55 protein-coding genes (1 of these 55 cut by a window edge) are annotated in these 56348 nt (G+C 58.2%); 32 read left to right on the top strand and 23 right to left on the bottom strand.

The genetic code is table 11. The features are described 5' to 3' along the window. Positions 1-42: 42 nt before the first annotated feature. The 5 genes from dacA (at position 43) to lipA (ending at position 4591) form a co-directional block, all read left to right on the top strand. Positions 43-1242 carry a D-alanyl-D-alanine carboxypeptidase DacA gene (gene dacA, locus KOSB73_RS10690; RefSeq protein WP_004134186.1) on the top strand — a complete coding sequence of 400 codons (1200 nt, stop codon included), beginning with the start codon at positions 43-45 and terminating at the stop codon, positions 1240-1242. A gap of 106 nt (positions 1243-1348) precedes the next feature. Continuing rightward, positions 1349-1612, top strand: a complete 264-nt coding sequence (ybeD, locus tag KOSB73_RS10685; RefSeq protein ID WP_004100153.1) for a DUF493 family protein YbeD — start codon at positions 1349-1351, stop codon at positions 1610-1612. Positions 1613-1703: 91 nt separating this feature from the next. Next, positions 1704-2348 (top strand): lipoyl(octanoyl) transferase LipB, encoded by a 645-nt coding sequence (gene lipB, locus KOSB73_RS10680; RefSeq protein ID WP_024358813.1) that lies wholly within the window; start codon positions 1704-1706, stop codon positions 2346-2348. Between the two features lie 137 nt (positions 2349-2485). Next, positions 2486-3439 (top strand): YbeF family transcriptional regulator, encoded by a 954-nt coding sequence (locus KOSB73_RS10675; protein WP_004134190.1) that lies wholly within the window; start codon positions 2486-2488, stop codon positions 3437-3439. Between the two features lie 186 nt (positions 3440-3625). Next, on the top strand, positions 3626-4591 hold the full coding sequence (gene lipA / locus KOSB73_RS10670; RefSeq protein ID WP_004130412.1) for a lipoyl synthase: 966 nt from the start codon (positions 3626-3628) through the stop codon (positions 4589-4591). A gap of 222 nt (positions 4592-4813) precedes the next feature. On the opposite strand, the gene tatE is transcribed toward lipA, so the two are convergent. Both tatE and KOSB73_RS10660 read right to left on the bottom strand, forming a co-directional pair. After that, positions 4814-5017, bottom strand: coding sequence for a twin-arginine translocase subunit TatE (gene tatE, locus KOSB73_RS10665; RefSeq protein ID WP_004100149.1), 204 nt, complete (start codon positions 5015-5017; stop codon positions 4814-4816). A 127-nt stretch (positions 5018-5144) separates the two neighbouring features. Continuing rightward, entirely contained in the window at positions 5145-5933 is a 789-nt protein-coding gene (locus KOSB73_RS10660; protein ID WP_098140504.1) for a deaminated glutathione amidase, read from the bottom strand. A gap of 91 nt (positions 5934-6024) precedes the next feature. On the opposite strand from KOSB73_RS10660, the gene crcB reads away from it, so the two are divergent. After that, the gene (gene crcB / locus KOSB73_RS10655) at positions 6025-6408 is read left to right on the top strand and encodes a fluoride efflux transporter CrcB (protein WP_024358815.1); all 384 of its coding nucleotides are present in this window, start codon (positions 6025-6027) and stop codon (positions 6406-6408) included. A gap of 57 nt (positions 6409-6465) precedes the next feature. Here the strand turns inward: crcB and cspE are convergent, their stop codons facing one another. Then, positions 6466-6675 carry a transcription antiterminator/RNA stability regulator CspE gene (gene cspE / locus KOSB73_RS10650; protein ID WP_004100146.1) on the bottom strand — a complete coding sequence of 70 codons (210 nt, stop codon included), beginning with the start codon at positions 6673-6675 and terminating at the stop codon, positions 6466-6468. A gap of 195 nt (positions 6676-6870) precedes the next feature. Beyond that, the gene (gene pagP / locus KOSB73_RS10645; protein WP_162685303.1) at positions 6871-7446 is read right to left on the bottom strand and encodes a lipid IV(A) palmitoyltransferase PagP; all 576 of its coding nucleotides are present in this window, start codon (positions 7444-7446) and stop codon (positions 6871-6873) included. Positions 7447-7735: 289 nt separating this feature from the next. On the opposite strand from pagP, the gene dcuC reads away from it, so the two are divergent. The 4 genes from dcuC to uspG all read left to right on the top strand — a co-directional run bounded on the left by dcuC (position 7736) and on the right by uspG (position 11190). After that, complete coding sequence (dcuC, locus tag KOSB73_RS10635) at positions 7736-9109, top strand: anaerobic C4-dicarboxylate transporter DcuC (protein ID WP_024358817.1); 1374 nt, start codon at positions 7736-7738, stop codon at positions 9107-9109. Positions 9110-9201: 92 nt separating this feature from the next. Then, a complete protein-coding gene (gene rna / locus KOSB73_RS10630; protein ID WP_024358818.1) occupies positions 9202-9996 on the top strand; it encodes a ribonuclease I in 795 nt (264 codons plus the stop codon). A 155-nt stretch (positions 9997-10151) separates the two neighbouring features. Next, positions 10152-10562, top strand: coding sequence for a nucleoside diphosphate kinase regulator (gene rnk / locus KOSB73_RS10625; RefSeq protein ID WP_004111326.1), 411 nt, complete (start codon positions 10152-10154; stop codon positions 10560-10562). A 199-nt stretch (positions 10563-10761) separates the two neighbouring features. Beyond that, the gene (gene uspG, locus KOSB73_RS10620; protein ID WP_004100140.1) at positions 10762-11190 is read left to right on the top strand and encodes a universal stress protein UspG; all 429 of its coding nucleotides are present in this window, start codon (positions 10762-10764) and stop codon (positions 11188-11190) included. A gap of 77 nt (positions 11191-11267) precedes the next feature. Here the strand turns inward: uspG and ahpF are convergent, their stop codons facing one another. Together ahpF and ahpC are read right to left on the bottom strand one after the other, a co-directional pair. Continuing rightward, entirely contained in the window at positions 11268-12833 is a 1566-nt protein-coding gene (gene ahpF / locus KOSB73_RS10615) for an alkyl hydroperoxide reductase subunit F (protein WP_004135389.1), read from the bottom strand. Between the two features lie 241 nt (positions 12834-13074). Then, positions 13075-13638: an alkyl hydroperoxide reductase subunit C gene (ahpC, locus tag KOSB73_RS10610; RefSeq protein WP_004130404.1), complete on the bottom strand. Its 564-nt coding sequence runs from the start codon at positions 13636-13638 to the stop codon at positions 13075-13077. Between the two features lie 822 nt (positions 13639-14460). On the opposite strand from ahpC, the gene citR reads away from it, so the two are divergent. The 3 genes from citR to KOSB73_RS10595 all read left to right on the top strand — a co-directional run bounded on the left by citR (position 14461) and on the right by KOSB73_RS10595 (position 17313). Next, a complete protein-coding gene (gene citR, locus KOSB73_RS10605; protein WP_049130972.1) occupies positions 14461-15372 on the top strand; it encodes a DNA-binding transcriptional repressor CitR in 912 nt (303 codons plus the stop codon). A gap of 103 nt (positions 15373-15475) precedes the next feature. Further along, positions 15476-16699 (top strand): phosphoadenosine phosphosulfate reductase, encoded by a 1224-nt coding sequence (locus KOSB73_RS10600; RefSeq protein WP_024358821.1) that lies wholly within the window; start codon positions 15476-15478, stop codon positions 16697-16699. Further along, a complete protein-coding gene (locus KOSB73_RS10595) occupies positions 16684-17313 on the top strand; it encodes an IbrB-like domain-containing protein (protein WP_049130973.1) in 630 nt (209 codons plus the stop codon). Before KOSB73_RS10600 ends, KOSB73_RS10595 begins: the two co-directional genes overlap by 16 nt. Here the strand turns inward: KOSB73_RS10595 and KOSB73_RS10590 are convergent, their stop codons facing one another. Then, positions 17314-18459, bottom strand: a complete 1146-nt coding sequence (locus KOSB73_RS10590; protein WP_165775001.1) for a pyridoxal phosphate-dependent aminotransferase — start codon at positions 18457-18459, stop codon at positions 17314-17316. Positions 18460-18647: 188 nt separating this feature from the next. On the opposite strand from KOSB73_RS10590, the gene mtnC reads away from it, so the two are divergent. Both mtnC and KOSB73_RS10580 read left to right on the top strand, forming a co-directional pair. Further along, positions 18648-19337 carry an acireductone synthase gene (gene mtnC, locus KOSB73_RS10585; protein WP_024358822.1) on the top strand — a complete coding sequence of 230 codons (690 nt, stop codon included), beginning with the start codon at positions 18648-18650 and terminating at the stop codon, positions 19335-19337. Then, on the top strand, positions 19334-19876 hold the full coding sequence (locus tag KOSB73_RS10580) for a 1,2-dihydroxy-3-keto-5-methylthiopentene dioxygenase (protein WP_004130392.1): 543 nt from the start codon (positions 19334-19336) through the stop codon (positions 19874-19876). Before mtnC ends, KOSB73_RS10580 begins: the two co-directional genes overlap by 4 nt. Before the next feature lie 157 nt (positions 19877-20033). Here the strand turns inward: KOSB73_RS10580 and KOSB73_RS10575 are convergent, their stop codons facing one another. Next, positions 20034-22343 (bottom strand): molybdopterin-dependent oxidoreductase, encoded by a 2310-nt coding sequence (locus tag KOSB73_RS10575; RefSeq protein WP_098140502.1) that lies wholly within the window; start codon positions 22341-22343, stop codon positions 20034-20036. Between the two features lie 412 nt (positions 22344-22755). On the opposite strand from KOSB73_RS10575, the gene KOSB73_RS10570 reads away from it, so the two are divergent. The 5 genes from KOSB73_RS10570 to KOSB73_RS10550 are packed head-to-tail and all read left to right on the top strand — an operon-like array spanning position 22756 to position 28226. Continuing rightward, the gene (locus KOSB73_RS10570; RefSeq protein WP_004135401.1) at positions 22756-23736 is read left to right on the top strand and encodes a sugar ABC transporter substrate-binding protein; all 981 of its coding nucleotides are present in this window, start codon (positions 22756-22758) and stop codon (positions 23734-23736) included. A 44-nt stretch (positions 23737-23780) separates the two neighbouring features. After that, the gene (locus KOSB73_RS10565) at positions 23781-25286 is read left to right on the top strand and encodes a sugar ABC transporter ATP-binding protein (protein WP_165775000.1); all 1506 of its coding nucleotides are present in this window, start codon (positions 23781-23783) and stop codon (positions 25284-25286) included. Then, a complete protein-coding gene (locus tag KOSB73_RS10560; RefSeq protein ID WP_064411362.1) occupies positions 25283-26269 on the top strand; it encodes an ABC transporter permease in 987 nt (328 codons plus the stop codon). The genes KOSB73_RS10565 and KOSB73_RS10560 overlap by 4 nt, the downstream gene beginning before the upstream one ends. Continuing rightward, the gene (locus KOSB73_RS10555) at positions 26269-27270 is read left to right on the top strand and encodes an ABC transporter permease (protein ID WP_004135403.1); all 1002 of its coding nucleotides are present in this window, start codon (positions 26269-26271) and stop codon (positions 27268-27270) included. Before KOSB73_RS10560 ends, KOSB73_RS10555 begins: the two co-directional genes overlap by 1 nt. 11 nt (positions 27271-27281) lie before the next feature. Next, positions 27282-28226, top strand: a complete 945-nt coding sequence (locus tag KOSB73_RS10550; protein WP_098140500.1) for a carbohydrate kinase family protein — start codon at positions 27282-27284, stop codon at positions 28224-28226. Positions 28227-28264: 38 nt separating this feature from the next. Here KOSB73_RS10550 and KOSB73_RS10545 read toward each other — a convergent pair whose 3' ends face one another. Genes KOSB73_RS10545 through KOSB73_RS10535 form a run of 3 tightly spaced genes read right to left on the bottom strand, consistent with a single transcriptional unit; the run spans position 28265 to position 31423 of the window. Further along, a complete protein-coding gene (locus KOSB73_RS10545; protein ID WP_098140499.1) occupies positions 28265-29293 on the bottom strand; it encodes a 2-hydroxyacid dehydrogenase in 1029 nt (342 codons plus the stop codon). A gap of 5 nt (positions 29294-29298) precedes the next feature. Beyond that, positions 29299-30786: an FGGY-family carbohydrate kinase gene (locus KOSB73_RS10540; protein ID WP_098140498.1), complete on the bottom strand. Its 1488-nt coding sequence runs from the start codon at positions 30784-30786 to the stop codon at positions 29299-29301. A gap of 25 nt (positions 30787-30811) precedes the next feature. Then, positions 30812-31423, bottom strand: a complete 612-nt coding sequence (locus KOSB73_RS10535; protein ID WP_004135408.1) for a methylthioribulose 1-phosphate dehydratase — start codon at positions 31421-31423, stop codon at positions 30812-30814. Between the two features lie 41 nt (positions 31424-31464). On the opposite strand from KOSB73_RS10535, the gene KOSB73_RS30655 reads away from it, so the two are divergent. The 8 genes from KOSB73_RS30655 to KOSB73_RS10500 all read left to right on the top strand — a co-directional run bounded on the left by KOSB73_RS30655 (position 31465) and on the right by KOSB73_RS10500 (position 40492). Further along, the gene (locus tag KOSB73_RS30655) at positions 31465-31806 is read left to right on the top strand and encodes a hypothetical protein (RefSeq protein ID WP_133116568.1); all 342 of its coding nucleotides are present in this window, start codon (positions 31465-31467) and stop codon (positions 31804-31806) included. Between the two features lie 121 nt (positions 31807-31927). After that, positions 31928-33190, top strand: a complete 1263-nt coding sequence (gene codB, locus KOSB73_RS10530) for a cytosine permease (RefSeq protein WP_004135409.1) — start codon at positions 31928-31930, stop codon at positions 33188-33190. 2 nt (positions 33191-33192) lie between these two features. Next, a complete protein-coding gene (locus KOSB73_RS10525; RefSeq protein WP_004135410.1) occupies positions 33193-34428 on the top strand; it encodes a PucR family transcriptional regulator in 1236 nt (411 codons plus the stop codon). After that, positions 34425-35663 carry a cytosine deaminase gene (gene codA, locus KOSB73_RS10520; RefSeq protein ID WP_049130982.1) on the top strand — a complete coding sequence of 413 codons (1239 nt, stop codon included), beginning with the start codon at positions 34425-34427 and terminating at the stop codon, positions 35661-35663. Before KOSB73_RS10525 ends, codA begins: the two co-directional genes overlap by 4 nt. A gap of 145 nt (positions 35664-35808) precedes the next feature. Then, a complete protein-coding gene (locus tag KOSB73_RS10515; protein WP_004135413.1) occupies positions 35809-36798 on the top strand; it encodes a LacI family DNA-binding transcriptional regulator in 990 nt (329 codons plus the stop codon). A gap of 121 nt (positions 36799-36919) precedes the next feature. Then, positions 36920-37729 carry an inositol monophosphatase family protein gene (locus KOSB73_RS10510; protein WP_004135414.1) on the top strand — a complete coding sequence of 270 codons (810 nt, stop codon included), beginning with the start codon at positions 36920-36922 and terminating at the stop codon, positions 37727-37729. A 107-nt stretch (positions 37730-37836) separates the two neighbouring features. Continuing rightward, the gene (locus tag KOSB73_RS10505) at positions 37837-39198 is read left to right on the top strand and encodes an MFS transporter (RefSeq protein WP_004135416.1); all 1362 of its coding nucleotides are present in this window, start codon (positions 37837-37839) and stop codon (positions 39196-39198) included. A 25-nt stretch (positions 39199-39223) separates the two neighbouring features. Beyond that, positions 39224-40492, top strand: coding sequence for a histidine-type phosphatase (locus KOSB73_RS10500; RefSeq protein ID WP_098140497.1), 1269 nt, complete (start codon positions 39224-39226; stop codon positions 40490-40492). A gap of 46 nt (positions 40493-40538) precedes the next feature. Here the strand turns inward: KOSB73_RS10500 and mtnA are convergent, their stop codons facing one another. Then, positions 40539-41567, bottom strand: a complete 1029-nt coding sequence (mtnA, locus tag KOSB73_RS10495; RefSeq protein WP_004135421.1) for an S-methyl-5-thioribose-1-phosphate isomerase — start codon at positions 41565-41567, stop codon at positions 40539-40541. 102 nt (positions 41568-41669) lie between these two features. On the opposite strand from mtnA, the gene mtnK reads away from it, so the two are divergent. Further along, the gene (mtnK, locus tag KOSB73_RS10490; protein ID WP_024358832.1) at positions 41670-42869 is read left to right on the top strand and encodes an S-methyl-5-thioribose kinase; all 1200 of its coding nucleotides are present in this window, start codon (positions 41670-41672) and stop codon (positions 42867-42869) included. 127 nt (positions 42870-42996) lie between these two features. Here mtnK and KOSB73_RS10485 read toward each other — a convergent pair whose 3' ends face one another. Genes KOSB73_RS10485 through KOSB73_RS10470 form a run of 4 tightly spaced genes read right to left on the bottom strand, consistent with a single transcriptional unit; the run spans position 42997 to position 47817 of the window. Further along, positions 42997-44238, bottom strand: coding sequence for an LVIVD repeat-containing protein (locus tag KOSB73_RS10485; protein WP_098140496.1), 1242 nt, complete (start codon positions 44236-44238; stop codon positions 42997-42999). Next, positions 44235-45299, bottom strand: coding sequence for a sugar ABC transporter substrate-binding protein (locus KOSB73_RS10480; protein ID WP_024358834.1), 1065 nt, complete (start codon positions 45297-45299; stop codon positions 44235-44237). Before KOSB73_RS10480 ends, KOSB73_RS10485 begins: the two co-directional genes overlap by 4 nt. 20 nt (positions 45300-45319) lie before the next feature. Beyond that, entirely contained in the window at positions 45320-46318 is a 999-nt protein-coding gene (locus tag KOSB73_RS10475) for an ABC transporter permease (RefSeq protein ID WP_004130353.1), read from the bottom strand. After that, the gene (locus tag KOSB73_RS10470; RefSeq protein ID WP_064342337.1) at positions 46315-47817 is read right to left on the bottom strand and encodes a sugar ABC transporter ATP-binding protein; all 1503 of its coding nucleotides are present in this window, start codon (positions 47815-47817) and stop codon (positions 46315-46317) included. Before KOSB73_RS10470 ends, KOSB73_RS10475 begins: the two co-directional genes overlap by 4 nt. Before the next feature lie 160 nt (positions 47818-47977). Between KOSB73_RS10470 and KOSB73_RS10465 the strand changes: the two genes are divergently transcribed. The 3 genes from KOSB73_RS10465 to KOSB73_RS10455 all read left to right on the top strand — a co-directional run bounded on the left by KOSB73_RS10465 (position 47978) and on the right by KOSB73_RS10455 (position 49934). Further along, positions 47978-49066, top strand: coding sequence for an oxidoreductase (locus KOSB73_RS10465; protein ID WP_024358836.1), 1089 nt, complete (start codon positions 47978-47980; stop codon positions 49064-49066). A gap of 180 nt (positions 49067-49246) precedes the next feature. Further along, complete coding sequence (locus tag KOSB73_RS10460; protein ID WP_024358837.1) at positions 49247-49549, top strand: type II toxin-antitoxin system RelE family toxin; 303 nt, start codon at positions 49247-49249, stop codon at positions 49547-49549. Then, complete coding sequence (locus tag KOSB73_RS10455; RefSeq protein ID WP_049089666.1) at positions 49530-49934, top strand: helix-turn-helix domain-containing protein; 405 nt, start codon at positions 49530-49532, stop codon at positions 49932-49934. Before KOSB73_RS10460 ends, KOSB73_RS10455 begins: the two co-directional genes overlap by 20 nt. Here the strand turns inward: KOSB73_RS10455 and KOSB73_RS10450 are convergent. The 7 genes from KOSB73_RS10450 to entC all read right to left on the bottom strand — a co-directional run. Next, entirely contained in the window at positions 49931-50128 is a 198-nt protein-coding gene (locus KOSB73_RS10450) for a YbdD/YjiX family protein (RefSeq protein WP_004130340.1), read from the bottom strand. The two genes, KOSB73_RS10455 and KOSB73_RS10450, sit on opposite strands and share 4 nt — an antisense overlap. 55 nt (positions 50129-50183) lie before the next feature. Then, on the bottom strand, positions 50184-52289 hold the full coding sequence (gene cstA / locus KOSB73_RS10445; RefSeq protein ID WP_004135432.1) for a pyruvate/proton symporter CstA: 2106 nt from the start codon (positions 52287-52289) through the stop codon (positions 50184-50186). Between the two features lie 342 nt (positions 52290-52631). Continuing rightward, positions 52632-53045, bottom strand: coding sequence for a proofreading thioesterase EntH (gene entH / locus KOSB73_RS10435; RefSeq protein ID WP_098140495.1), 414 nt, complete (start codon positions 53043-53045; stop codon positions 52632-52634). Further along, positions 53046-53801 carry a 2,3-dihydro-2,3-dihydroxybenzoate dehydrogenase EntA gene (gene entA / locus KOSB73_RS10430; RefSeq protein WP_064411368.1) on the bottom strand — a complete coding sequence of 252 codons (756 nt, stop codon included), beginning with the start codon at positions 53799-53801 and terminating at the stop codon, positions 53046-53048. It abuts the gene before it with no gap. Continuing rightward, positions 53801-54652: an enterobactin biosynthesis bifunctional isochorismatase/aryl carrier protein EntB gene (entB, locus tag KOSB73_RS10425; protein ID WP_024358840.1), complete on the bottom strand. Its 852-nt coding sequence runs from the start codon at positions 54650-54652 to the stop codon at positions 53801-53803. The genes entA and entB overlap by 1 nt, the downstream gene beginning before the upstream one ends. 13 nt (positions 54653-54665) lie before the next feature. Then, complete coding sequence (entE, locus tag KOSB73_RS10420; protein ID WP_098140494.1) at positions 54666-56273, bottom strand: (2,3-dihydroxybenzoyl)adenylate synthase EntE; 1608 nt, start codon at positions 56271-56273, stop codon at positions 54666-54668. A gap of 9 nt (positions 56274-56282) precedes the next feature. Next, positions 56283-56348, bottom strand: partial view of an isochorismate synthase EntC gene (entC, locus tag KOSB73_RS10415; RefSeq protein WP_024358842.1) — the end only. The gene runs 1110 nt beyond the window's last position; only the last 66 of its 1176 coding nucleotides appear in the window; its start codon lies off the right edge, out of view — the gene reads right to left on this strand; it ends in the stop codon at positions 56283-56285.

Genomic DNA, 56348 nt, shown 5'->3' with positions numbered 1-56348 from the left:
AGGCACTTTTTTAACTCCATCACGGATGCCGTTGTTCAGACCATGAAGACCTCTTTTACCGCTCGTTTACTCGTTACGGCGCTCTCCGTGGCAGCGCTGTCCTCCGCTGCCCGCGCCGATGACCTGAATATCAAAACTATGATCCCAGGCGCCCCGCAGATTGACGCCGAATCCTGGATTCTTATCGATTACAACTCAGGCAAAGTACTGGCAGAAAACAACGCCGACTCCCGCCGTGACCCGGCAAGTCTGACCAAGATGATGACCAGCTATGTGATTGGTCAGGCCATGAAGGCGGGCAAGTTTAAAGAGTCCGATCTGGTCACCGTGGGTAACGACGCATGGGCGACCGGCAACCCGGTCTTTAAAGGCTCCTCGTTGATGTTCCTTAAACCGGGTATGCAAGTGCCGGTTTCCCAGCTGATCCGCGGTATCAACCTGCAGTCCGGCAACGACGCCTGCGTGGCGATGGCCGACTACGTCGCCGGTAGCCAGGATGCCTTCGTCAGCCTGATGAACAACTACGTTAACGCCCTTGGCCTGAAAAACACCCACTTCCAGACCGTTCACGGCCTGGATGCCGATGGTCAGTTCAGCTCCGCGCGCGACATGGCGCTTATTGGCCAGGCGCTGGTGCGCGATGTCCCGAACGAATACACCATCTATAAAGAAAAAGAGTTTACCTTCAACGGTATTCGCCAGCTCAACCGCAACGGACTACTGTGGGACAACAGCCTGAACGTCGACGGGATTAAAACCGGCCATACCGACAAAGCGGGCTATAACCTCGTGGCTTCCGCAACCGAAGGCCAGATGCGCCTGATCTCCGCCGTAATGGGCGGCCGTACTTACAAAGGCCGCGAGTCCGAAAGCAAAAAGCTGCTGACCTGGGGCTTCCGCTTCTTCGAAACCGTTAACCCGATTAAAGCCGGTAAAGAGTTCGCCTCTGAACCCGCCTGGTTCGGCGATAGCGATCGCGCCTCTCTCGGCGTGGATAAAGACGTTTATCTGACTATCCCGCGCGGCCGCATGAAAGATCTGAAGGCCAGCTACGTGCTAAATAACGCCGAGCTGCATGCGCCGCTGCAGAAAAATCAGGTGGTCGGCACGATTAACTTCCAGCTGGATGGCAAAACGATCGATCAGCGCCCTCTGGTCGTACTGCAGGAAATCCCGGAAGGCAATTTCTTCGGCAAAATCATTGATTACATTAAGTTAATGTTCCATCACTGGTTTGGTTAAAAATCGACCACTTGAAAGTGTGATTTACATCCCCATATACTAGATATCCTGATAACTCCCACACGTCGTGGGAGTTATTATTTTTTGTTGTAACACCGGAGCTGACATGAAAACCAAACTTAACGAACTGCTTGAATTCCCTACTCCATTTACTTACAAAGTAATGGGACAGGCGTTGCCGGAGCTGGTTGACCAGGTGGTTGAAGTGGTACAGCGCCATGCACCAGGTGATTACTCTCCGACGGTAAAACCCAGCAGCAAAGGCAACTACCACTCAGTCTCTATTACCATCAATGCAACCCACATTGAGCAGGTAGAAACCCTGTATGAAGAACTGGGCAATATTGAAATCGTACGGATGGTGCTGTAAATCGATTCCCCCGACCCGGCCCTGCGCCGGGTCTTTCTCGCTGTGATATACTCCCCCACTCAAATCATTCTCTCTCTGCGGAGACGTTGTTTTGCAGCACAATAAAATCCTCATCCGCCAGCTCGGCCTGCAACCTTACGAACCTGTCTCGCAGGCAATGCATGAGTTTACCGATAGTCGCGACGATGCCACCCTGGATGAAATCTGGCTGGTGGAGCATCATCCGGTGTTCACGCAGGGTCAGGCCGGAAAGGCTGAACATGTTCTGGTCCCCGGCGAGATACCGGTTATTCAGAGCGATCGCGGCGGACAGGTCACCTATCATGGCCCCGGACAGCAGGTGATGTACGTTCTGCTGAATCTTAAACGCCGCAAGCTAGGCGTGCGTGAGCTGGTGACTCTTTTAGAGCAAACTGTCGTTAACACCCTGGCGGAGTATGGTATTGAATCGCACCCGCGGGCAGACGCGCCCGGCGTCTACGTGGGCGAACAGAAGATCTGCTCTCTGGGTTTGCGCATCCGCAAAGGTTGCTCATTCCACGGTCTGGCGCTGAATATCAACATGGATCTGTCACCATTCCTCAGGATTAACCCATGCGGTTATGCCGGAATGGAGATGACGCAGATGCGCCAGTGGCGGCCTGATGCTCGTACGGATACCGTCGCGCCACGCCTCGCCGCCAATTTGCTGGCTTTACTGAACGATCCGCCGGCGGAATTTATTCAATCCCGCTAGCCATCACGTCCCGTGAGCGCGGGACGTCACATTTTTCCATCAGGCTGGATTAAGTCTTTATTTTTGCAATCAATTATCACTAATAAAATCATTGTGCCCGCTATAATGGTGCTAATCATCACTAGCGGAAATATAGAGTGGACGAAAATAACTCTCAGCCAGAACCAACCGAACGCCTTGACGATCGCCACGATCGACAGATGTTTCGCATTCTGCGTAATATTGATCTCAATTTACTCACTATTTTTGAAGCGGTTTACGTCCATAAAGGTATCGTCAACGCGGCCAAAATACTGAATATCACGCCCTCTGCGATTAGTCAGTCCATCAACAAACTGCGCGCCCTCTTCCCTGACCCGCTTTTTATCCGTAAGGGCCAGGGCGTGACGCCAACGGCTTATGCCTCGCATCTTCATAAGCATATTAGCCAGGGTATGGAAGCATTTCTCAACGCCCTGGATTTAACCGGAAATACCCGTAGCGAGCGGGTGATAACCGTGGCTACCTCGCCGGCCATTGGCGCGTTGATCATGCCGGTTATCACCAGACAGCTGCGGAGCGTCTTTCCCCAGATTTTGCTGCACAATGTCGCCATCACCGACGCGGCCAGCCAGTTAAACCAGCGTCAGGTTGACCTGCTGATTGACAGCTTCCCCCATAGCGGGCAGGCGATTACGCACCATGTGCTGTTTCAGGATAGCGTACATATCTTCTGCCGGGCAGGGCATCCGGCCCTGGCGCTGCCGGCAACCTCAGCAAACCTGAGTCAATATGAATTCGCGCTTCTGCAGCCTGAAGGCCAGCGCTATACGACCATCCTGCGCCACCTGCAGGAGCATCTCGGCGAACGTCGCTATGGGTTCAGCAGCTACAATCTGTTAACTCAGGCAGCCCTGGTCAACGACAGCGATATGCTGGGGCTAATCACGTCCGGAATGTTCTCGCTGGTCGAGAAGATTTGGCCCTTAAAAATGATCGATTTTCCGCCTCTACGGGAAGAAAGAATTGATATTGCGCTGCACTATAACAAGCTCAGCGCGCAGGAGCCCTTGTTGAAAGAGATCGTCGAGACGATTCGCCAGGCTTTTTAGTCGATAAAGCACGTGAGGGAAAAGCATAAAACAACAACTATTTTACAATTTGCCGGCCAGCAGGCTGCTTTATCCCCCGTATCAATGATATACTGCCTGCGTTTAATTCAAAAATAGTTGATAAATGCAACATTTACTTGAATTGATTCGCTTTCCTTCGTCACTCGCAACTGGAACACGCACGCTATGAGTAAACCCATTGTGATGGAACGCGGTGTTAAATACCGCGATGCCGATAAAATGGCCCTTATCCCGGTGAAAAACGTGGCAACTGAGCGTGAAGCTCTGCTCAGAAAACCGGAATGGATGAAAATCAAACTTCCGGCTGACTCGTCCCGTATCCAGGGGATCAAGGCAGCGATGCGTAAGAACGGCCTGCACTCCGTGTGCGAAGAAGCCTCTTGCCCCAACCTCGCGGAATGTTTTAACCACGGAACGGCAACCTTTATGATTCTGGGCGCCATCTGTACCCGCCGTTGCCCGTTCTGCGATGTTGCCCACGGTCGCCCGGTGACGCCGGACGCCAACGAGCCGCAGAAGCTGGCGCAAACCATCGCCGATATGGCGCTGCGCTATGTGGTGGTGACTTCCGTGGATCGTGACGATCTGCGCGATGGCGGCGCTCAGCACTTTGCCGACTGCATCAAAGCGATTCGTGAAAAAAGCCCGACGATTAAAATTGAAACCCTGGTACCGGACTTCCGCGGCCGTATGGATCGTGCGCTGGAAATCCTCCAGGCGACGCCGCCGGACGTGTTTAACCATAACCTGGAAAACGTGCCGCGCCTGTATCGCCAGGTACGCCCGGGCGCCGACTACAACTGGTCGCTGAAGCTGCTGGAACGCTTTAAAGAAGCGCATCCAGAGATCCCGACGAAATCAGGCCTGATGGTTGGTTTAGGCGAAACCAACGCTGAAATCGTTGAAGTGATGCGCGATCTGCGTCGCCACGGCGTCACCATGCTGACGTTAGGCCAGTATTTGCAGCCGAGCCGCCATCACCTGCCGGTACAGCGCTACGTGAGCCCGGATGAGTTCGAAGAGATGAAAGCCGAAGCGATGGCCATGGGCTTTACCCATGCTGCCTGCGGCCCGTTCGTTCGTTCGTCGTATCATGCCGACCTGCAGGCCAAAGGCATGGAAGTGAAGTAACCCCTCCGGCCGCGGCGTAATATTTTTCGCGCTGCGGCCCATCCTGCCGATGCATTCCATTACTCAGTAAAAAACCCGACGCGGTAACAGTTGGTTGCATCTTTTTCGGCGAAACTTCGTGCATATAACATAAAGAGGCCGCAGCGTTAACGCTGCGGCCTCTTTGCCGACGCAGTCTCCCCGTCGGAAGCGAGCCTCCTTCATCAGGAAACTCGTCGCGAATTACTCTTTATGAGAGAGCTTCTGTGCCGGCGCTTCTTCAGCACTGGTCTTCTTCGCACTGTCATCGTCATCGCTCATGGCTTTTTTAAAGCCTTTGATAGCCGAGCCCAGGTCTCCACCCAGCGTGCGTAACTTTTTGGTACCAAACACCAGGATAATCAGCGCTGCGACTACCAGCAGTTTGGTAATACTAATCTCACCCATAGCTAACCTTCTTCTCTAATACAAGCTGCGAATACGCCATCATACACGCATACAATTAACGGCTATTTGACGCGCGGACACAATAGCAATCTGTAACAAGGTGAATCAAGCCTTGTTTAAAAAAACGTCATAATAATTGCGGTGGCGCAAAGCGGCGATTGCGCAACACCGGCAGGCGCTCGCGTACCTGCTGAATATAATCAGCTGAAAGTTCGGCAAAAATCAACTGCGGCCGCTCTCCCGCCCCGGCAAGCGTTGTCCCTAAGGGGTCGATAATACGGCTTTGACCGATATTACGCGTCCCGCACTCTCCTGCGGCGACAATATAGCAGGTTGTATCCAGCGCCCGCGCCGCCAGCAGCGTCGCCCAGTGATGTTCCTTCAGCGGCCCTTTTACCCACGCGGCAGGCAACACTATGAGCTGCGCGCCGCTGAGCGCTAACGACAGGGCCAGCTCAGGGAAACGTATATCGTAGCAGGTCATCAGCCCGACGCGCATCCCATCGACTTCGATCAGCGGCGGAATTTGCCGCCCGGCATCGACCAGCCTGGATTCCTGGATATTGAACGCATCATAGAGATGCAGTTTCTGGTATTGCGCCACAATCTTCCCCTGACGCAGGGCCACCAGCGTATTCGTCGCTCGACCTTCGCCGGAAGGGATATGCAGGGTCAGCACCGTCGTTAACGCGCTGTTTTCGCTCTCCGCCAGCAAGAGCTGTAAGAAGCCGCCATCCAGCTGCTGGGCGGATTTAACCGATAAATCCGCATCGTTATCGTCTCGCGCCAGCAACGCCTCAGGCAGAACCAGAAGCGACGCCCCCCGCTCCGCGGCCTGGCGCATCATGCTGACGCAGGTCTGCGCGTTTCCCGTCCAGTCCGGCGTTACGGCAAATTGTCCGGCAGCAACAAACATCTTTTCTCTTCCATCAGGTTAGTCGTAGCCAGTGAGGTCTTTCGCGCGCTACACTCGAAGTTTAGTCTCGATCAATAAACAGGGAATGACCGTGTTGCAACTCCTTTTGGCTGTGTTTCTTGGCGGCGGCACCGGCAGCGTTTTGCGCTGGTGGCTGGGTATGAAGTTTAACCCCATGCATCATGCTATCCCCATTGGTACGCTCACCGCTAACCTGCTGGGCGCTTTTATTATCGGCGCAGGGCTGGCATGGTTTAATCGCCTGACGGATATCGATCCGATGTGGAAGCTGCTTATCACCACTGGCTTTTGCGGCGGGCTGACCACCTTCTCCACTTTCTCCGCCGAGGTGGTGTTTCTCCTGCAGCAGGGGCGCTTTAGCTGGGCGTTACTCAACGTACTCGTCAACTTATTAGGCTCATTTGCCATGACCGCCGCTGCGTTCTGGCTATTCTCTCATGCCGCCAGCCGCTAACCGCAGGCAAAAAAAAACCCGCCATGAGCGGGTTTTTATATTCTACTGACGCGTTGCTTAGATAGGCATTACGTTTGCAGCAGAAGGGCCTTTGGCACCGTTAGTGATTTCGAACTCTACGCGCTGACCTTCAGCCAGAGTTTTGAAACCGTTGGACTGGATTGCAGAGAAATGTACGAATACATCTTTGCTGCCATCTTCCGGAGTAATGAAACCGAATCCTTTGGACTCATTAAACCACTTAACGTTACCTTTAATCTTAGACATCAAAATTACCTTTATATGAAAAAATCGACACTAATACTGTGTCGGGTATCAGTACACCAATTGTGGTACCTTTTGTCCAGCGCAACTTTGCTAAAAAGTGATAAAAGTCTCTATCTTTTTGTACCTCGTTCCCTTTAGTCTTTGTTTTTCCACAAGACAGTCCGCTTATCTCTTTTATGGCTATCAAAATTCGCATCAAAACTGAATGCGCGCCCAGGCAAAGTAAACGTTACCGTTGTTGTAGGTACCGGGTATATAGGTCATCTGGAACGTTGCCGGGCCGTAACCGATGGAAGCCAGGGGCAGCACGACCGGAATCGGGATATATTTCCAGTTATCACGCGCCGTCACGCCAAGCGTGTAGCCCAGACCAAGGTGGAAATTATCGTCCGCCAGCGGACGCCAGGTCTTCTCCCAGCCATAGCCGCCGATAGGCTCCCATTTGTTATAAGAGTCTTTAAACGCCATCAGATAGATGCCATGCCAGTTCCCTTTATCGTCCCAGCGCGAAACCCCGAAGCCGGCGCCCCACGGGCGTTCGTTATAGCGGTCCGTTTTCTCTTTATCGTAGGCGAAACGGGCATGCCAGGTCACCGCGGGGATATAAAGATCGTAGTGCTCAGGCTCATTCCACGTCTGCGAGACGTTATCGCTTAGCGTATTGTAGCCGTCGCGAAGCGTCGAGCTAAACGATGCGTTAGCGGAGGTGGATGATAGCAGCAGGCCCAGGCATCCAAGAAAAAATCCTATAAATCGACGTCGCATTAACACGTTCTCTTACCAGTATCATTTTTAAAGCGGAGTAAGATAGCAAAGATAAACTTAATACTACCTTAACGGAATTAGGCAAACTCTTGATTTGCCCGGTACAAAAAATCTGAAATCCCCCTCGCCTGACGTTTAACTATGCGGGCCTTGTACCGTCAGAGAGAGATTCTCATCGATTTATTGATTTGCATCAGCGAGTTTCGCCCGTTTTTTAGGCACATTCGCTCACTTAATTTTTCCTTCGCTTTATTTATCAGCAGATTCTTTGGGTTAATGGTTTAGGGGTAAAAGAATGCTTACGCTAGTAGAGATCCTGATTGGGATTGTGGTCATTGTGGGCGTCGCCCGCTACATCATTAAAGGCTATTCCGCCACCGGCGTGCTGTTCGTCGGTGGCTTAGTATTACTCATCGCCAGTGCGCTAATGGGGCATAAGATTTTACCTGGCGACGCAAAGAGCACCGGTTACTCCGCCACCGATATTGTTGAATATATCAAGATACTGCTTATGAGCCGCGGCGGCGACCTCGGCATGATGATCATGATGCTCTGCGGGTTCGCGACCTATATGACGCACATCGGCGCCAATGACATGGTGGTGAAGCTGGCGTCGAAACCGCTGCGCTTCATTAACTCACCCTATCTACTGATGATCGCCGCCTATTTCGTTGCCTGCCTGATGTCGCTGGCCGTCTCCTCGGCAACCGGTCTGGGGGTGCTGCTGATGGCGACGCTGTTCCCGGTCATGGTCAACGTTGGCATCAGCCGCGGTGCCGCCGCCGCTATTTGCGCCTCTCCGGCGGCGATTATTCTGTCCCCGACCTCCGGCGATGTCGTGCTGGCCGCTAAGGCCGCCGAAATGCCGCTGATTGACTTTGCCTTTAAAACCACGCTGCCTATCTCGATTGTCGCCATTATCTGCATGGCGATCGCTCACTTTTTCTGGCAGCGCTACCTGGATAAAAAAGAAAACGTCGCCCATGAAATGCTCGATGTAAACGAGATAACCACCACCGCTCCCGCCTTCTACGCCATTTTGCCGTTTACCCCGATAATCGGAGTACTGATTTTCGACGGCAAATGGGGCCCAGAGCTGCATATCATCACTATCCTTGTTCTCTGCATGCTGCTGGCGGCGGTTCTGGAATTCTGCCGCGGCTTTAACACCAAAAATGTGTTTAACGGCCTGGAGGCGGCGTATCGCGGCATGGCTGACGCGTTTGCCGGAGTGGTGATGCTGCTGGTTGCCGCCGGCGTCTTTGCTCAGGGGCTGAGTACCATTGGCTTTATTAACGGCCTGATCTCCATTGCGACTTCTTTCGGCTCCGCCAGTATTATTCTGATGCTGGTACTGGTCATTCTGACCATGCTGGCGGCGATGACCACAGGCTCTGGTAATGCCCCCTTCTATGCTTTCGTTGAGATGATCCCGAAGCTGGCGCACTCTTCCGGTATCAATCCGGCTTATCTTTCGATTCCGATGCTGCAGGCGTCTAACCTTGGCCGAACCATTTCGCCGGTATCCGGCGTGGTGGTCGCCGTCGCCGGGATGGCAAAAATTTCGCCGTTTGAGGTGGTAAAACGGACCTCTGTCCCTGTTCTGGTGGGTTTGTTAGTGGTGATTATCGCCACCGAAGTGCTGGTTCCCGGCAGCGCAATCCGCTAACGGTGAAACCCTGTGAAAAGGCGCCTGTTGGCGCCTTTTTTATGCTTTAATAACGCAATGTTATCAATGACCATTCGTCATCAGGAATAAAAATGTTCAGGAAGGATTTCGTCGCCATTGCCCTTTTGCTTAGCGCCGCCCAGGTCAGCGCGGATCCGCTGATCGCCACGCAATACGGTGATTTTGACCGCTACGTGCTGGCTCTCTCCTGGCAAACGGGGTTCTGCCAAAGTATGCAAGACCGAAACCGCGGCGAGCCGGAAGAGTGTCGCCTGCAGCAGGAACTCAGCAATAAAGCCGATTTCCTCACCGTTCACGGCCTGTGGCCGAGCCTGCCAAAATCCATTGCCGCGCGCGGAGTGGACGAGCGCCGCTGGATGCGTTTTGGCTGCGCGACCCGCCCTGTTCCCAACATGCCTGAAGCGAAAGCCGGGCAAAAATGTCGGGCGGCGGAAACCGGTCTATCGCTGGAAATGGCAAATAAACTTAACGGCGTCATGCCGGGTTCGGGCGGCAACTCATGCCTTGAACGTTATGAATACGCCAAGCATGGCGTTTGCTTTGGGTTTGATCCTGACAACTATTTCGGCGCCATGGTGCGCCTGAACGGCGAAATTAAGCAAGGGCCTCTTGGCGCTTTCCTGGCCAAACATTACGGGCAAACCGTTAGCCGGGATGACTTCAACGCCGCGGTCGCTCAGGCCTATGGAAAACAGAACGTTAAGGCGTTCAAGTTGACCTGCAACGGCAACCCCGCCTATCTGACAGAGATGCAAATCTCCATCAAAGCCGCGGCCATCAATGCCCCGTTATCCGCTAACTCACTCTTACCCCAGCCCCATCCGGGAAACTGCGGTAAGCAATTTCTGCTGGATAAAGCCGGCTAGGTTTTATACGACTTAGCTATCGTTCGTTAATGAATGTGCGTTTAATCACTTCAAACCACCAGCAAGTCTCAGTATGATGAGAGGACATTAACCCTTGCCATTTTCGGTGAGGGTTTTCTTTTACGGACAGGTTCCTGGATAACATGGAGTATGAGATGACCAGACCCGCAATCATCATTAATGAACTTGACGCAGAGCGCATTGACAGGCTGCTGGAACAGCCGGCTTTCGCCAACTCGCCGGTCGCGGACGCGCTAAATGACGAGCTTGACCGCGCGCAAATGCTGGCCCCTGAAGCCATGCCGCATGATGTTGTCAGCATGAATAGCCAGGTCAGGTTTCGCGATTTAACAACCGGCGAAGAGCGCATCCGCACCCTGGTTTTCCCGGCCCAGGTAACGGATAGCGCCACTCAGCTATCGGTTATGGCCCCGGTTGGCGCCGCCCTGCTGGGATTAAAAGTCGGCAGCGCGATCCACTGGGAATTACCGGGCGGCACCTCAACGCACCTTGAAGTGCTGGAACTGCTCTATCAGCCGGAAGCCGCTGGCGATTTCCACCGTTAACCCCCTTCCTGCCTGAGGCGTTTCACGCTTTATCCAGAGGATGTATCTACATCCTCTTTCTGAGCTTTTCACTCTTCACTTCTCATTTGACAAACTTTTACGCCGCACTCCAGCCGATCTGACAATTTTGCGACCTGAATGGCACAATACTTTCCTATAATGTGTTGATATAAAAGCAGACGAACAAGGAGGAATGCATATGTATAAAACAATCATTATGCCCGTTGATGTCTTTGAAATGGAGTTAAGCGATAAAGCCGTTCGCCATGCCGAGTTTTTAGCCCAGCAGGACGGGGTTATCCATCTTCTCCACGTACTACCCGGCTCATCAAGCTTCACGATGAGTCGTTTTACCGCCGACCTGCGCCGCTTTGAAGAGCACTTGCAGCACGAAGCAGAAACGCGCCTGAAAACGATGGCCGGACATTTCAGCATTGACCCGTCGCGAATCAAAATGCACGTCCGCTTTGGCAACGTGCGCGATATGGTCAATGAACTGGCCAATGAAATAAAAGCCGATGTGGTCGTGATTGGCTCCCGCAATCCTTCCATCAGCACGCACCTGCTGGGCTCCAACGCCTCAAGCGTGATTCGTCATGCCCATATTCCGGTGATGGTGGTCAGATAACTCCAGCGAGCTAAAAAAAAGAGGCTACCCAAGGGTAGCCTCTTTACTGTGCAGGTTGAGTCTTACTTTATTATGAATTATGCAGTTTTAGTGCGAATCAGGTAATCGAACGAGCTCAGCGACGCCTTCGCACCTTCGCCGGTGGCGATAATGATCTGTTTATACGGAACGGTCGTGCAGTCGCCGGCGGCGAAAACGCCCTTCACGTTGGTTTCACATTTCGCATCAATGATGATTTCACCCATGCGGTTGCGCTCAATCGCACCTTCCAGCCAGGTGGTATTCGGCAGCAGACCTATCTGAACGAAGATCCCCGCCAGCGCCACGTGGTGTTCATCGCCGCTCACCCGGTCGCGGTACTGCAGGCCGGTGACTTTGCTGCCGTCGCCCACCACTTCTGTGGTCTGCGCGTTAAGGATGATATCGACGTTTTTCAGGCTACGCACTTTATCCTGCAGAACCTGGTCGGCCTTCATTTCCGGCGCGAACTCCAGCAGAGTAACATGCTCAACAACGCCTGCCAGATCGATTGCCGCTTCCACACCGGAGTTACCGCCGCCGATCACCGCCACGCGCTTGCCTTTAAACAACGGGCCGTCGCAGTGCGGGCAGTAGGTTACGCCCTTGGTACGATACTGATCCTCACCCGGCACGTTCATGTTACGCCATTTCGCGCCGGTGGCAATGATCACGCTGCGCGCTTTCAGCACCGCGCCGGAGGCGGTTTCAATCTGATGCAGACCGCCTTCAACCGCCGCAGGGATCAGTTTTGAAGCGCTCTGGGAATCGATAACATCAACATCGTATTCGCTAACGTGCGCTTTTAATGCGCCAGCCAGTTTCTGGCCTTCCGTTTTAGGTACTGAGATATAGTTTTCGATATCCACGGTATCCAGCACCTGGCCGCCAAAACGCTCGCCCATCAGGCCGGTACGAATGCCTTTGCGCGCGGAGTAAACGGCTGCAGCTGCGCCGGACGGGCCGGAACCGACGATTAAGACATCGTAGGCTTCACGTTTATTCAGCTCTTCCGCCGCACGTTTTTCCGCACCGGTATCCACTTTAGCCACGATTTCAGTCAGCGTCATGCGGCCCTGACCAAATTCCTTACCGTTCATAAATACCGCCGGTACGCCCATCACGTTGCGTTCGGTGATTTCATTTTGATACGTTCCGCCGTCAATCGCCGTGTGCTTGATGCGCGGGTTCAGTACCGCCATCAGGTTCAGCGCCTGAACCACATCCGGGCAGTTATGGCATGAAAGCGAATAGTAGGTTTCGAATTCAAAATCGCCGTCGATATTGCGGATCTGCTCCAGCAGGGTCTGGGCTTCTTTTGACGGATGACCGCCGGTCCACAGCAGAGCCAGAACCAAAGAGGTGAATTCATGTCCCAGCGGAGAGCCAGCAAAGCGCGGCCCCTGGCTGGAGCCGGGGTTGGTAATCAGGAATGACGGCTTACGCACCGCCAGGCCGTTATCTTCTTTGAAGGTGACTTTATCTGAGAGTTCAGCAATTTCAGCCAGCAGTTCCCTGATTTCTGCCGATTTAGCGCCGTCATCCAGCGTGGCAATCAGCTCAACAGGTTTAGTCAGCTTCTCAAGATAAGCCTTGAGCTGGGTTTTCATGTTGGTGTCGAGCATTTTTATCTCCTGGGCTTAAAACATCATCATGCAAGCGGCCTTGTCCAGGCAGCCTGAATACGCTTGCATCATGATGTTGGAATAAAACGGGCGCCGGTGCGCCCATGACTGAAATAATTTCCAAAGTATTTCGCGTCAGAGCAAGGCGGCGAGCCTGAGAATCCCCGGGAGCTTACTGAAGTAAGCTCCCGGGGTGAGCAGGCGACGCCAACGCAGCTATGGCGTGAAAGACGATGGAAATTTAGATTTTGCCGACCAGGTCCAGGGATGGAGCCAGAGTCGCTTCGCCTTCTTTCCACTTAGCCGGGCAAACTTCGCCTGGGTGAGAAGCTACGTACTGAGCTGCTTTGATTTTGCGCAGCAGGTCAGACGCGTCGCGGCCGATACCTTCAGCGGTAACTTCGATAGCCTGGATAACACCCTGCGGGTCAACAACGAAGGTGGCGCGATCTGCCAGACCTTCATCTTCACGCATGTTGTCGAAGTTACGGGTCAGGGCGCCAGTCGGGTCGCCGATCATCGCGTATTTGATTTTGGCGATGGTTTCAGAGCTGCTGTGCCACGCTTTGTGGGTGAAGTGGGTGTCGGTAGAGACGGAGTACACGTCTACGCCCAGCTTCTGCAGTTCTTCGTAATGGTCTGCGACGTCGCCCAGTTCGGTCGGGCAAACGAAAGTGAAGTCAGCCGGGTAGAAGAAGAAGACGCTCCAGCGGCCTTCGGTATCTTTCTCGGTTACTTCGATGAATTCACCGTTTTTGAACGCCTGGTTTTTGAAAGGTTTGATTTTGGTATTAATTAAGGACATCTATACTTCCTCCGTGTTTTCGTTGAGGTCTAAGTTAACGAATTTTTCCTGACTCGACCAATGCGTTTGCATTATCGAATCAATAAGCGTTATCTAACAACCGGAACAAGACAACTTTGTGAACCTGTCAACGCGATGGCAAACTTCTGCCGCGTTTCGCATGATATGCGCTGAAAAGTAAAAAGGCCGCCCTCGCAGGCGGCCCCGTTACCTGAAACACCCGCAGGTAGGTTCAGCGCCAGTAGCTGGCAATGTGTTGCGCTCTACACCTTAATGTAACAGCTCAGCGATTACATCACCCGCTGAACGAAAGGGCAATCCATGCGTCTTCAGGTCTTACCTATGGCTGTAATAGGTTTTACCGCAGCCCTGGCTTTTATCATTGATTTTACAGGTCTTCACTAAATTGCCCCCTGTTCATACGGATCTGAATCCCCGGCTTCCGCGATGAGCTTCCTCCCGGCCGGCACATAGGAAGCGCCTTAATGACCCTCATCGGTTGATAAACGATACCGGCGTCAACGTCATAACGGTAATTGACCCTATGATAACGAAAATAGGCTTCAACACGCGATTAGGCCGCAGATAAAGAAAAACTACAGATTATGAAGGAGGTAAAGTCAGACTTCATAAACGCCCTTCAGCCTTAGGCGTTGCGGTAAACAAAAGGATCTGGCGGAATGTACGACGGTGGTATATATTTAGATAAACTTAATGACGACGCGAGTAATAAATAATAAGAAACAAATATTCACCCAGCAAATATGATGCGACCATATAATAATCTATTTTTCTTACCGCCAGCTTAACAGGACGTTGAAAATGGCTAATCTTTACGATCTCAAGAAATTCGATCTGAACCTACTCGTTATTTTTGAATGTATTTACCAGCACTTAAGCATCAGTAAAGCGGCGGAAACGCTATTTATTACCCCCTCTGCCGTCAGTCAATCTCTCCAGCGTCTACGTAACCAGCTCAATGACCCGCTATTCGTTCGTTCAGGTAAAGGGATAACGCCGACTACGGTAGGCGTTAATCTGCATCATCATCTTGAAAAAAATCTAAATCAATTAGAACAAACTATTTATCTGACCAATCGTTCTGAATTAAAGAAACGTCTTGTGGTTTATGCCCCGCAGCTTTTTATTACCCCTAAAACAACCAATTTGCTTCATATGTTATTAAATGATTCAAACCTGTACGTTGAGCATCACGATCTGCTGGCATCAGGAGAGTCGGTAGAAAGCTTGTTATCCTACCGTAAAGCCGACCTGGTATTCAGCACTCTGCCGCTGTCATCGCGAGCCACCGTCTGTAAACGCATCCAGGAAATGGACATTTCGCTGGTGTGTAATGAAAACCATCCCAGGCTGGCATCACTGACCACGACGAAGGCCATACTGCAGGAACGATTTACTTATTACCTGTCTAACGATCAGGGAACTAAATCCTTTCAGAACCAGGCTGCCGGCATTCTTGCTGATAGAAAAATCGCTTTCAGTAGCGATTCATACACTGCCATACTTAATGTTATTCAACAAACTGATTTAATCGGTTTTGTGCCGACCTGTATTTTAGAATACATTAGCTTTCAAAATAAGTTTAAAATTATAGAGGCGCCGTTTAAGATCCCCGCCATCAACATTTACATGATTTACAACCGGGTAAATATAGACGATCCAAAGTTTGCAAAATTTATCGATGACTTCGAAAGAAATAACGCCATCGAATAATTAAAATAATTTCATTAAATTGATGAATAATAACCAACCTCTTGATTACAAAAAGAGTATGATATAAGTAAAAAGTATCTTTCGCATTAAAGGAATAATGGCTGTGTCTTTTATAAAACTTCCATTACCAGAGTCCGTTCTGCAGGCTAGCCAGCAAAGAATAGAGTGGGTAATGGAAAACTTCTCCCGTATTTGCGTCTCTTTTTCTGGCGGTAAAGATTCAACAACCATGCTGCATCTCACGGCGCAGCATGCCCGCCATACAGGCAAAAAGATTTGCGTCCTGTTTGTTGATTGGGAAGCGCAGTTTTCCTGCACCATTGCGCATTGCGAAAGGATGCGCGAAGAGTATCGCGACGTTATTGAGCAATTTTTCTGGGTGGCGTTGCCCCTCACCACGCAAAACTCGCTGACCCAATATAACCCCGAATGGCAGTGCTGGGAACCCGGTGCGAACTGGGTGCGCCAACCGCCGAAAGATGCGATTACCGATCCCGGCTATTTCCCGTTTTATCAATCGGGTATGAGCTTTGAAACGTTCGTCCGCGAATTTGCCGATTGGTTTTCGCAAAACCGTCCCGCGGCGGTTATGGTCGGCATCCGCGCCGATGAATCGCTTAATCGGTTTATCGCCATCTCCTCGCAGCGTAAGCTTCGCTTTGCCGACGATAAACCCTGGACCACCTCAGCGCCGGGCGGTCACGCGTGGTACATCTATCCTATCTACGACTGGAAAACCGCCGATATCTGGACCTGGTTTGGTAAAAGCGGCCTGTCCTATAACCCGCTCTATAACTTGATGTATCAGGCGGGCGTTCCGCTGCGCTATATGCGTATTTGCGAACCCTTTGGCCCGGAACAGCGCCAGGGGCTGTGGCTCTACCATGTGCTGGAGCCTGAACGCTGGGCTGCCATGTGCCAGCGCGTCAGCGGCGTCCACTGCGGCGGGGTCTATGCCGGTCACGATAATCAGTTCTACGGTCATCGGAAGCTGGATAAGCCGGAGCACCACACGTGGAAAAGCTATGCCCTGTTCTTGCTCGATAGCATGCCGGAGAAAACGGCGGAACACTATCGCAATAAAATCGCTGTTTATCTGCACTGGTACCAGAAGCGGGGAATGGCGGATATTCCGGATACCCAACCGGCGGATATTGGCTCCAAAGATATCCCCTCATGGCGGCGCATCTGCAAAGTTCTCCTGAACAATGATTACTGGTGCCGCCAGCTCTCTTTTAGTCCGACCAAATCTCATCAATATAAACGCTATCGCGAGCGTATGAATAAGAAGCGCCAGCAATGGGGAATACTATGCAACGACAATTAATCCAGGCTATTGAACGCTATCTGCAATCGCTGGAAGATGAAGAGGAAAAGATTACTGCGCTTAACGCCTTCCGCCAGACTCTGCATAAATATAGCCCCTTCAAATCACAACCGGTTGATTGCGTACTGTGGGTCAAACAGGAAAACGTTTTGCCTAATGATTACAACCCAAATAACCTTGCGCCGCCAGAAAAGCGCCTGTTGTTCACCTCGCTGGAAACGGACGGCTTCACGCAACCCGTGGTGGTGTTGAAACAGGAGCATGAGCGCTACGCCATTATCGATGGTTTTCATCGCCATGAGCTGGCCAGCGGCAAAGCGGCGCTGAAAAAACGGCTGAAAGGCTATCTGCCCATCGCCTGCCTGGACAATAACGGCGCTAAGCGTGATTCTCTGATGGCCGCGACCATTCGCCACAACCGGGCGCGGGGGCGGCATCAGATTCATGCGATGTCGGAAATTGTCCAGGAACTGACGCATCTCGGCTGGTCCGACGCTAAAATCGGCAAAGAGTTAGGTATGGATTCAGACGAAGTATTGCGCCTGAAGCAAATCAACGGTCTGGTGGAGATGTTCGGCGACCGTCAATTTTCTCAGGCGTGGACCGTTAAATAACTACAGACGACACAAACGTTCCGCCGCAGCCAGCAGCGTTGCTGGCTGTTTGGCAAAGCACAGGCGTATCAGCTTATGCGGGAACGGATCGGCGCAAAACACCGACAGCGGGATCGCCGCGACGCCGATTTCAGTGGTTAACCAGCGGCAGAAGCTGACATCATCCAGATCCGAGACGGCGCTATAGTCCGCCAGCAGGAAGTAGGTCCCTTCGCAGGGCAAAATTTCCAGGCGGCTGGAACGCAGCGCATCAATAAACAGATCCCGCCGCTCGCGGTAAAACGCCGGAAGCTGCCGGTAATGCTCCGGTTCGCGACGCAGCATATCGGCAATCGCCAGCTGCGCGGGCGTATTGACGGCAAAAGTCAGATACTGATGCACTTTCCGCAGCTCGGCGCTAATGGCGGCAGGCGCCACGCAGTAGCCGACCTTCCAGCCGGTCATATGAAAGGTTTTGCCAAATGAAGAAACCGCTACCGCCCGTTCGCGCAGCTGCGGATGCGCCAGCACGCTGGAATGGCCTTCGGCGGCAAAGCAGATATGTTCATAAACTTCATCGCTAAGCACGTAGATTTCACGATCGGCAATCGCCTGCCATAGCGCGGAAAAATCTTCACGCAGCCACACCGTTGCTGACGGGTTGTGCGGCGTATTGAGGATAACCAGTCGGGTTTTGTCGCTGAGGCTCGCGGCGAACTGCTGCCAGTCAACGCGAAAATGTGGCGGCTGGAGGGCAATACGCTTCAGCACGCCGCCCGACAGCTCAATCGCCGGGGCATAGCTATCGTAGCTTGGGTCAAAGCAGATAACCTCGTCGCCGGCGCGCACCAGGGCGGTAATCGCCGCATACAGCGCTTCCGTCGCTCCGGCGGTCACGGTCACGTCGCTGTTGGCATCGGGACGGTAGCCGTACAGCTCTTCGGTTTTATCGACGATGGCTTCGCGCAGCGCGGCCACGCCGGTCATCGGCGCATACTGATTGGCCCCCTGCGCCACATGATATGCCAGTCGCTCCTGCAGATAGCGTGGGCCGTCGAAATCCGGAAACCCCTGCGACAGGTTAATCGCCTGATGCTGCTGGGCCAGGGCGCTCATTTGGCTAAAAATGGTCGTGCCCAGTGAGGGGAGTTTACTCTCAGGAATCAGTGGCTTATTGCTCATTCTTTTTGTACCGTTTGTGATGCTGTTGTTGAAGCCACTATAACACGATGTTAATATTTGGCAATCAAGACGCTTAGACGTCTAAATGATAACGTTATTTCGCTTATGATTGAAAAACCGCTATCAACACAACGCCACCGTCAGCACGACCTACCGTTCACTCTGGAGAACTCATGATCCGCGCTATCGTGACCGATATTGAAGGCACCACCAGCGACATTCGCTTCGTCCACAACGTTCTGTTCCCGTACGCCCGCGAACGCCTGGCCGGTTTCGTTACCGCTCAGCAGTTTGTCGAGCCGGTGAAGACCATTCTCGATAACCTGCGCGAAGAGATCGCCCAGCCGGCGGCTGGCGCCGAAGAACTTATTGCTACCCTCTTCGCCTTTATGGATGAAGACCGCAAATCGACCGCCCTCAAGGCGCTGCAGGGCATTATCTGGCGCGATGGCTACGTTCATGGCGACTTTACCGGCCACCTGTATCCGGATGTTCTGCCGGCGCTGGAAAAATGGAAGTCACAGGGTATTGATTTATATGTATATTCCTCAGGCTCCGTTGCTGCGCAGAAATTGTTATTTGGCTACAGCGATGAAGGTGATATTACTCATCTGTTCAACGGCTATTTCGATACCCTGGTAGGCGCCAAGCGTGAAGCGCAGTCCTACCGCAACATTGCTGAGCAGCTGGGACAGCCTCCTGCCGCCATCCTGTTCCTGTCCGATATTCATCAGGAGCTGGATGCCGCGGAAGAGGCCGGTTTCCGCACCCTACAGCTGGTGCGCGGCGACCGCGACCCGGCCAGCCACCATCCGCAGGTTCAGCGTTTTGACGATATTCATCCGGAGCAGATCCCAGCATGAGCGCATTAACCATTTTTTCCGTGAAAGACCCGCAAAACTCGCTCTGGCACAGCACTGACGCCGAAGAGATCCAGCAGCAGCTCAACGCCAAAGGCGTCCGTTTTGAGCGCTGGCAGGCCGACCGTGATTTAGGCGCGGCGCCAACCGCAGAAACGGTTATTGCCGCCTATCAGCATGCGATTGATAAGCTGGTGGCAGAGAAAGGCTATCAGAGCTGGGACGTGATCAGCCTGCGCGCGGATAATCCGCAAAAAGAGGCGCTGCGGGAAAAGTTTCTCAACGAGCATACCCACGGGGAAGACGAAGTGCGCTTCTTCGTCGAGGGAGCCGGTCTGTTTTGCCTGCATATTGGCGATGAGGTGTTCCAGGTCCTGTGTGAGAAGAACGACCTGATTTCGGTTCCCGCGCATACGCCGCACTGGTTTGATATGGGTTCTGAGCCCAACTTCACCGCCATCCGCATCTTCGACAACCCGGAAGGCTGGATTGCCCAGTTTACCGGGGACGATATCGCCAGCGCCTACCCGCGGCTGGCGTAATGCCGCGACTCAACGGGTGAACAGGCTTATCACCACTCTCATGGCGTTTTCCCGGAGGCCGCGCGTGGCGCGCCTGTCCGGGCTAGCCGACCCGCAGACGGCGATGATCCTGTAGGCCGGGCAAGGCGGCCAGCTATCGCCCGGCGATTCCCTGCGCCTAAGCGCCAATAAACCTCGGCGGATCGAAAGCGGTCACCGGCGGCAGCGCCTCGCGCCATGGCTCAATTTCCACCCAGCAGCTCTGGGCGCTACAGCCCTGCCCCAGGCGCGAACTGCCGCGATCCTCGGTGAGCACGTTGGGATTACCGTGCTTATCCAGCGATCCCTTTTCATTCGGATCCAACGGATCGTACCAGGCGCCGGTCGACATCTGCACCACCCCCGGCAAAATCTGCTCGCTCAGGTGCACGCCGGCGAGAATCGCGCCGCGGGCGTTATAAACCTTGACCACGCTGCCTTCGCGGATATCCCGCGCCTGCGCATCCTGCGGGTGCATCCACAGCGGTTCGCGTCCCTCAATTTTCGTCGCCCGGCTCACGCTGCCGTGATCGTACTGGCTATGCAGACGGGTGCGCGGCTGGCTGGAGAGCAGGTGCAGCGGCCAGCGCGCCGCTTCCTGCCGCTGCCGCTGCGCCTCCTGCTCATCCCACCACGGGTGGCCTGGGCACTCGCGATAGCCAAATCCGGCGATGGTTGCTGAAAAAAGCTCAATCTTGCCGGACGGCGTGGCGAGCGGATAGCGCTGCGGGTCGGCGCGAAAATCCGCCAGAAAGACCTGCGGTTTCTCCGGCGCGCTATACTCCAGCACTCCCTGCTGCCAGAACGCCTCAAACGACGGCAACACGATCCCTTCTTCCTGCGCGCGCGGCCGCGACGCTTCGTAGATTTGCCGCAGCCACTGCCCGGCGTCGCGCCCCTCGCTAAAACGCTCAGCGAACCCCAGCCGTTCGGCGAGATCGCAGAAGATGGCGTAATCATCGCGCGCTTCGCCCACCGGTGGGATCTGCGCGCTCATGGCGATCATAAAGCCATCGTGACCGCCGCTGCCGATATCTTCCCGCTCCAGCGAAGTGGTGGCCGGCAAAACGATATCGGAAAATTTGGCCTGCGCGGTCCAGAACTGCTCATGTACCACTACCGTTTCCGGCCGCCGCCAGGCTTCGCACAGGCGGTTAAGATCCTGATGATGATGAAACGCATTGCCGCCCGCCCAGTAGACGAGACGAATATCGGGGTAGCGCAGATGCTGGCCGTCAAACTCGTACGCTTCGCCCGGATGCAGCAGCATATCGGAAAGACGCGCCACCGGAATCACGCTGTTCACGGCGTTATCCCCGGCCGGAAGACGCGGCCCGGAAAAGGCCTTCCGCGCCGCCCCAGCCAGATTAGTACAGGCGTAGCCAAATCCTAACCCGCCGCCCGGCGTACCGATTTGCCCCAACAGCGCGGTGAGCGCCACCGTCGCCCAGTAGGCCTGCTCGCCCTGGCGCGCCCGCTGAATCGACCACGAGATATTGACCATCGTGCGCAGGCTCGCCATCTCGCGCGCCAGCGCGGCAATTCGCTGCGCCTCAATACCGGTTATCGCCGCCGCCCATTCCGGCGTTTTTGCGACGCCATCGCGCTCCCCCATCAGGTAGGCGCGATAAGGCGCGAAGCCCACGGTATGGCTGGCGACAAAAGCGCTGTCGTAGAGGGATTCAGTAATCAGCACGTAGCAGAGCGCCAGCAGCAGCGCGGTGTCGGTCCCCGGACGAACCGCAAGCCACTCTGCGCTCTCCACGGCGCTCAGGTCATTGCGCACCGGGCTGATATTGATAAAGCGCGTCCCCTGCTCCTGCATCTTTTCCAGCCAGTATTTCAGCATATGATCGTTGGCGCCGCCGCCGTTGACCTGCGCATTACGCAGCGGCAGGCCGCCGAACGCGACGAACAGCTGACACTCGCGCGCCAGCTCGGAAAAGTGGGTATGCTGGCGGTGCAGCGGGCTCAGCGGACCGAGAATATGCGGCAGGATGCGCTCGCCCGCCGCGCTGCTGTAGGTATTGGTGCTGGCGGTATAGCCGCCAAAGCACTTAAGGAAGCGATGCAATTGGCTTTGCGCGTGATGGAAACGCCCGGCGCTGGCCCAGCCGTAGGAACCGCCGAAAATCGCTTCATTGCCGCAGCGCGCTTTGACCGAATTCAGTTCACGCGCCAGCAGATCGAGCGCCACCTCCCAGCTCACCTCCACAAACGGCTCTTTACCGCGCCCCTCGCGGGAAGCCGGGCCATTTTGCAGATAGCCGGCGCGCACCGCCGGACGGCGAATGCGCGTCTTGCTGGTGACCGCATCCGGGAGCGACTGCCCAATAGGTGAGGGATTTTTATCCCACGGCACCGGCGTCACCGCCTCAATGTTGCCGTCACGGGCCTGGACCTGCCAGGTCCCCCAGTGCATCACGGTCAGATTATGTTGTTTTTTCATAGTGCCTGTTGTTTGTCACCCGATAATGGTCGCTATAATAAATCGCCGGAACAATAAAAATAAAACATCGGCAGCCATACAATCCACTGCATCAAAGGCATTATCCATTAAGAATGACTCAAGGTTATTGCATAAAGCGATATATTAAAGAGCCACATTAATAATAATTAAGCAGCAATAGTGTTTTGAATAAATAATACTGGCAAGCAAATTAAACCCACAAAATAAAAATGGATAAAGCCGCATCATGAAATATTTTCAGGTTGCCGATGACAAATTTAAGTTTTCCTCAGGCAAATCTGCGATATAACATTGTTGATATAACTTAGACATATTTTGTATTTGAGGTTGCGTGGCGGTTATTGTCATGCTACTGCTCCGCAGCCACCTCCATCACAGGACCATAATAACAATGTCGCAGAAAATGAAATTATTGCCCATCGCGCTGGGCCTGCTCTCGCTTGCCTCCGTTAACGCTCTGGCGGCAGAGGCGTTATCGCTTCAGGGAAAAACCATCGGCGTCGCCGTGGTCGGCACGCAGCACTTCTGGGATCGTGAAGCCTATAAGGGTGCGACTGAAGAGGTAGAGAAACTGGGTGGTAAAGCGATCGGCGTCGACGGCGGCCGCGATAACCAGGTTCATGCGAATAACCACGATATTTTACTGTCGCGTAAGGTTGATGCGGTAATTAGCATTCTGGGCGACAGCGCCGTTGAGCCTAAATTCAAAGCGCTACGCGATGCCGGCATTCCGGTATTTACCGTAGACCACGTTTCGAAATATTCGGTCAATAACACCACCTCAGATAACTACACTTTAGGGTCAACCATTGGTCGTTATATGGCCGATGAACTGGGCGGCAAAGGCAACGTCGCGGTATTTAACGCATTCTCCAGCTCCCTGCGTATTTGCGGCATTCGTTACGACCAGTGGAAATATGTCCTTAAAGATTACCCGGATATTCATATTATTCAGCCGGAGCTGGCCGAACAGTTTGCCAACTCCCCGGAAGACGCGCGGAAGAAAACCCTCGAACTGCTGAGCCAGTACCCGAAAGGTAAGCTCGACGCAATTCACGTGGCCTGCTGGGATCAGCCGGCAATCGGTATTGTTCAGGCGCTGGAAGAGACCGGACGCGATAAAGACGTGAAAGTCACCGCCATCGACGCCGGCCCGGAAACCCTGGAGATCATGGCCGAACCGGGCAGCCCGTTCGTCGCCAACGTCGCCCAGCAGCCGCACCTGATTGGCCAGACCTCCGCCGATAACGTCGCGCGCTACTTCGACAAACAGAAGCTGCCGCTGCAAACCTTTATTCCGGTAGTCCCGGTGAAAGGCCCGCAGGAGGCGAAAGCGGTCTACAAACAGCTGGGATATGGCGAACTGCAGTGATCACTCAATCCTCCGGCGGGACGAACCCCGCCGCTGGCCTGGCGATGAACCAGATCAGCAAAAGCTTTGCCAACGTGACTGCATTAAATGCGGTCACGCTGCTTCTGAACCCCGGTGAAATTCACGGCCTGATCGGCGAGAACGGCGCGGGAAAATCGACGCTGATAAAAATCCTCGCTGGCGTCTACCGGGCCGATAGCGGCAACGCCACGCTGGACGGCGCGCCGCTGCCGCTCGGCAATCCCGCGGCGATTGAAGCGCTGGGCATCCGCGTTATTCACCAGGAGCTCAACCTGATCCCGCACTTTACCGTGGCGGAATCGGTGTTCCTCGGCCAGGAGTATCGCACCCGCTGGGGGGTGCTGGACCGAGGGCGAATGAACGCCGCCACCCAGGCGTTTTTTCGCGACAGCTGGCAGTTGGACATCAATCCCCGCCGCCTGATCCGCGACCTCAGTCTCGCCGAGCGCAAGCTGGTGCAAATCGCCAGGGCGCTGATCGACGGCGCGGCAAAGCTGGTGGTCTTCGATGAGCCCACCGCGCCGCTGGAGGCGCAGGAAGCCAGCCTGGTCTCCTCAGCGATTCTGCGCCTTCGCGAGCAGGGGATCGCGATCCTCTATATTTCCCACTATCTCAACGAAATCGCCGCCCTTTGCGATCGCGGTACGGTGCTGCGTAACGGCGAGGTCGTCGGCTATCCCGACCGGGACCTCGTGCAGAATACCGACGCGCTGATTAAAATGATGGTCGGTCGCGACATTGAACAGCTCTATACCCCTCGCCAGAGCAGCGCGCATCAGGTCGATGCCGCCGCGCCGGTGCTATCGGTTCGCCATCTCAGCGACGGTCAGCAGCTGCACGATATTAGCTTTGATATTCAGCCGGGAGAGATCGTCGGCGTCGCCGGGCTGCTGGGCGCCGGGCGTGACGTGCTGGTCGATCTGCTTTACGGGCTGCGCCGCCCCCGCAGCGGCACGATAAGCATCGACGGCCAGGCGAAGCGGCTGCGGACGCCGTATCAGGCGACCCGCGCCGGACTGGCGCTGGTGCCGCGCGACCGTCGCCATCAGGGGCTGATTCTCCCCTTCTCCACCGCCGACAATATCAATCTGGCTTCGCTACCGGAAACCGCCACTTTCGGCTGGGAGCATCGCGGCAAAGCGCTGGATAAAGCGCGCGGCTGGATCGAACAGCTCGCCATCCGCCCCGGCCGTCCGGAACTGCCGGTACGTTTTATGAGCGGCGGCAACCAGCAAAAGGCGATTCTCGCCCGCTGGCTGGGCACCGATGCGCGGCTTTTCATTCTCGATGAACCCACCCTCGGGGTGGATATCGGCGCGCGCAGCGATATCTATCAGCGTACCCGCGAGCTGGCGGATCGCGGTCGCGGCGTGCTGGTCTCATCCAGCGACGCGCCGGAGCTGCTGGGCCTTTGCGACCGTATCCTGGTGATGTGGCGCGGCGAGCTGGTGGCCAACCTCCCGTCCCGCGGGCTGACGCTGGACGCGCTGCTGGTGACGATTAACGGTGGACAGGAACAACAGGTATGAGTGCAGGTATCCAGCGCCGCCCCCTTCCGGGCATCACGACGCTTATCGAAAAATTTCCCCTGATTCTCTTTTTTGCGCTGCTGGTCTGGCTCAGCCTGCAGTCGCCTTTCTTTTTAAGCTGGCAAAATATCAGCATGATGCTGGTGCAGAGCGTGCCGCTGGCGATCCTCTGCTTTGGCCTGGTCTGCGTGATTGCCGTCGGCGGCGATGATGTGGTCTCCGGCGGCATCGACCTGTCGCTGCCCGCCATCGCGGTGCTCGGCGTCGCGCTGCTCAGCCTCGGCATGGCCGAGTGGAACACCCCGTACCTGGCGCTGTTTTTACTGCTGATTGCCGTGAGCCTGGCCTGCGGCGCGGTCAACGCTACGCTGGTGCTGGCGGCGGGTCTGCCGCCGCTGCTGGCGACCCTGTCAACCTCGGTGGCCTTCACCGGACTGACCGACCTGCTGACCGGACAGCGGCGCATCGCGGTAAACGACCCGCTGATGGTGGCCTTTCGCGATAACGATCTTTTCGGCATTCCCTTGCCGCTGCTCTATCTGCTGGCAGTCTTCGCGTTGTTTCAGTTTTTGCTCCACCACTCCCGCTTCGGCCAGCATTTACAGGCGGTGGGCGGTAACCGCGATATGGCGCAGATGAGCGGGCTCAACGTTCGCCGTTTGACCATTATCGTCTGGCTGCTGGCGGGCATCGCCGCCGGCCTGGCGATTTTGCCGCTGCTCAGCCAAGGCTCCGGCAGCTCCAGCGGCACGGCGACGCCGCTGCTGCTGGAAACCGTCCTCGCCACTTTTATCGGCGCGGCGTTTTCGCGGCGTCGGGTGGTCACCATCTGGGGGGCGCTGCTCGGCGCGGTACTGGTCAATGCGCTCTCGAACGGGCTCGGCCTGCTGGGGGTGAATATTTTCTGGATGGGCGCGATCAAAGGCGGCCTGATCCTCGTGGTGCTGGCGGCGTCGGCGGTCAGACATAAAGGAGGCAACTGATGAGCCAGATGACGCTCAAGACCCCATCAACGAGTCAAACCGGCAGCAGCCCGCTGGCGTGGCTTTCCCGGGCGGGATTCGGCGGGATTACCCTGCTGGCGATTGCCCTGTTCGGCTGGGCGAACCCGGTATTTTTGACCTTCGATAACTGGGCCAATCTGCTGCAGGGCAGCGCGATTTTGCTGATCGTGGCGATGGCGATGACCCTTATCGTTAGCGCCGGGGCGATTGACCTCTCCGTCGGCGTCGCGCTTGATTTCGGCGCCGCCTTTGCGCTGGTGGCGCTCAAAACCTGGCACCTGCCGTGGCAGGCGGCGGTGGGCTGCGCGCTGCTCGGCGGGGTGATTATCGGCCTGCTGAACGCCTTCCTGATCCTGGTCTGCCAGATTCGCCCGTTCCTCGCCACCCTCGGCACCTGGTTTATCGCCAGCAGCGCCGAACGCATCTATACCGACGGCGGCGGCTCTATCTCCTACCGCCGGATGGCGCCGGAGTATCACGATCTGGCGGTCGGCAATATCGCCGGTATTCCAACGCCGGTGGTGATTGTGCTGGCGCTGTGGCTGGCGGCCTGGCTGATGACCGAACGCACGCTGTTCGGCAAATACGTACGCGCTATCGGCCAGAACGGCGAAGCGGCGCGGATCGCCGGGATCCGCGATCGCCGGACCATGCTATGGGTGCTGGTGGCGGCCTCCGCGCTGTGCGCCGTCGGCGGCGTCATTCTCTCCGCCAACTTGCGCCAGTTTACGCCGCTGGCCGGCCAGGCCTACCTGATGGACGCCATCGCCGCGGTCTTTATCGGCACCGCCTTCAACCGGCTGGGTCGGGTCAGCATCGCCGGCACCCTCGGCGGGGTGCTATTTCTGGCGATCATCGATAACGGCCTGAACCTGATGGGGCTGAACTACCTGGTGAAAGACGCGCTGGTTGGCGTGATTCTGGTGGTGGCGCTGGCCCTCTCCTTCTGGCAGGCGCGTCTGCGCCAGACCCATCGTTAAGCGGAGCTCTCATGGCAACCTTTGACGCCGTCTTTGTCGGCCTGACTATTCTTGATATCGCCGGTCGTCCGGTTATCGACATCCCGCCGCGCGGCGGGGTAGCCTTTATCGAACAAATCCGCCTTAACCCCGCAGGAACCGCCGCCGGGGCCAATATTAACGCCGCGAAGCTGGGCATTCGCACCGCCGCGGTGGCCTGCCTCGGCAAAGATGAAAAAGCCGATTTTATCCTCGCCAGCTACGCGCGCCTGGGGATCGACTGCTCGCTGATCCGGCGCACCGCGCAGCAGGAAACATCGGCGACGATCCTGCCCATCCGCCCCAACGGCGAGCGCCCGGCGCTACACTGCCGGGGCGCTTCCGATACGCTTTTTATCCGCGAAGAGGAGTTTGATGCCGTCCTCGACTGCCGCTTCCTGCACCACGGCGGCACCGGCCTGCTGGCGGCGATGGATCGCGGGCAGAGCGCCCTTCTGCTGCAAGCGGCGAAGGCTCGCGGCGTCACCACCAGCTTCGATTTGATTGCCCCCAATGAACATACCCTGGAACTGCTGCGCCCGCTGCTGCCGTCGGTGGACTACTTTATGCCCTCCCTTGAAGAAGCGGCGTATCTCTCCGGAGAGACCCAGCCGGAAGCGATCGCCCGCTTCTTCTTTGCGCTTGGCGTCGGAACCTGCATTCTGAAGGACGGCGAGAACGGCTCCTGGCTGCTGACCCGCGACGGCGCCGTCGAGCATATCGCGCCGTACCGGGTCGATGCCGTAGATACCACCGGCTGCGGCGACAGCTACTGCGGCGGCTTTATTGCCGCGCTGGCCCGGGGGTTAAGCGTCAAAGCGGCGTGCGAGGTGGCTTCCGCCGTCGCCGCGCTGGTGGCGACCGGGATGGGATCGGATGCCGGCGTGGTGGACTGGCAGCATACGCAGGCGTTTATGGCGACCCACCGTCGCGGATAACAAGCTTCGCCGCCGCATTGCGCGGCGGCAAGCGCGGCTTAACGCCACTGATAGAGCAGCGGCTCTCCGGCGACATAGCGCTGGAGGTCGGCGGCAATCATCGCCGTATGCTTAGCAATGCTCTCCCGGGTCGCCCCGGCGATATGCGGAGTAATAATCACGTTATCAAACTCGGTGACAAACGGATGGTCGCGCCACAGCGGCTCGCGATGGTAGACATCCAGCGCCGCGCCGCCCAGCGGGCCGTGGCGCAGCGCGTGAATCAGCGCTTCTTCGTCCACCACCGCCGCGCGCGAGGTATTAATCAATAGCGCGCCCGGCTTCATGCTATTCAACAGCTGCGCGTTCACCAACCCATCGCTGTGCGGGCCGCTGCTCAGATGCAGGCTCACGATATCCGCCTCGCGGAATAGCCCTTCAAGCGTCGTTTTCTGCAAACCCGGTTCGTTGATATCTTCGGCGGCGACAAACGGGTCCACCACCAGTACCGCCATGCCAAAGGCGCGGGCGATACGCGCCACCCGGCGGCCAATATTACCGTAACCGATCAGCCCCAGGGTTTTGTTGCGCAGCTCGCTGCCTTTAAACACTTCATAGGGGCTTTGCGGACTGACGTCCCACACCACATCGCGGCGCAGCCCGCTCTGGGTGGCCTGCGCGGCGTTCTCGGCGTGGGTAAATTCGCCGCGCTTTAGCGCCGCGTGCGATTGCGGAATATGCCGCGCCAGGCTCAGCATCAGCCCCAGCGTCAGCTCTGCGGCGGCGTCGGCGTTGCGCCCCGGCGTATAGAGCACGCGGATACCGCGCGCCTGGGCGTCTTTGGTATCGATGTTCACCGGATTGGCGCGCGTGCAGGCGATCACCTGTAAACGCGGGCAGGCGGCGATCACCGCTTCCGTCACCTCATCATAGCTGGTCACCAGCACCTCGGCGTCATGGGCCAGTTCGATCAGCTGGCCTGCGCTCAGCTTCGGCTTGCCCAGCGCCCAGCCTTCCACCCGCAGTTCGCCCAGTTGCTGAAAAGCGCTGAGGTCGCCGGCGTGCTCGGCGGTAAAAACAATTTTCATATGCGTTATTCCTGAGAAATACGTTGAAGCGCCTCGCGGCGGGCCTGCCACACCGGGAGCATCTGCTCGCGCAGCAGGCGGTAAACCGGATAGAGCGCAGCGTAGCGGCTATGCGCCTGCGGATTGGGCCGATAGCGGGTCTGCTCCAGCGCCGGATAGCGGCTGAGGGCATCGACGCTGCGCGCCGCCAGAATCGCCGCGCCGCGCGCGCTAAGCTCGTTGAAAGGACTGGAAACCACCGTTCTGCCGGTACAGTCGGCAATCATTTGCAGCCAGGTCGCCGAAGCCGCGCCGCCGCCGGTCAGGTACAGTTCGCCGCCCTGCGGGTAGCCCTGAAGCGAGTCGACGATGGCGTAGGCCAGCCCTTCGAACACCGCCCGCTGCAGCTCCGCGCGGGTGGTGTGCTGGCTAATGCCGAAATAACCGGCCCGCGCCTCGGGGCTAAAGAACGGCGCGCGTTCGCCGTTGAGGTAGGGCTGCCAGAAGACGCCGCCGCTGCCCGGTTCGACGCTGGCGATATTCTGTTCCAGCTGCCGTAAATCCGGCTCCAGCGAGATTTGCTGCTGGAGCCAGTCGATGTTCGGCGTCCCGGCCTGCATCGGAAAAAGGTTAATAAAGCTGCCCGCTTCGGTGTGGGTGACGTAGCGCGTCCCCTCGTTGACCGACTGGCGACCGTGGCAGACGATACCGGTGCAGCAGGTGGTGCCGAGAATGGTGTAGATATCGCCGTCGTTGACCGCGCCGCAGCCCAGCGCCGCGCTGCAGACATCCAGCGCGCCGGCCGCCACCGGCGTGTCCGCAGGCAGCCCGGTGAGCGCCGCGACTTCTTCACGCAGCACGCCCGCCTGCGCGTCCGGCGCCAGCAGCGGCGGGAACAGATGTTGTAAATCTGCCAGGCCCATCTCATTGAGCACCACCGTGGAGAGCTTCCCGCTCTGCTGATTCAGCAAAGAGGTGCTGGCATCGGTGAGATCCAGCGCCGCGACGCCGGTGAGGCGAAAGCGGATCCAGTCCTTGGCGAAAAACAGATAGCGGGCCGCCGCCAGCCGCTCCGGCTGGTGATGCTTGAGCCAGCACAGCTGCATGCTGGTGTTGCAGGGCTGCAGGTGGGTGCCGGTATCGTCAAAGAAACGGCGGTCAAAGCCGGGGCGGCTGAGCAGTTCGCTCATCAGCTCGCGGCTGCGGGTGTCGCTCCACAGAATACCCGGCCCGACCGGTTCGCCTTCGGCGTCGCTGAGCCACACCCCTTCGCCCTGCCCGGCGAGGCCGATGGCGCGTAAACGCCCGTTTTGCAGCGCCGGATGCCGGGCGATATCGCGCAGAATCGCCACCACCGATTGCCATAGCTGGGCCATGTCCTGCTCGGCGTCACCGTTGGCCGACAGCCGCGGGCCGGTGTTCTGCGCCGCGCTGGCGCACGCCTGAAAGCGTTGATCAAACAGCACCGCTTTCACGCGCGAAGTGCCGATATCGATTCCGAGATAAAAATCCATGCCTGACCCGTTGGTGAAGAGAAATTTAGTCGCGTTCGTAGCGGCGGCGCATCAGCTCGCATTCGAAGAGAAACTCCAGTCCTTCCAGCTGGCGACGGGCCTCGTTAATGTCTTTGCCCCAGCAGGTCAGGCCGTGGCCACGCAGCAGGAAGCCGTAGCGCAGCGGGTGGGTCTGGGCATAATCTTCAATACGCGCCGCCAGAGCGTCGATATCCTGGTCGTTATCAAAAATGGCGACCGGTACGGTGTCGAGATGGCTGTGCTGGCCGGTCAGGGTTTTCTGCATTTCATAGCCCTGCAGCGCCAGGGTGGCGCCTTTTTCAATCCGCGACAGCACGGTGGCGTTGACGGTATGCACGTGCAGAACCACGTTCGCCTCCGGGAACAGGCGATACACCAGGGTATGCAGGCCGGTTTCAGCGGAGGGTTTACGCCCGGAAGGCGCTGTGTTGCTGGCGATCTCCACCTGCAGGAAATCCTCCGTCGTCAGGCTGCCTTTATCGCGCCCCGACTCGCTGAGCCAGCACCAGGTCTCATCCTGACGCACCGACATATTGCCGCCGGTAGCCGGCGCCCAGCCTTTCGCGCCGATCCAGTGACAGGTGGTGACCAGTTGCGCGAGTCTTTCTTGCCACATAGCAGTTCCTTAGTTTAGCGATGTTATATTTAGCCGTCTAAATGGCTATTCACCCGATACTAACATCGCCAGCGCAAGCGAACAATATTTCAGGAAAGACTTACTTTGATAATGGTTATATCAGAAAAGAATATGAAATTACGGTTTTTAACAACAATACAACTGAGCATTTTCATGGCACCAAAATTACCGGCTGCGGGCGGTCAAAAAGATGGGGGATCGTGCCACCGGAAAACGGCGCAAAATTGGCAGCATTTGTCGATTTAGCCCTCCCCGCAGTTCGCGCCACCCGACAGGAATGCGCGCGCAATAGCGCAATCCCCCTGCTCCACGGCGGTGCAAAACATGTCACTGTGCACACATTTATGGCAAACATCGGCTAAATAACGCCATTTTATGTGCACACTGCCCACCCCATTGTGTTACCCCTGCCCCGCTTTTTCTGGCACACCTCTTGCTACCCCTCAGTGATCGCTTTTCGGATAGCCACTCAGAGGTTCCACCATGTCAAACAGCAATGATTTTCCGCTCGTCGAAGCGCCCGCCTCCGGGCGTAAAGGCGTATTTTCCATCTCGATGGTTCTGTTCAGCTTTACCTTTTTTACCGGCACCATGTTCGCGGGCGGCAAGCTTGGCGTCTCTTTCTCCATCGTTAACCTGCTGTGGATTGCGGTAATCGGTAACTTTTTGCTGGCCCTGTACGCCGCGTCGCTCGGCTGGATCGCCGCGCGCAGCGGGCTGAATACCGTGCTGATGGGCCGTTTTTGCTTCGGTGAAATCGGCAGCAAGCTTGCCGATTTTATTCTCGGCTTCGCCGAGCTGGGCTGGTACGCCTGGGGCACCGCGACGGTCGCCATCTCGCTGGTCAAAATCCTCGCCCTGCCTGAGGCGACGACCATTCCGCTGATGATCCTGTTCGGCATCCTGTTCTGCGTCACCGCGCTGGTGGGCTATAAGGGGCTGGATGCGCTGTCGCGCGTGTCGGTACCGCTGATGTTTATTCTGCTGGTGGTGTCGATGTATCTCGCCGCCCATCATGCCGGCGGCTGGCAGGCGATGACCCAAATCGAACCGGGCGAAACCATGACCTGGTCGGCGGCCATCACCATGGTATTCGGCACCTTTGCCAGCGGCGCGACCCAGGCGACCAACTGGACGCGGCTGGCCAACTCCAGCCGTACCGCCATCGTCGCCAGCATGAGCAGCTTCCTGATCGGCAACGGGCTGATGATTATCGCCGGCGCCTGGTGCGCCATCGTCTACCAGCAGGCCGATATCGTCGAGGTGCTGATTCTGCAGGGGCTGTCGGTCGCCGCGGTGGTGATGCTGTGCCTCAACCTGCTGACGATTCAGGGGCCGACGATCTATAACGTCTCGGCCGCCGCCTGTCATCTGCTGCGCAGCGAGCGTCGCCGCACCCTGACCGTGGTCGCCGCCGGCGTCGGGATTTTGCTGGCCATTGGCGGTATGTATGAAATGCTGATCCCTTTCCTGGTGCTGCTGGGCAGCATCATTCCGCCCATCGGCGGCGTTATCCTCGCCGACTACTGGTTTTATCGCGGCGGCCGCTATCCGCTGCTGCACACCGCCCGTTTGCCGCGTTTTAACTGGCTGGGGCTGGGCGCCTACGCCGTGGGCGCGGTGGTGGCTTACCTGTCGCCGTGGATCGCCCCGCTGGTTGGCATTAGCGTGTCCGCGCTGGCCTATATCGCGCTGACTCGCCTGAGTAAACGCCAGCCCGCCGCTGATTCGGTCGCGGAGCAGTAGCCATGAGCCTGACGGTCGGCGAAATCCTCGCCCTGGAGGGGCTCTCCGCCATGCGCCTGCGCGCCGGTAAACAGGGGCTGCAGCTGGCGGTTCGCTGGTACTACGTGGCGGAAAATGAAAATATCGCCGAATGGATCATGGGCGGGGAGCTGGTGTTTATCACCGGGATCAACCATCCCCGCGATGAAGACAACCTGATCCATTTGCTGATGGAGGGCAAGCAGCGCGGGATCGCCGGCATGGTGATCCTCACCGGCGACGTCTTTATTCAGGCGATCCCGCCGCGCCTGATCGCGCTGGCCGACGCGCTGGGCATTCCGCTAATCGAACAGCCCTATCTGCTGAAGATGGTGATCGTAACCGAACGCATTGGTACCGCGCTGGTGCGCAGCGAAAACGCCCTGCAATCGCAGCGCGATATACTGCTACAGCTGTTAACCGGCGACTATCCCGACCTGCAAATTCTGCATCAGCGCGCGCTCCACCAGCAGTTGGATTTTACCCGCCCGCTGCGGGTGGCGGCGCTGCGCCTTGAGGGGATACCGCGTCTGTTTCGCCAGTTTCCGCCGGAGCAGGCCGAAGCCTGGCTGCAGCAGGCCCGCCGCACCGTGCGCCAGCGTCTGCAGCAACAGCTCAATCAGCAGGGCAATCCCTACCCTCTGGTCGAACGCAGCAATATGTTTCTCTTCCTCCTCCCGGATGAAGACGGCGAGTTTTATCAGCAGAAAACCTGGCTCCAGGCGTGGCTGATTGCGCTGGCGGAGAGCGAAGACGGGCTTTCGCTGCTGTGCGGCCTTTCGGCGCCGGTACAGCAGCTGCAGGGATATCAGCGCGCGCTGTCGCAGGCGCGCCAGGCGCTGGACCTCAGCGATAACCTGCGTCCGGCCCAGCGCATCAGCGACTACCAGCAGCTGGGGTTTATCAAGCTGCTCTCCGCCGTTAGCGACCCCGCCCTGCTGAGCGATTTTATGCACGACACCCTCGGCTGCCTGATTGAGCCGGATCGCAAAAGCCCCTGGCTGCTGCTGGAGACGCTGGAAACGCTGCTTCAGGAGAGCGGCAACGTGGTCAGGGCCGCCGAGCGGCTGGGCATTCACCGCAACACGCTGCATCAGCGTATTCAACGTATTGAAAAGCTGACCGGCTATCCGGTCAGCCATCCGCAATTTCATCTCAACGCCTCGGTCGCCTTAGCGATCTGGCGTATGTCGCAAAACCATTTACGGGAACAACCATGAAAATTATCAACGCGCGCCTGCGCCATCAAGAAGCGCTCTATACCCTCGACTTACAGGACGGCTTGATTAAAAGCATCAGCGCGCAGGCCGCGGCGCAGACGGCTGGCGCCAGCGATATCGATGCCCAACAAAAGCTGGTTATCCCGCCATTCGTCGAGCCGCATATCCATCTTGACGCCACCCTGACGGCGGGCGAGCCGGAGTGGAACATGAGCGGCACCCTGTTTGAGGGTATCGCCCGCTGGAGCCAGCGCAAAGCGAGCGTCACCGTCGAAGATACGCGCCAGCGGGCGCTGAAAACCATCGGCATGCTGCGCGACAACGGCGTGCAGCACGTGCGTACCCACATTGATGTCACCGACCCTTCCCTGACCGCGCTTGAGGCGATGCTGAGGGTGAAAAAAGAGGCGGCCCATCTTATCGATCTGCAGATCGTCGCCTTTCCGCAGGAGGGCATTGAGTCCTTTCCCGGCGGACGCGAACTGATGACCCGCGCCATCGAAATGGGCGCCGACGTGGTGGGCGGCATTCCGCACTACGAAAACACCCGCGATAAGGGCGTCAGCTCGCTGGTTTTTCTGATGGATCTGGCCGAGCGCCACGGCTGCCTGGTGGACGTACACTGCGATGAAACCGACGACCCGCAGTCGCGCTTTCTGGAGGTACTGGCGGAAGAGGCCCGGGTGCGCGGCATGGGCGCGCAGGTCACCGCCAGCCATACCTGCGCCATGGGCTCCTACGATAACGCCTACTGCTCGAAGCTGTTCCGCCTGCTCAAAGCCTCGGGCATTAACTTTATCTCCTGCCCGACCGAAAGCATTCATCTGCAGGGGCGCTTCGACAGCTGGCCGAAACGCCGCGGCGTGACGCGGGTGGCGGAGCTGGACCGCGCCGGGATCAACGTCTGCTTCGCTCAGGACTCCATTCAGGACCCGTGGTATCCGCTGGGCAACGGCAACATCATGCGTATCCTCGACGCCGGGCTGCATATCTGCCATATGCTGGGATACGAAGATTTGCAGCGCTGCCTCGATCTGATTACCGAGAACAGCGCCCGCACCCTGTGCCTCGGCGACAACTACGGCATTGCCGAAGGACGCCCGGCGAACCTGCTGATCCTCGATGCGCAAGACGACTATGACGCGCTGCGCCGCCAGGCCAAAGTGCTGACCTCCATTCGACATGGCAAAGTTATTTTGCAGCGCCAGGCTGAGCAGATTCGCTACCCGGCATAAGCCTGACGTTGACGCGGCGCGCATCCCGCGTCAACCCGCTGCTCGCGCACGGATTTATGTGGTACCTTCTTACTACTTTTTCCGTGCCGGCCTTGGGCTCCAGCGTCGGCGCGGGCTCACTGAGAACAACCCGTACCCTGATACTATGAGCGAAAAAAAATGGATTAAGGCAGAGGACGTTGCCCGGCTCGCTGGCGTCTCCCGTTCCGCGGTTTCCCGTACCTTTACGCCCGGCGCATCGGTGGCGGAAAAAACCCGCCAGAAGGTCCTCGCCGCGGCGGAAACCCTGGGCTATCAGGTGAATATCATCGCCCGCACGATGAACACCGGCAGCAGCAACTTTATCGGCATCGTCACCGCCGGGTTTGATAACCCGTTCCGCAGCAAGCTGCTGTCGCCGCTGGTCCACCAGCTGGCGCTCAACGGTTTTATGCCGCTGCTGATGAACGCCGACGATCCGCAGCAGCTCGCCCCGTCGCTCAGGCAGCTGCTGAGCTATCACGTCGCGGGGGTCATTATCACCTCCGGGGCGCCGCCGCTGTCGCTGGCGGAGGAGTATCTGGAGCGAAAAATCCCGGTGACCCTTATCAACCGCCACGCCGAGCTGGCCGGCTGCGACCGCGTGTGCAGCGACAACGCGCAGGGGGCGAAACTGGTGGCCGAGCTGTTTGCCCAGCGCCAGTGGCGACAGGCCGGGTTTATCGGCGAAAGCCTGGATAACTTCAGCACCCGCCAGCGCTACGAAGCGTTTGTCGCCCACACCCAGGGCACGGAAGTTGCCGCGCACTTCTGCGACAGCGCCGGCTATCAGGCGGGGTTTGCCGCCGCCAGGCAGCTGCTCGCCGCGCATCCGCGGCTGCAGGCGCTGTTCTGCGCCACCGATATGCTGGCGCTCGGCGCGCTGGACGGCCTGCGGGCGGACAATCCCACGGCTTCGCTGCCCGCGATTATCGGCTTCGACGATATCCCGCAGGCGGACTGGCAGCCCTATCAGCTGACCACCGTGCAGCAGAATACCGCCCTGCTCGCCCACCATGCGGTGGATCTGCTGGTGACGAGGATCGCCAAATTCAGCCTGCCGTCACGCCACCGTGAAGTACCGGTGAAACTGATCGTTCGTCAAAGCGCGAAATGAAAAATTCATTTTATGCCGGAGCGATCACAGAATAATTTTTTTAATCCATCCACACTCATTTTGCCCTTCGGGGCTGTTTTTTTCAGGTAATTTGCACACGTGTGCAAAATAGGGAGTTATGATGAAATCACTGGAATCAAATGAACTGCAGGCCCGCTACCGTTTAGCCTGCGAGCTGGCGAAAGCCGGCGCTGAGCTGGCGTTCGAATACTATCAACAGCGCGACCGGCTGGCGGTGGATCATAAAGGCGACGACCTGCAGGACGTGGTCAGCGTCGCCGATAAGCGGGTCGAAGCGTTTGTTAAGCAGCGCATTATGGACGCCTTCCCGCAGGACGGTTTTCTCGGCGAGGAGAGCGGGACGCAGATGCCGGACGCGCGCGTGCTGTGGGTTGTCGATCCCATCGACGGCACCAGCTGTTTTCTCAACGGCCTGCACACCTGGTGCCTGTCGCTGGCCATCCTTGCCGACGGCGAACCGGTTATCGGCGTGGTGTACGACCCCAACCATCGCGAGCTGTTCCACGCCCTGAAAGGCCAGGGCGCATGGCTTAACGATGCGCCCATCGCGCCGCATCCGGCGGCGACGGTCAAAGAGGGGGTGATGGGCGTCGGCACCTCGCACCGCGTGACGCCTGCGCTCTTTCTGCCCTTCCTTGATGCGCTGCTGAGCGACGGCGGGATGTTTATCCGCAACGGCTCCGGGGCGCTGATGAGCGCCTGGGCGGCGGCGGGCAGGCTTATCGGCTACTACGAACCGCATATGAACCCGTGGGACGGGCTGCCGGGGCTGGTGCTGATGCGCGAAGCGGGCGGCCTCAGCAATGACTATCTGACAAACGACGGGATTCGTCACGGCAACCCGCTGCTGCTGGCCAGCAAGACGCTCTACCCACAATTAAAAAACATGCTTTGTCACCCATTACCTTAACCGTATCGGGTCAGGCTTTATCTGATTATGTACTCTACACAACGACGATAAACCTCACGGACGAACCACACTAATCAGTCAGGCCTCCGACCTTCGGAGATACCATTATGTCTGGAAGAATTATCGCATTTTTTCGCGCTTCGCCGCCCAAAGCGGGCGGAGAGTTCGATGAACAGCGCTTTCGCAGCGTGCGCTGGCAAACCTTTATTACCATGACCCTGGCGTACGTCACCTTCTACGTTTGCCGGCTGTCGTTCACCGTCGCCAAAAGCGCGCTGGTGGAGCTCGGCATTACCCCGACGGAGCTGGGCATGATCGGCTCAACACTGTTTTTCAGCTACGCCATCGGCAAGCTGGTCAACGGCTTTATCGCCGATCATGCCAACGTGGTGCGCTATATGAGTCTCGGGCTGCTGCTGAGCGCCGGGATGAACCTGATGATGGGGATGACCAGCAACGCCATGCTGCTGGCTATCTTCTGGGGGATCAACGGCTGGGCGCAGTCGATGGGCGTCGGCCCCTGCGTGGTATCGCTGGCGCGCTGGTACGGCTGTAAAGAACGAGGCACCTTTTACGCCATCTGGTCGACGGCGCATAACATCGGCGAAGCGATGACCTATATGGTGATCGCGGCGGTGATTGCCGGGTTCGGCTGGCAAATGGGCTACCTGTCGACCGCCGCGCTCGGCGCCGCCGGGGTGGTGCTGATGCTGTTGTTTATGCGCGACTCGCCGCAAAGCTGCGGCTTCCCGTCAATCAACGTGATTCGCGACGAACCGCTGGAAGAGACGGAAGCCCGCGGCTCGGTGTTTAAGAACCAGCTGCTGGCGCTGCGCAACCCGGCCCTGTGGACGCTGGCGCTGGCCTCGGCGTTTATGTATATCGACCGCTACGCGGTGAACTCATGGGGAATTTTCTTCCTCGAACAGGATAAAGCCTATTCTACCCTCGAGGCTTCCGGGATTATCGGGGTCAACGCCATCGCCGGTATCGCCGGAACCATTATCGCCGGGATGCTCTCCGACCGCTTCTTCCCGCGCAACCGCAGCGTGATGGCCGGCTTTATCAGCCTGCTCAACACCGCCGGCTTCGCGCTGATGCTCTGGTCGCCGCACGGCTACTACACCGATATTCTGGCGATGATTATCTTCGGCGCCACCATCGGGGCGTTGACCTGCTTCCTCGGCGGATTGATCGCCGTCGATATTTCATCGCGTAAAGCGGCGGGCGCCGCGCTCGGCACTATCGGTATCGCCAGCTACGCGGGGGCGGGACTCGGCGAGTTTCTCACCGGCATCATCATCGATAAAACCTCGATGATCGAAAACGGCAAAACGCTGTATGACTTCAGTACGCTGTCGCTGTTTTGGGTAGGCACCGGCCTCGTGTCCGCGCTATTCTGTTTTACCACCGCTGCGATTGTCGCCAGGCGACACGCGATAGAACGTCAGACCTCATTCTCATCATAACTCTTTAACCGATAAGGAATATTTTATGATGCCTGTACGACATCAGGTTTTGCTACGTCTGCTGCTCGCCTGCGCCCTGCCGCTGCTGGCCGCGCCGGGGCACGCCGCCGCGCAGTTTGCGCTGGAAAAGGTGGTTGAACTCAGCCGCCACGGCATTCGTCCGCCGACGGAGGGCAACCGGGAGGCCATCGAAGCCGCGACCCAGCGCCCGTGGACGCAGTGGACCACCCGCGACGGTGAGCTCACCGGCCACGGCTATGCCGCCGTCGTCAATAAAGGGCGCGATGAAGGCGCGCGCTATCGCCAGCTCGGTCTGCTGACAGCGGGCTGTCCGGCGAACGGGGAGATTTACGTTCGTGCCAGCCCCCTGCAGCGCACGCGGGCCACCGCCCAGGCGCTGGTGGACGGCGCATTTCCCGGCTGCGGCGTGTTGATTCATCACGTCAGCGGCGACGCCGACCCGCTGTTTCAGACCGATAAATTTGCCGCCACGCAACCCGATCCCGCCCGCCAGCTGGCGGAAGTGAAGAAGAAGGCCGGCGATCTGGCCCAGCGTCGGCAGGCGCTGGCCCCGGCCATTCAGCTGCTGAAAAACGCGGTCTGCGTAGCCGACAAGCCCTGCCCGGTGTTTGATCTACCATGGCAGGTGGAGCAGAGCAAAAGCGGCAAAACGTCGATTAGCGGTCTGAGCGTAATGGCCAATATGGTCGAGACGCTGCGCCTGGGATGGAGCGAAAACCTGCCCCTCAGCCAGCTGGCGTGGGGCCATATTACCCGCGCCAGCCAGATCACCGCCCTACTGCCGCTGCTGACGGAAAACTACGATCTGAGCAACGACGTGTTTTATACCGCGCAAAAACGCGGCTCGATTCTGCTCAACGCGATGCTGGAAGGGGTACAAGAAGGCGCCGCGCCGAACGTGCGCTGGCTGCTGCTGGTGGCGCACGATACCAATATCGCCATGGTGCGTACGCTGATGGATTTTAGCTGGCAGCTGCCGGGGTACAGCCGCGGCAACATCCCGCCGGGCAGCAGCCTGGTCCTCGAGCGCTGGCGCGATACCCACAGCGGGAAACGCTACCTGCGCGTCTACTTCCAGGCGCAAAGTCTGGACGATTTACGCCGCCTGCAAACGCCGGATAATCAGCATCCGATGCTGCGCCAGGAGTGGCGTCAGGCGGGCTGCCAGACCACCAACGTCGGAACGCTGTGCCCTTACCAGGCTGCGCTGACGGCGCTCGGCAAGCATATCGACCGGCAGTCCGCTCCGGCGGTAGAGATGGTGCTGCCATAAGTTGAAGGCGAAGCGAGGGATATCGCTTCGCCTTTTTCGCTCAGGTTCAGGCCTTTTCTGGTTTGAACGCCCCGGCGGCGACCTGCTCCGGGGTCACCACGCCGCTATCCAGCACCCAGCCGCTGATTAACGATGCGGGCGTGACGTCGAACGCGGGATTGTAAACCGCGGCCTCTTTCGGCGCCCACTGTACCGCGCCAAAGCTGCCGGCGACGCCGGTCACTTCGGCGGCCGCCCGCTGCTCAATCGGAATCGCCGCGCCGTTCGGGCAATGGCGGTCCAGGGTGGTCTGCGGCGCGGCCACGTAAAACGGGATCTGATGATACTTCGCCAGCACCGCCAGCGAATAGGTGCCGATTTTATTCGCTACGTCGCCGTTGGCGGCAATACGGTCAGCGCCCACCCAAACCGCGTCGACCTGGCCCTGCGCCATCAGGCTGGCGGCCATCGAATCGGTAATCAGCCGGTACGGCACGCCCAGCTCACCCAGCTCCCAGGCGGTCAAACGTCCGCCCTGTAACAGCGGGCGCGTTTCATCCACCCAGACGTTGGCCACGTTTCCCTGCTGATGCGCCAGCGCAATCACCCCCAGCGCGGTGCCGACGCCCGCCGTCGCCAGACCGCCGGTATTGCAGTGGGTCAACAGGCGGCTGCCCGGCGTCACCAGCGCGCTGCCCGCCTCGGCGATGCTGGCGCAAAGCTGTTTATCTTCTGCGATCAGGCGCAGCGCCTCCGCTTCCAGCGCCTGCGGATAGCGCTCCTCCGCCAGCGCTAGCTTCATGCGGTCCAGATTATTCATCAGGTTTACCGCCGTCGGCCGCGCGGCGCGCAGCGTTTCCAGCGCCTGAGACAGCTCATCGCGGGTCAGACCACGCTGCGCCAGCAGCGCCAGCAGCAGGCTCGCCGACAGGCCAATCAGCGGCGCGCCGCGCACCCGCAGGGCGTGAATATGCTCCACCAGCAGCGCCACGTTATCCGCCGCCAGCCAGCGTTTTTCCTGCGGTAAGGCCTGCTGGTCAAGAATAAAGAGCTGATTTTCGCTTACCCGCAGGCTGGTGGTCTGTAGTGTCTGCATTTAGTTAAATCCCTGTTGCGTTGTTGTATCACATTGTGTCAGGATGGAATCCAGAAGTATAGACGTCTGAACGGCTTAATCAGAATTTTGAGGATCGAGGCAATGTCGCAATACCATACTTTCACGGCCAGCGATGCGGTGGCTTACGCCCAACAATTTGGCGGTATCGAAAACCCGTCAGAACTGGTGTCCGCGCAGGAAGTGGGCGATGGTAACCTCAACCTGGTATTTAAAATTTTCGATACCGAGGGCGTGAGCCGGATCATCGTCAAGCAGGCGCTGCCCTACGTGCGCTGCGTGGGTGAATCCTGGCCGCTGACCCTTGACCGCGCGCGCCTTGAGGCGCAAACCCTGGTGGCTCACTATCAGCACTGCCCGCAGCATACGGTGCAGATTGTGCATTTCGACCCCGAGCTGGCGGTAATGGTGATGGAAGACCTCTCCGATCACCGCATCTGGCGCGGCGAGCTGATTAACAACGTTTATTACCCGCGCGCCGCCGGCCAACTGGGGGAATACCTGGCCCAGGCGCTGTTCCACACCAGCGACTTTTATCTGCATCCTCACGAGAAAAAGGCCCAGGTGGCGCAGTTTATTAACCCCGAGATGTGCGAAATCACCGAGGACCTGTTCTTTAACGACCCGTATCAGGTTCACGAGCGCAACAGCTATCCAGCCGCGCTGGAGGCCGACGTCGCCGCCCTGCGCGACGATACGCAGCTGAAGCTGGCGGTGGCCGCGCTCAAGCACCGCTTCTTCTCCCATGCCGAAGCGCTGCTGCATGGCGATATCCACAGCGGCTCGATTTTCGTCGCCGAGGGCAGCTTTAAGGCCATCGACGCCGAGTTCGGCTTTTTCGGCCCGATAGGCTTCGATATCGGTACCGCCATCGGCAACCTGCTGCTCAACTACTGCGGTCTGCCAGGCCATCTGGGGATTCGCGATGCCGCCGCCGCTCGCGAACAGCGCCTCAGCGATATCCAGCAGTTCTGGACCACCTTCGCCGAGCGTTTTCAGGCGCTGGCGGCGGAGAAATCCCGCGATGCCGCGCTGGCCTGGCCCGGCTATGCCTCCGCGTTCCTGAAGAAAGTCTGGGCCGACGCGGTGGGCTTCTGCGGCACCGAGCTGATTCGCCGCAGCGTCGGACTGTCGCACGTGGCGGATATCGATACTATCCAGGACGAAGCCATGCGCCATGAATGCCTGCGCCACGCCATCACGCTGGGTAAAGCGCTTATTCTTATTGCCGACCGTCTCGATAATGTCGAAGAACTGATTGCGCGAATTCGTCAGTACGGTTGAATTCTCTATCCTGTCGTTCCCGGCTCGCGCTGCGCTTAGCCGGGCTACGGGTTCACCACCGTCTGTGATCCGGTAGCCCGGCTAAGGCGTTTACGCCGCGAGCCGGGAAGCAACAACCCACCATCCCCTACCCCAGATACTCAATCACCGACAGCCCGCCGTTATAGTCGGTGCTGTAGATTATGCCCTGCGCGTCAACGAACACGTCGCAGGACTGGATCACCCGCGGACGACCGGGCCGGGTATCCATCATCTTCGCCGGCGCGGCGGGCACCAGCGCCCCGGTTTCCACCGGTCGATAAGGGTTGGAGATATCGTAAGCGCGAACGCCCGCGTTCTGATAAGTGGCGAAAATCAGCGTTGAGCTGACAAAGCTGCCGGGGCGATTCTCATGCAGGTTATGCGGGCCAAAGTGCGCCCCTTTCGCCACGTAGTCAGCTTCATCCGGCTGCGGGAAAGTGGCGATACTCACCGGATTCGTCGGTTCGCGAATGTCAAACAGCCAGATCAGCTTGTCGCCGTCCTGCTGGTTATCCAATACCGCCTCATCGAGCACCACCAGCAGCTCCCGGTCCGGAAGCGGCAGCGCGGTGTGGGTACCGCCGCCAAACGGCGGACTCCAGTTACGGTGGCTAATCAGCTTCGGCTGCGCGCGGTCCTGCACATCGAGCAGCGTCAGGCCGCCGTCGCGCCAGCTACCGTAGGCGGTGTCGCCGGCGATAATCGCATGATGCAGCGCATAGCGCTTACCTTCCGGCCACTGCGGCGTTTCCCCCGTCGCCTGGTTCATTCCCGGCAGCCACCAGCGCCCGGCGACTTCCGGCTTACGCGGGTCGGCCAGGTCGATAGTCAGGAAAATATAGTCGCTAAAGCCGTCGATCAGCGCGGAAACGTAGGCCCAGCGTCCGCCGACGTACCAGATGCGGTGAATGCCGATGCCGTTAAGCGACAGGAAGCTGATTTCACGCGGTTTATCCGCAACCGAAATATCAAAAATCCGCAGCCCGGCGCTCCAGCCCTTATCCTGCACGTCGCTGACCGTCTCGCCCACCGAACGGGTGTAGTAAACCTTTTCGTCGGCAAAGCGGGCATCGGCGAACAGATCCCGGGCGTTGATCACCAGCAGCAGATCGTCGTGCGCCTGTAAATGAACGTTCCAGGTACCGGGCGGCGCGGCGATGTAATTGACCGTTCGCGGATTTTTCGGGTCGCGCACGTCCACCACGGAAAAGCCCTGTGAGACCATATGGCCGATATAGGCAAAACCACGATGGACCATCAGCTGGACGCCGTCCGGGCGTCCCCCCTGATCGCTATGCCCAATCAGCCGCATATTGCGGCTGTATTCTGGTGTGGGCAAAACACTCATTTGTTTTTCGCTTCCAGGGTAGCGAACCACGGGGCGATAAAGTCTTCGGTCTGGCCCCAGCCCGGGATAATTTTACCCAGCGAGGCGACGTTCACCGCCCCCGGCTGCGCCGCCAGCAGCGCCTGCGGGATCGCCGCCGCTTTAAAGTCGTAGGTCGCAGGCGTCGGTTCCCCGGCAATCTTATTGGCGATCAGGCGCACGTTGGTGGCGCCGATAAGCTTTGGATCCACCGCCACGCTCACCTTCCACGGGCTGCCGGATTCGCGCATCAGCTGCAGATCCTGGTTGGAAATATCGATGCTGTAGAGTTTGATCTCGGTGCGGCCGTTCTCTTTCAACGCTTTATACGCGCCCTGGCTGAAGGCGTCCCAGGTTCCCCAGATAGCATCAATTTTGCCTTTCGGATATTTCGCCAGGATCGCGCCGACCTTGTTGGCGGTATCGCCCTGCACGTCGGAAGAGACCGCGCCGATGGATTCCAGCTCTTTGATGCCGGGATTTTGTTTAAGCAGCGTCTGGTAGGCCGCCTGGCGGCGCTCCATCGGCGGGAAACCCGCGACCCACAGTTTGACGATATTGGCTTTGCCGTTGAAATCTTTTACCAGTTGGCCAAAGGAGAGTTCGGTCAGCGAAGCGTCATCCTGCTGGGTAACGGTAACGCCCGGGATCTCGCCGTTTACCGCGGTATCGAAGACCGATACTTTGATCCCGGCGTCCACCGCTTTTTTCACCAGCGCGGTGGCGTAGGGGTCGCGTCCCTGAGAAAGAATAATGCCGTCGTATTTCTGGCTAATCGCCTGGTTAACGAAGTCCTGGAATTTGGCGTCATCACCGTTGCTGAGGAAGGTGCTGATTTTAAACCCAAGCTTTTTCCCCTCCTGGATCGCCCCGGAGACAAACTGGGTGGTGTTATCGTCGGAGCCCAGATTGCGGATCACCGCGATGCGAATCGGCCCGCTATGTTCGGCAATCGCCGCCGGAAGCGGCGTCGGGGTTTCAGCAAAGGCCGCCGCAGCGTTGAACAACCCCAGTGCGATGAGTGAAAACGTTATCTTTTTCATAGTGTTTACCCTGTAAAATATTAGGTGCGGCGCTGAAAATAGGTCAGTGCGAGCGCGCCAGCCAGCACCAGCCCTTTAATAATGTCCATTGCGTAGTACGGCACCGAGAGCATCACCAGGCCGTTGGAGAGCACGCCCAGGATCACCGCCCCCACTAGCGTACCGAGCGCGTTCGGTTTACCTGAACCGGCCAGCGAGAAGCCAATCCACGCCGCCGCCACCGCATCCATCAGGTAGCCGCCGCCGGCGTTCACCTGCGACGAGCCGATACGCGAAGCCAGCAAAATGCCGCCGAGCCCCGCCAGCAGGGAGGCGATCACGTATGCCGCCACCTTATAACGGGTGATCCGCAGGCCGGAGAGGCGCGCCGCTTCCGGGTTGCCGCCGATGGCGTACATCCGCCGCCCGTGGGTGGTAAAAGAGAGCGCCAGCTGAGCGATAACGGTCACCACCAGCATAATGATCACTATCGTCGGCACCTGCCCCAGCGAACCGAACGCCGCCGGGATCGCGCCTTCCGCCATATCGCCGCTCGGCAGCACCATATTTTCGGTAATTGACCCGCCGTAGCTGTAGGTCATCGCCACGCCCTGAATCACGAACAGGCTGGCAAGCGTCGCCAGCATGTCGGGAATACGCAGGATCACGATAAGAAACGCGTTAAATAGCCCCACTAAGGTACAGAGCGCCAGGGTGACAACAATCGCCTCGGTGGTGCCGAAGCCGTGCCAGACAAACAGCGAAATCACCAGCGCATTGGCCAGCGAGGCGGTGGAGCCTACGGACAAATCGAAGCCGCCGATGGTCAGCGATATCGACACGCCGATGGCGATCACCGTCACGATGGCGATGGAGCGCAGGATGTTGATGATGTTAAACGGGTCGAGGAAGTTGTCCGACGCGAGGCCAAAAACGGCGATCAGCAGGACGACGGTCAGCAACATGCCCCATTTGTAGAGAAAATCGAAAAATCGCTGACGGCCCGATACCGTCGCGTTCACTGCCAGGGCTTTACTCACGCTGCTGCTCCTCCGGTGGAGTAATAAAGAATGTTCTCTTCCCGGGCCTCTGCGCCCGGAATTTCCGCCACGATGCGCCCGTCCCACAGCACGCAGATGCGATCGCACAGCCCGACCAGCTCGGAGAATTCGCCCGAGGCGTAAATCACCCCTTTACCTTCCCGCGCCAGGCCGTCAATCACGTTGAAAAGATCCGTTTTGGCTTTGACATCGACCCCTTTGGTCGGCTCATCGAAAATCAGGACATTGGCGTTGCCGCGCAGCCATTTGCCAATCGCCACCTTTTGCTGATTGCCGCCGGAGAGACGGCGCAAGGTTTGCGCCGGACCCGATGTCCGTATCCCCACCCGGGCGATCACTTCTTCCGCCCACCGCCAGGCCTGACGATGGCCAAACAGGCTCCAGCGAGAGAAGCTGTTGTCGGCGCTAACCGCCAGGTTCATCGCCACCGGCTCTTCGATAAAAATACCCTCCTTGCGTCGCTCTTCCGGCACCAGCGCCAGACCGCGCGCCACCGAATCCGCCGGGTCGCGCGGTCGCCACGGCTGGCTGTTCAGCTCGCCGCGCGTCAACCGGCTTTTGCTGGCGCCAAACAGCGCCTTGCACAGCTCGGTTTTGCCGGCGCCCGCCAGCCCGGCGATCCCCAGAATCTCCCCCTTGCGCAGGCGCAGCGAGATATCCTGCAGCAGCCCCTCGTCGTGCAGCCCTTCAACCTGTAACAGCACCTCATCGCTATGCGGCGGCCGCTTCGGCGGGAAGATATCGCTCAGCTCATGGCCGAGCATCTTTTCGACAATCTGCTCGCCGCTCAGATCGGCCATCGGCCCGCTCTCAATCAGACGACCGTCGCGCAGCACCGTCAGGGTGTCGCAAACCGCGTTTAATTCATGAATGCGGTGCGAGATAAACACGATGCCTATGCCCTGAAGCTGCAGGCGGCGCACCACCGCAAACAGGCGCTCGCTTTCGTGTTGATCCAGCGGCGCGGTCGGTTCATCAAGGATAAGAAAGCGGCAGTGATGCGACAGCGCGCGGGCCAGCAGAATTTGCTGTTTTTCCGCCAACGTGCAGCCGTCGATGGAGCGACGTACGTCGAGGCTGACGTCAAGCTGGGCCAGGGCCTCGCGCGCCAGCTGGCGCAGCCGTCCCCAGCGAAAAGCCAGCCCCGGTTCAGCCAGCCTGTCGAGCATGATGTTTTCCGCGATGCTCAGGCCCGGGACCAGCGCGACGTCAACCTCCTGCTGCACCAGGTGAATCCCCAGCTGTTTGGCGTCGCGCGGCGAGCGAATGCTGACCGGCTGATTGTTAATCACCACTTCGCCTTCGTAATGGGCGTGCGTGCCGCACAGCACCGCCATGAGCGTTGACTTACCCGCGCCGTTGGCGCCGGTGAGCGCGTGCACCGAGCCCCCCTTCAGGGTAAAAGACACGTTGCTCAGCGCCCGAAAGCCGGAAAAGGCCAGGCTAATATTTTGCATCTCAAGGCGATTGCCGGTCATCCCCTGCACCCTGTCGATTAATGTTCTGATTTAACGAATTTTTCATAGCCGCCCTTGACTGACAAATGCATAAAAGGCATAAGTTAAAGCGAAATAATATTAGCCATCCGGATGTCCAGACATAACATCGGGTTAGCGAAACAGCACAAGGACAGCATTGATGAGTCACAGCGATATCCGCGTGGTCCCCGGCCCCGCCAACTACTATTCCCATCCCGGCAGCCTTGCCCGGCTGCAGGATTTTTATAGCGAAGAACAGCTTTCACGCGCGGTGTGGGTGTACGGCGAGCGGGCTATCGCAGGCGCGCAGGCTTTTCTGCCGGCAGCGTTTAACGTTGCTGGCGCCAAAAAAATCGTATTTAAAGGCCACTGCAGCGAAAGCGACGTCAGCGAGCTGGCCCGCACGTCCGGCGACGATCGGTCGGTGGTGATTGGCGTGGGCGGCGGCGCGCTGCTCGATACCGCCAAGGCGCTGGCCCGCCGCCTCGGCCTGCCGGTGGTGGCCATCCCGACCATCGCCGCCACCTGCGCGGCGTGGACGCCGCTGTCGGTGTGGTATAACGATGCCGGTCAGGCGCTGCAGTTTGAGATTTTCGACGACGCCAACTTCCTGGTGCTGGTGGAGCCGCGCATTATTCTTAACGCGCCGGCGGAATATCTGCTGGCGGGCATCGGCGATACGCTGGCGAAATGGTATGAAGCGGTGGTGCTGGCTCCGCAGCCGGAGACGCTGCCGCTCACCGTGCGCCTTGGCATCAACGGCGCGCTGGCGATCCGCGATGTGCTGCTGGACAGCAGCGAAACGGCGCTGGCTGACCAACAGCGCGGCGAGCTGACCCAGGCCTTCCGCGACGTGGTGGATGCGATTATCGCCGGCGGCGGTATGGTCGGGGGATTAGGCGAGCGCTATACCCGCGTCGCCGCCGCGCACGCGGTGCATAACGGGCTGACGGTACTGCCGCAGACCGAGAAGTATCTGCACGGGACCAAAGTCGCCTACGGCATTCTGGTCCAGAGCGCCCTGCTCGGCCAGGACGAGGTGCTGGCGCAGCTAGTGCAGGCGTATCAGCGCTTTAACCTGCCGACCACGCTGGCGGCGCTGGAGGTGGATATCAACAACCGCGAACAGCTGGATCAGGTGATTACCCATACCCTGCGCCCGGTAGAGTCCATCCATTTTCTGCCGGTTGAACTGAACGCCGAAACCCTGCGCGCCGCGTTTGAAAAAGTCGAACGTTTCGCCGGTTAATCCCCCGTTTTATTCGCCTCTGCCGCCCGGCGGAGGCGCTTTCGAGCCGCCTCGCAAAGCGGATGTTTCTGTCTTTATTCCGCATAAAATCTGCATTATCGTCTCCTATAAGATAATTTAAATTTACTTATAATCTTATTATTTACTTATAATGAGCTTTGACTTAAAGTGGAGGTCAGGATGATCGTTTTTTGGTCGAAAAGCGCAGAAAAACAGCTCGCCGCAATAGATTCCCGCTATCAGGAGAGAATCAAAGAAAAGCTACGCACCATGGATGATAAAAATGCGCCGGCTCCGGACATTAAAAAACTCAAGCAGTCGGGATCCGAAGATCATTATCGATTGCGTGTCGGTGATTATCGCATCATCTTCACACAGTTTGAGGGGCTATCTGAAAGCTGCTATGTCGTAGCGATAAAACGAAGAACCTCAACAACCTATCTTCACGAGGAGGCAACGCCTTATGGCAGTGCAACTAATTAAGGACGACGAGGGCAACCCGCAGTATGTGGTGATCCCCTATAACGAATACTTCCAGATGCGTCTGAAAATGGCGGAATACGATGATGAAAAAGAGGAAGAGTGGGAAGACGTCCCCTACGAATCGGATGAATACGACGATATTCCCTTACCTGACAGCGTCTGCGACATCATGGATAAAGAGAAAGTCAGCCTGCAGGCGGCCTGGCGCATTTTACGCGGCCTGTCGCAGCAGGAGGTGGCCGATAAGCTCGGAATTAGCCAGTCTGCGGTTTCCCAGCTAGAAGCTATCGACTCCCGCCCGCAAAAGCGCACCCGCGAAAAGCTGGCGGCGATATACGGCTGTAGGCAGGAGCAGATCAGCCTGTATTTGCCGAAAGAGGGTTAGCAGCACTTCGCGCCGCCTTTGCCGCCGTAGCGTGCGTCCTGACGCTCGCGAAAAAACTCTTCGTAAGTCATCGGCGTTTGTTCGGGATGGGTCGCGCGGATGTGCTCCACGTAGTTGTCGTAATCCGGGACGCCGATCATCATTTTCGCCGCCTGGCCTAAATATTTTCCTGCTTTCGAAAGGGTATCAAACATTTTCAACTCTCATAATCGCCCCCCTTCTCTCAAAGAGGGGCGATAACGTGATGGCTTAGTGAGCGCGTTTCGCCTGGGTCACCAGGCTATCGGCATCAGCAGGCATCGCCTGGTACGGGGTCTCTTTCGCCGTCGGTTTGTCCTCTTTCAGCGCCGCCAGCGCGGTCTTAATCGAGAACAGCGCCAGCACCACGACCACCACCATAAAGAAGATGGTCAGCCCGGCATCCAGACGGTTGTTAAACACCAGCTGCGCCAGCTGCGACTCGGTGTACTGCGGCGGAATATTACCGCTGTCGATCATCGCCTGGAACTTGTTGGCAATCGCCAGGAAGCCGACTTTGGTGTCGGTGCTGAACGACTTCTGCCAGCCCGCGGTCAGGGTACAAATCAGCAGCCATGAGGTCGGCAGCAGCGCGACCCATGCATAGCGCTGGCGCTTCATCTTAAACAGTACCACCGCGCACAGCATCAGCGCCATCCCCGCCAGCATCTGGTTGGCAATACCAAACAGCGGCCACAGCGTGTTGATGCCGCCGAGCGGGTCAACTACGCCCTGATGCAGGAAGTAGCCCCACGCCAGCACGCACAGCGCCGTGGCGAGAAGGTTCGCCGGCAGCGAGCTGGTTTGCTTCAGCCCGGGGCTTATCACCCCCAGCAAATCCTGCAGCATAAAGCGCGCCGCGCGCGTACCGGCATCCACCGCGGTCAGGATAAATAGCGCCTCGAACAGAATGGCGAAGTGATACCAGAAGGAGACATCCATCAGGCCGCCCAGCGAACCGTGCAGAATGTAGGCCATGCCTACCGCCAGCGTCGGCGCGCCGCCCGCGCGGGAGATAATCGACTGCTCTCCCACTTCGTGAGCGATCTGGTTAAGGGTATCCGGCGTCACGGTAAAGCCCCAGCTGCTCACCACCTGCGCCGCCGACGCCACCACATCGGTCACGCCCGCCGGAGCCAGCACCGCCATCGGGCTGTTCATCGCGAAATAGACGCCCGGGTCGATAATACAGGCCGCCACCAGCGCCATAATCGCCACGAAGGACTCCATCAGCATGCCGCCGTAGCCGATAAAGCAGGCCTGGCCTTCATTGGCCAGCATCTTCGGCGTCGTGCCGGAGGCGATCAGGGCATGGAAGCCGGAAACCGCGCCGCAGGCGATGGTGATAAACAGGAACGGGAACAGGCTGCCGCTCCACACCGGGCCGGTGCCATCGATAAATTTGGTCAGCGCCGGCATCGTCAGCGTTGGACGCATGATCAGGATACCGATCGCCAGGCCGACGATGGTGCCGATTTTCAGGAAGGTGGAGAGGTAGTCGCGCGGCGCCAGCAGCAGCCAGACCGGCAGCACGGCGGCGATAAAGCCGTAGCCCACCAGAATCCAGGTGAGCTGCACGCCGGTATAATCAAACCACGGCGCCCAGGTCGGGCTTTCCGCCACCCAGCCGCCGGAAATAATGGCAAACACCAGCATCACCAGGCCAATCACCGACACTTCGCCAATGCGCCCGGGGCGCAGATAGCGAATATAGATCCCCATGAAAATCGCCAGCGGGATGGTGAAGGCGACGGTGTAAGTCCCCCACGGGCTGTGGGTCAGCGCTTTCACCACAATCATCGCCAGTACCGCGAGGATAATCACCATGATCATAAAGCAGGCCACCAGCGCCAGCACGCCGGCGGTCGGGCCCATCTCCTCTTTCACCAGCTCGCCGAGCGAACGTCCGTCGCGACGAGTGGAGACGAACAGCACCATGAAGTCCTGTACCGCCCCGGCTAGCACCACGCCCGCAAGGATCCAGATCATTCCCGGCAGGTAGCCCATCTGCGCCGCCAGCACCGGGCCAACCAGCGGCCCCGCGCCGGCAATAGCGGCAAAATGGTGGCCGAACAGCACCTTCTTGTCGGTTGGAACATAGTCGAGGCCGTCGTTGTGACGCACCGCCGGGGTCATGCGCGTCGGGTCGACCGCCAGTACATTTTTGGCGATATAGAGGCCGTAGAAGCGATAGGCGATCAGATAGACGCAGACTGCCGCGACGACAATCCACAGCGCGTTGATCTGTTCACCCCGGTTTAGCGCGATATAGCCCAGGGCAAAGGCTCCGATAACGGAGAGCAGTGTCCAGATGAGGTATTTCCCTGAATTATTCATCATTGTGTTCCACTGGTAGGGTAATCAGGATGTTACAAGTTGTTTCTAGAACATAATGTGAATTTTAACAACTTTGAAACGTTGCAGATGTCGCCTGACGGCAAGGATTTATCTCACATTGCAAGCGAGATCACTTCTGGCAGGAAAAGAGATGAAAACGGGGAGGGTAATCTGTAACTGCATCGCAGTCTGTTTCCCGGAGGCGGCGCTTGACGCGCCTTGTCCGGGCTACCGGCCCGCAGATGGCGTTGAGTTGGTCACCCGATCGCCGGCGCCACAGACGGCATGTTACCCGTAGCCCGGCTAAGGCGTTCACGCCGCCAGCCGGGAACAGGCCATGCTTCAGCCGAGGATCGCCGTACTCAGCCGGCAGGTGCAGCAGCGGCGCCCCCGTTCGTCGAACACCGCAATTTCCCAGCTCTGGCCCTGACGCCCCAGGTGCAGCGGTCGGCACTCGCCGCGCACTTTGCCGCTGGAGACCGCCCGGTGATGGGTGGCGTTAAGTTCGATCCCCACCACGCACTGGCCCTCTTCGGTCATCAACCATCCGGCCATTGAACCGAGGGTTTCCGCCAGCGCCGCGGAGGCGCCGCCGTGTAGCAGCCCGAACGGCTGATGGGTTCGCGCATCGACCGGCATTTCCGCCTCCAGCACGCCCTCTTCCAGCCGGGTATACACTATCCCCAGATGCGCCACCATCGTATTCGCGCTGGTCGCGTTAAGCGCATCCAGCGTCATCTGACGTTTCCAGGCCATTTATGCCCCCAGCGTCGAGCCGCCGTCCACCACGATATCCTGCAGCGTGATATGGCTGGCGTGGTCGGAGGCGAGGAACAGAATGGTATTGGCAATCTCCTGCGGACGGGCGATTTTGCCCAGCGGAATGCCCAGCTTAAACTGCTCGCCGAAACCGCGAATGCGCTGCTGTTCAGCGTCATCGCTGACCCACAGCGTGCGCTGCATATCGGTGTCAGTCGAGCCAGGAGAAACCAGATTACAGCGTACCCCGCTGCCCGCCAGCTCAAGGCCAACGGTCAGCGCCAGGCTCTTCAGCGCCGCCTTTGACGCGCCGTAGGCGCTCATGCCGATGCGCGGAGTATGCGCAGCATCGGAGGCCACCGTCACAATTGCCCCGCCTTTCTGGCGGCGAAACTGCGCCATCGTCTGCTGGAACAGGTTAAACGCCCCGCCGACGTTGACGGCGAAGGTCTGCTGCCAGTCTTCCTGGCTCAGCGCATCGGTCGCCCCCATCCGTAAAATGCCGGCGGCATTGACCAGCACATCCAGCCGTTCAATGCCAGCCAGCAGGCGGCCACATACCTGCGCCACCTGCCGCGCGTCGGCGACGTCCAGCGTCTCGGTAGCGAACGGATAGCTTTCACCGTCGAACGCCAGATCAAAGCCGGTTACCTGCGCGCCGGCCTCAACGAACGCCAGGGCGGTGGCGTAGCCGATCCCCTTGCCCGCCCCGGTGATCCACACGGTCTGGCCGTGAAAATCGAGTCCGTTCATTATTTCACCTCGCGGGACAGCAGCGCCCACCAGGCGTCGATAGTCGGGTTTTTCGCCAGTACCACGAAGTCGATATCGCCGTACACTTTACGCCAGCGCGCGGCGAGCGCCATCATACGCACCGAGTCGAGGCCGTAATCGATCAGGTTTTCATCGTCCATCGGCTCGTCGCTTTCATCCAGCAGCGGCAACACCAGCGCGCGCAGCGCCGCTTTTGACGCCGGCAGCGGCAGCAGCTCTTCGGTCATCACCACGCGACCGGAACGGCCCGCCACGTAGTTGAGCGCCATCAGATGCTCTTCACGGCTGAAATCGGCCAGCGCATCGGCGACAAAGAACGGCTTAATATCGCGCATAAACGCGTCAGTCGCAGTGGTCATACAGCCGATATGGGCGTAAACGCCGGTGATGATCAGCTGATCGCGCCCCGCCTCTTTCAGCATCTCCTCCAGCGGCGAGCGATGAAACGCGCTGTAGCGCCACTTCACCAGTACGGTGTCGCTGTCGTCCGGCGCGAGCGCGGCAATCACCTGCTGCTGTTCCGGCGAACGGGTCAGGCCCGGTCCCCACATATCGTTCAGCAGCGCGCGGTCTTCATCGCTCTGCTCTTTCGGCTGAGCGGTGTAAAAGACCGGAATATGGTTCTGTTTGCAGAACTCGCGCAGGGCGGCGATGTTGGCCACCACTCTCTCCATCATCGGGCTGTTTTCGCCCCAGAAGTTGAGGAAATACTCCTGCATATCGTGAATCAACAGCGCGGCGCGGGACGGCTCAAATGCCCAGTTCACTTTGTTCGCCGGGATATCGCTGGCTTCCGGCAGCGCGTAAGCCTGTAATTTTGGGATTGCCATTCTGTCTTCTCCTTCAGCCCAGCTTGCGTTCAGCCAGCCACTGACGTAATTGTTTTTTATCGACTTTGCCCACCGGCGTCAGCGGCAGCGCATCAACGCACTCCACGCGGTCCGGAAGTTTAAATTCTGCGACCCCTTGTTCACGCAGGAAGCGGCGCACCGCTACCGCGCGCAGAGGCTCCTTCACCACCAGATACGCACAGCTCTTCTCACCCAGCAGGCTGTCTTCCATGCTGACCAGCGCCGCGTGGATCGCCGCAGGATGACGCAGCAGCAGGTTTTCGATCTCTTCCGCCGCGATCTTCTCGCCGCCGCGGTTGATCTGATCTTTTTCCCGCCCCTGCACGGTGATGTAGCCCTCTTCATCGATCGAAATCAGATCGCCCGAACAGTAGAAGCCGTCGGCATCAAAGGCTTCGGCATTATGCTGCGGGCTCTTGTAGTACCCGCGGAAGGTGTACGGCCCGCGGGTCATCAGGCGCCCGACTTCGCCGCGCGGCAGCGGATTACCATCGGCATCGGCCACCCACACTTCGTCATCCGGGCACATCGGGCAGCCCTGGGTGTTGATGATGCGCTCGGGGCTGTCGTTGAGGCGGGTATAGTTCACCAGCCCCTCCGCCATGCCGAAGACCTGCTGCAGCTGGCAGCCAATTTCCGCCGGAATGCGCGCGGCGAGGGTCGCTGAGAGGCGCGCTCCGCCCACCTGCAGCAGCCGCAGCGATTGCAGTTGAGCATTGCTGCCGGCGTCATGGATCTCCTGTAGCCACAGGCTGACCGCGGGGGGAACCAGCGAGGTCAGGTTGATCTGGTGCTTTTCTATCAGCGGGAAGCAGAGGGTCGCGCTCGGGTCGTGCGCTAACACCACCACGCCGCCGGCGAGGAACACGCCTAATGAACCCGGCGAGCTCATCGCGTAGTTGTGGGCGGCGGGAAGCGCGTTCAGGTAGCGCGTTTCGGCGCTTACGCCGCACAGCTCGTTGCTGCGGCGAATGCTGTAGTCGTAGTCGTTATGCGTACGTGGGATGAGCTTCGGCGTACCGGTGCTGCCGCCAGAGAGCTGGAAAAAGGCCACTTCGTCAGCGGGCGTCGGATGCGCGACGAAATTATCGTCAGGCCGCCCGATGGCCGCCGTCAGGCTCTGCTCGCCGTCGTCGTTCAGCAGCAGCGCCACGCGTACCGACGCATGCTGGGCGACAAAAGCGTTAAGAAAATCATCATCGCCAAACAGCGCGTGTTCGCGGTCGGCAATCAGCAAAGCGGGTTCAATCTGCGCGGCGTAGGCGTTCAGCTCGCTACGCTGGTGGCTGAACAGCGCGTTGACCGGCGCAACGCCGATACGCAGCAGCGCGAAGAAGGTGATATAAAATTCCGCAACGTTGCCCAGCTGCACCAGCGCCGTTTCGCCGCGCTTCAGGCCCTGATGCTGCAGCGAGGAGGCGAGGTTATCCACCAGGCGGTTGAATTCACGGTAGCTGTAGCTTTTGTCGCCGTCGATAATCGCCGGGGCGTCGTTTTCCGCATGACGGGTAATCAGTTGAGTTAACGGCAGATCCTGCCAGTAGCCTTTTTGCCGATAGCGGGCCGCGAACGCTTCCGGCCAGCGGGTAAATTCGATCATCATCGTCCCTTATTGCAAGCCGAATACGTTCAGCATGGTGGTCAGTTTGACGCCGGTTTCGCGCCACTCGCCCAA

Origin of the sequence: Klebsiella grimontii (genome assembly GCF_900200035.1) — a bacterium.
GTDB lineage: Bacteria > Pseudomonadota > Gammaproteobacteria > Enterobacterales > Enterobacteriaceae > Klebsiella > Klebsiella grimontii.
Note: the sequence above shows the minus strand (reverse complement) of the source record. Positions and strands in the feature narration are given on the sequence as shown.

What these genes read in the sequence shown, in the direction of transcription:
- dacA (WP_004134186.1), top strand. Translation starts at nt 43, where the DNA reads ATGAAGACCTCTTTTACCGCTCGTTTACTCGTTACGGCGCTCTCCGTG.
- ybeD (WP_004100153.1), top strand. Translation starts at nt 1,349, where the DNA reads ATGAAAACCAAACTTAACGAACTGCTTGAATTCCCTACTCCATTTACT.
- lipA (WP_004130412.1), top strand. Translation starts at nt 3,626, where the DNA reads ATGAGTAAACCCATTGTGATGGAACGCGGTGTTAAATACCGCGATGCC.
- tatE (WP_004100149.1), bottom strand. Translation starts at nt 5,017, where the DNA reads ATGGGTGAGATTAGTATTACCAAACTGCTGGTAGTCGCAGCGCTGATT.
- KOSB73_RS10660 (WP_098140504.1), bottom strand. Translation starts at nt 5,933, where the DNA reads ATGTTTGTTGCTGCCGGACAATTTGCCGTAACGCCGGACTGGACGGGA.
- cspE (WP_004100146.1), bottom strand. Translation starts at nt 6,675, where the DNA reads ATGTCTAAGATTAAAGGTAACGTTAAGTGGTTTAATGAGTCCAAAGGA.
- dcuC (WP_024358817.1), top strand. Translation starts at nt 7,736, where the DNA reads ATGCTTACGCTAGTAGAGATCCTGATTGGGATTGTGGTCATTGTGGGC.
- rna (WP_024358818.1), top strand. Translation starts at nt 9,202, where the DNA reads ATGTTCAGGAAGGATTTCGTCGCCATTGCCCTTTTGCTTAGCGCCGCC.
- rnk (WP_004111326.1), top strand. Translation starts at nt 10,152, where the DNA reads ATGACCAGACCCGCAATCATCATTAATGAACTTGACGCAGAGCGCATT.
- uspG (WP_004100140.1), top strand. Translation starts at nt 10,762, where the DNA reads ATGTATAAAACAATCATTATGCCCGTTGATGTCTTTGAAATGGAGTTA.
- ahpF (WP_004135389.1), bottom strand. Translation starts at nt 12,833, where the DNA reads ATGCTCGACACCAACATGAAAACCCAGCTCAAGGCTTATCTTGAGAAG.
- ahpC (WP_004130404.1), bottom strand. Translation starts at nt 13,638, where the DNA reads ATGTCCTTAATTAATACCAAAATCAAACCTTTCAAAAACCAGGCGTTC.
- citR (WP_049130972.1), top strand. Translation starts at nt 14,461, where the DNA reads ATGGCTAATCTTTACGATCTCAAGAAATTCGATCTGAACCTACTCGTT.
- KOSB73_RS10595 (WP_049130973.1), top strand. Translation starts at nt 16,684, where the DNA reads ATGCAACGACAATTAATCCAGGCTATTGAACGCTATCTGCAATCGCTG.
- mtnC (WP_024358822.1), top strand. Translation starts at nt 18,648, where the DNA reads ATGATCCGCGCTATCGTGACCGATATTGAAGGCACCACCAGCGACATT.
- KOSB73_RS10580 (WP_004130392.1), top strand. Translation starts at nt 19,334, where the DNA reads ATGAGCGCATTAACCATTTTTTCCGTGAAAGACCCGCAAAACTCGCTC.
- KOSB73_RS10575 (WP_098140502.1), bottom strand. Translation starts at nt 22,343, where the DNA reads ATGAAAAAACAACATAATCTGACCGTGATGCACTGGGGGACCTGGCAG.
- KOSB73_RS10570 (WP_004135401.1), top strand. Translation starts at nt 22,756, where the DNA reads ATGTCGCAGAAAATGAAATTATTGCCCATCGCGCTGGGCCTGCTCTCG.
- KOSB73_RS10565 (WP_165775000.1), top strand. Translation starts at nt 23,781, where the DNA reads ATGAACCAGATCAGCAAAAGCTTTGCCAACGTGACTGCATTAAATGCG.
- KOSB73_RS10560 (WP_064411362.1), top strand. Translation starts at nt 25,283, where the DNA reads ATGAGTGCAGGTATCCAGCGCCGCCCCCTTCCGGGCATCACGACGCTT.
- KOSB73_RS10555 (WP_004135403.1), top strand. Translation starts at nt 26,269, where the DNA reads ATGAGCCAGATGACGCTCAAGACCCCATCAACGAGTCAAACCGGCAGC.
- KOSB73_RS10550 (WP_098140500.1), top strand. Translation starts at nt 27,282, where the DNA reads ATGGCAACCTTTGACGCCGTCTTTGTCGGCCTGACTATTCTTGATATC.
- KOSB73_RS10545 (WP_098140499.1), bottom strand. Translation starts at nt 29,293, where the DNA reads ATGAAAATTGTTTTTACCGCCGAGCACGCCGGCGACCTCAGCGCTTTT.
- KOSB73_RS10540 (WP_098140498.1), bottom strand. Translation starts at nt 30,786, where the DNA reads ATGGATTTTTATCTCGGAATCGATATCGGCACTTCGCGCGTGAAAGCG.
- KOSB73_RS10535 (WP_004135408.1), bottom strand. Translation starts at nt 31,423, where the DNA reads ATGTGGCAAGAAAGACTCGCGCAACTGGTCACCACCTGTCACTGGATC.
- KOSB73_RS30655 (WP_133116568.1), top strand. Translation starts at nt 31,465, where the DNA reads ATGGCTATTCACCCGATACTAACATCGCCAGCGCAAGCGAACAATATT.
- codB (WP_004135409.1), top strand. Translation starts at nt 31,928, where the DNA reads ATGTCAAACAGCAATGATTTTCCGCTCGTCGAAGCGCCCGCCTCCGGG.
- KOSB73_RS10525 (WP_004135410.1), top strand. Translation starts at nt 33,193, where the DNA reads ATGAGCCTGACGGTCGGCGAAATCCTCGCCCTGGAGGGGCTCTCCGCC.
- codA (WP_049130982.1), top strand. Translation starts at nt 34,425, where the DNA reads ATGAAAATTATCAACGCGCGCCTGCGCCATCAAGAAGCGCTCTATACC.
- KOSB73_RS10515 (WP_004135413.1), top strand. Translation starts at nt 35,809, where the DNA reads ATGAGCGAAAAAAAATGGATTAAGGCAGAGGACGTTGCCCGGCTCGCT.
- KOSB73_RS10510 (WP_004135414.1), top strand. Translation starts at nt 36,920, where the DNA reads ATGAAATCACTGGAATCAAATGAACTGCAGGCCCGCTACCGTTTAGCC.
- KOSB73_RS10505 (WP_004135416.1), top strand. Translation starts at nt 37,837, where the DNA reads ATGTCTGGAAGAATTATCGCATTTTTTCGCGCTTCGCCGCCCAAAGCG.
- KOSB73_RS10500 (WP_098140497.1), top strand. Translation starts at nt 39,224, where the DNA reads ATGATGCCTGTACGACATCAGGTTTTGCTACGTCTGCTGCTCGCCTGC.
- mtnA (WP_004135421.1), bottom strand. Translation starts at nt 41,567, where the DNA reads ATGCAGACACTACAGACCACCAGCCTGCGGGTAAGCGAAAATCAGCTC.
- mtnK (WP_024358832.1), top strand. Translation starts at nt 41,670, where the DNA reads ATGTCGCAATACCATACTTTCACGGCCAGCGATGCGGTGGCTTACGCC.
- KOSB73_RS10485 (WP_098140496.1), bottom strand. Translation starts at nt 44,238, where the DNA reads ATGAGTGTTTTGCCCACACCAGAATACAGCCGCAATATGCGGCTGATT.
- KOSB73_RS10480 (WP_024358834.1), bottom strand. Translation starts at nt 45,299, where the DNA reads ATGAAAAAGATAACGTTTTCACTCATCGCACTGGGGTTGTTCAACGCT.
- KOSB73_RS10470 (WP_064342337.1), bottom strand. Translation starts at nt 47,817, where the DNA reads ATGACCGGCAATCGCCTTGAGATGCAAAATATTAGCCTGGCCTTTTCC.
- KOSB73_RS10465 (WP_024358836.1), top strand. Translation starts at nt 47,978, where the DNA reads ATGAGTCACAGCGATATCCGCGTGGTCCCCGGCCCCGCCAACTACTAT.
- KOSB73_RS10460 (WP_024358837.1), top strand. Translation starts at nt 49,247, where the DNA reads ATGATCGTTTTTTGGTCGAAAAGCGCAGAAAAACAGCTCGCCGCAATA.
- KOSB73_RS10455 (WP_049089666.1), top strand. Translation starts at nt 49,530, where the DNA reads ATGGCAGTGCAACTAATTAAGGACGACGAGGGCAACCCGCAGTATGTG.
- KOSB73_RS10450 (WP_004130340.1), bottom strand. Translation starts at nt 50,128, where the DNA reads ATGTTTGATACCCTTTCGAAAGCAGGAAAATATTTAGGCCAGGCGGCG.
- cstA (WP_004135432.1), bottom strand. Translation starts at nt 52,289, where the DNA reads ATGAATAATTCAGGGAAATACCTCATCTGGACACTGCTCTCCGTTATC.
- entH (WP_098140495.1), bottom strand. Translation starts at nt 53,045, where the DNA reads ATGGCCTGGAAACGTCAGATGACGCTGGATGCGCTTAACGCGACCAGC.
- entA (WP_064411368.1), bottom strand. Translation starts at nt 53,801, where the DNA reads ATGAACGGACTCGATTTTCACGGCCAGACCGTGTGGATCACCGGGGCG.
- entB (WP_024358840.1), bottom strand. Translation starts at nt 54,652, where the DNA reads ATGGCAATCCCAAAATTACAGGCTTACGCGCTGCCGGAAGCCAGCGAT.
- entE (WP_098140494.1), bottom strand. Translation starts at nt 56,273, where the DNA reads ATGATCGAATTTACCCGCTGGCCGGAAGCGTTCGCGGCCCGCTATCGG.